Origin of the sequence: Clostridium acidisoli DSM 12555 (assembly GCF_900176305.1) — a bacterium.
Classification (GTDB): domain Bacteria; phylum Bacillota; class Clostridia; order Clostridiales; family Clostridiaceae; genus Clostridium_I; species Clostridium_I acidisoli.
In genome coordinates this window covers 403,053-460,723 of record NZ_FWXH01000002.1, presented here as the reverse complement: position 1 = coordinate 460,723, position 57,671 = coordinate 403,053, and the positions used below count along the sequence as shown (strand labels likewise).

56 protein-coding genes (2 of these 56 cut by a window edge) are annotated in these 57,671 nt (G+C 30.8%); 53 read left to right on the top strand and 3 right to left on the bottom strand.

The window, feature by feature from the left end:
• The 3 genes from hydE to B8978_RS02355 form a co-directional block, all read left to right on the top strand.
• Nucleotides 1-200 carry the final stretch of a [FeFe] hydrogenase H-cluster radical SAM maturase HydE gene (gene hydE, locus B8978_RS02365; RefSeq protein WP_084113678.1) on the top strand. 847 nt of this gene lie to the left of the window's left edge, so only the last 200 of its 1,047 coding nucleotides appear in the window; its start codon lies beyond the left edge, outside the window; its stop codon occupies nucleotides 198-200.
• A gap of 27 nt (nucleotides 201-227) precedes the next feature.
• Nucleotides 228-1,991 carry a single-stranded-DNA-specific exonuclease RecJ gene (gene recJ, locus B8978_RS02360; RefSeq protein ID WP_084113677.1) on the top strand — a complete coding sequence of 588 codons (1,764 nt, stop codon included), beginning with the start codon at nucleotides 228-230 and terminating at the stop codon, nucleotides 1,989-1,991.
• A 207-nt stretch (nucleotides 1,992-2,198) separates the two neighbouring features.
• Nucleotides 2,199-3,854 (top strand): oleate hydratase, encoded by a 1,656-nt coding sequence (locus tag B8978_RS02355; RefSeq protein ID WP_084113676.1) that lies wholly within the window; start codon nucleotides 2,199-2,201, stop codon nucleotides 3,852-3,854.
• A gap of 60 nt (nucleotides 3,855-3,914) precedes the next feature.
• Here the strand turns inward: B8978_RS02355 and dhaS are convergent, their stop codons facing one another.
• Nucleotides 3,915-4,481 carry a dihydroxyacetone kinase transcriptional activator DhaS gene (dhaS, locus tag B8978_RS02350; protein ID WP_084113675.1) on the bottom strand — a complete coding sequence of 189 codons (567 nt, stop codon included), beginning with the start codon at nucleotides 4,479-4,481 and terminating at the stop codon, nucleotides 3,915-3,917.
• 248 nt (nucleotides 4,482-4,729) lie between these two features.
• On the opposite strand from dhaS, the gene B8978_RS02345 reads away from it, so the two are divergent.
• Nucleotides 4,730-5,809 carry an undecaprenyldiphospho-muramoylpentapeptide beta-N-acetylglucosaminyltransferase gene (locus B8978_RS02345; RefSeq protein WP_084113674.1) on the top strand — a complete coding sequence of 360 codons (1,080 nt, stop codon included), beginning with the start codon at nucleotides 4,730-4,732 and terminating at the stop codon, nucleotides 5,807-5,809.
• Between the two features lie 156 nt (nucleotides 5,810-5,965).
• Here the strand turns inward: B8978_RS02345 and B8978_RS20330 are convergent, their stop codons facing one another.
• Nucleotides 5,966-6,100 (bottom strand): hypothetical protein, encoded by a 135-nt coding sequence (locus B8978_RS20330; protein ID WP_278326652.1) that lies wholly within the window; start codon nucleotides 6,098-6,100, stop codon nucleotides 5,966-5,968.
• A gap of 204 nt (nucleotides 6,101-6,304) precedes the next feature.
• Between B8978_RS20330 and B8978_RS02340 the strand changes: the two genes are divergently transcribed.
• The 7 genes from B8978_RS02340 (at nucleotide 6,305) to B8978_RS02310 (ending at nucleotide 18,197) form a co-directional block, all read left to right on the top strand.
• A complete protein-coding gene (locus B8978_RS02340; RefSeq protein WP_084113673.1) occupies nucleotides 6,305-7,837 on the top strand; it encodes an MBL fold metallo-hydrolase RNA specificity domain-containing protein in 1,533 nt (510 codons plus the stop codon).
• A gap of 156 nt (nucleotides 7,838-7,993) precedes the next feature.
• A complete protein-coding gene (locus B8978_RS02335; RefSeq protein WP_084113672.1) occupies nucleotides 7,994-8,419 on the top strand; it encodes a flavodoxin domain-containing protein in 426 nt (141 codons plus the stop codon).
• 255 nt (nucleotides 8,420-8,674) lie between these two features.
• A complete protein-coding gene (nifJ, locus tag B8978_RS02330) occupies nucleotides 8,675-12,220 on the top strand; it encodes a pyruvate:ferredoxin (flavodoxin) oxidoreductase (protein WP_084113671.1) in 3,546 nt (1,181 codons plus the stop codon).
• Between the two features lie 161 nt (nucleotides 12,221-12,381).
• Complete coding sequence (gene nifJ / locus B8978_RS02325) at nucleotides 12,382-15,891, top strand: pyruvate:ferredoxin (flavodoxin) oxidoreductase (protein WP_084113670.1); 3,510 nt, start codon at nucleotides 12,382-12,384, stop codon at nucleotides 15,889-15,891.
• A 309-nt stretch (nucleotides 15,892-16,200) separates the two neighbouring features.
• Entirely contained in the window at nucleotides 16,201-16,578 is a 378-nt protein-coding gene (locus tag B8978_RS02320) for a DUF1292 domain-containing protein (RefSeq protein ID WP_084113669.1), read from the top strand.
• 112 nt (nucleotides 16,579-16,690) lie between these two features.
• Nucleotides 16,691-17,332, top strand: coding sequence for an HAD-IB family hydrolase (locus B8978_RS02315; RefSeq protein WP_084113668.1), 642 nt, complete (start codon nucleotides 16,691-16,693; stop codon nucleotides 17,330-17,332).
• A 22-nt stretch (nucleotides 17,333-17,354) separates the two neighbouring features.
• Complete coding sequence (locus B8978_RS02310) at nucleotides 17,355-18,197, top strand: aminotransferase class IV (protein WP_084113667.1); 843 nt, start codon at nucleotides 17,355-17,357, stop codon at nucleotides 18,195-18,197.
• A gap of 49 nt (nucleotides 18,198-18,246) precedes the next feature.
• Here B8978_RS02310 and B8978_RS02305 read toward each other — a convergent pair whose 3' ends face one another.
• A complete protein-coding gene (locus tag B8978_RS02305) occupies nucleotides 18,247-19,191 on the bottom strand; it encodes an L-lactate dehydrogenase (protein WP_084113666.1) in 945 nt (314 codons plus the stop codon).
• Between the two features lie 530 nt (nucleotides 19,192-19,721).
• On the opposite strand from B8978_RS02305, the gene B8978_RS02300 reads away from it, so the two are divergent.
• The 42 genes from B8978_RS02300 to B8978_RS02095 form a co-directional block, all read left to right on the top strand.
• Nucleotides 19,722-21,695 carry a flagellar assembly protein A gene (locus B8978_RS02300; protein ID WP_084113665.1) on the top strand — a complete coding sequence of 658 codons (1,974 nt, stop codon included), beginning with the start codon at nucleotides 19,722-19,724 and terminating at the stop codon, nucleotides 21,693-21,695.
• Between the two features lie 61 nt (nucleotides 21,696-21,756).
• Nucleotides 21,757-22,203 (top strand): chemotaxis protein CheW, encoded by a 447-nt coding sequence (locus tag B8978_RS02295; RefSeq protein ID WP_084113664.1) that lies wholly within the window; start codon nucleotides 21,757-21,759, stop codon nucleotides 22,201-22,203.
• A gap of 20 nt (nucleotides 22,204-22,223) precedes the next feature.
• Nucleotides 22,224-22,715, top strand: coding sequence for a chemotaxis protein CheD (locus B8978_RS02290; protein WP_084113663.1), 492 nt, complete (start codon nucleotides 22,224-22,226; stop codon nucleotides 22,713-22,715).
• A gap of 14 nt (nucleotides 22,716-22,729) precedes the next feature.
• The gene (locus tag B8978_RS02285; RefSeq protein WP_084113662.1) at nucleotides 22,730-23,794 is read left to right on the top strand and encodes a protein-glutamate methylesterase/protein-glutamine glutaminase; all 1,065 of its coding nucleotides are present in this window, start codon (nucleotides 22,730-22,732) and stop codon (nucleotides 23,792-23,794) included.
• A gap of 2 nt (nucleotides 23,795-23,796) precedes the next feature.
• Nucleotides 23,797-24,564 carry a CheR family methyltransferase gene (locus tag B8978_RS02280; RefSeq protein WP_084113661.1) on the top strand — a complete coding sequence of 256 codons (768 nt, stop codon included), beginning with the start codon at nucleotides 23,797-23,799 and terminating at the stop codon, nucleotides 24,562-24,564.
• 12 nt (nucleotides 24,565-24,576) lie between these two features.
• Complete coding sequence (locus tag B8978_RS02275) at nucleotides 24,577-26,622, top strand: chemotaxis protein CheA (protein WP_084113660.1); 2,046 nt, start codon at nucleotides 24,577-24,579, stop codon at nucleotides 26,620-26,622.
• A gap of 10 nt (nucleotides 26,623-26,632) precedes the next feature.
• Nucleotides 26,633-27,235 carry a chemotaxis protein CheC gene (locus B8978_RS02270; RefSeq protein WP_084113659.1) on the top strand — a complete coding sequence of 201 codons (603 nt, stop codon included), beginning with the start codon at nucleotides 26,633-26,635 and terminating at the stop codon, nucleotides 27,233-27,235.
• Nucleotides 27,236-27,251: 16 nt separating this feature from the next.
• Nucleotides 27,252-27,611 (top strand): response regulator, encoded by a 360-nt coding sequence (locus B8978_RS02265; protein ID WP_084113658.1) that lies wholly within the window; start codon nucleotides 27,252-27,254, stop codon nucleotides 27,609-27,611.
• A 33-nt stretch (nucleotides 27,612-27,644) separates the two neighbouring features.
• Complete coding sequence (locus tag B8978_RS02260; protein ID WP_084113657.1) at nucleotides 27,645-28,049, top strand: chemotaxis protein CheW; 405 nt, start codon at nucleotides 27,645-27,647, stop codon at nucleotides 28,047-28,049.
• A 17-nt stretch (nucleotides 28,050-28,066) separates the two neighbouring features.
• Nucleotides 28,067-29,062: a flagellar motor switch protein FliM gene (gene fliM, locus B8978_RS02255; RefSeq protein WP_084113656.1), complete on the top strand. Its 996-nt coding sequence runs from the start codon at nucleotides 28,067-28,069 to the stop codon at nucleotides 29,060-29,062.
• Nucleotides 29,055-30,206, top strand: coding sequence for a flagellar motor switch phosphatase FliY (fliY, locus tag B8978_RS02250; protein ID WP_084113655.1), 1,152 nt, complete (start codon nucleotides 29,055-29,057; stop codon nucleotides 30,204-30,206). Before fliM ends, fliY begins: the two co-directional genes overlap by 8 nt.
• Before the next feature lie 114 nt (nucleotides 30,207-30,320).
• The gene (flgM, locus tag B8978_RS02245; protein WP_084113654.1) at nucleotides 30,321-30,602 is read left to right on the top strand and encodes a flagellar biosynthesis anti-sigma factor FlgM; all 282 of its coding nucleotides are present in this window, start codon (nucleotides 30,321-30,323) and stop codon (nucleotides 30,600-30,602) included.
• Nucleotide 30,603: 1 nt separating this feature from the next.
• Nucleotides 30,604-31,014: a flagellar protein FlgN gene (locus B8978_RS02240; protein WP_084113653.1), complete on the top strand. Its 411-nt coding sequence runs from the start codon at nucleotides 30,604-30,606 to the stop codon at nucleotides 31,012-31,014.
• Nucleotides 31,015-31,029: 15 nt separating this feature from the next.
• The gene (flgK, locus tag B8978_RS02235; protein ID WP_084113652.1) at nucleotides 31,030-32,799 is read left to right on the top strand and encodes a flagellar hook-associated protein FlgK; all 1,770 of its coding nucleotides are present in this window, start codon (nucleotides 31,030-31,032) and stop codon (nucleotides 32,797-32,799) included.
• A 28-nt stretch (nucleotides 32,800-32,827) separates the two neighbouring features.
• Nucleotides 32,828-33,823 carry a flagellar hook-associated protein FlgL gene (gene flgL, locus B8978_RS02230; protein WP_084113651.1) on the top strand — a complete coding sequence of 332 codons (996 nt, stop codon included), beginning with the start codon at nucleotides 32,828-32,830 and terminating at the stop codon, nucleotides 33,821-33,823.
• 14 nt (nucleotides 33,824-33,837) lie between these two features.
• Complete coding sequence (fliW, locus tag B8978_RS02225) at nucleotides 33,838-34,266, top strand: flagellar assembly protein FliW (protein ID WP_084113650.1); 429 nt, start codon at nucleotides 33,838-33,840, stop codon at nucleotides 34,264-34,266.
• 2 nt (nucleotides 34,267-34,268) lie between these two features.
• On the top strand, nucleotides 34,269-34,481 hold the full coding sequence (gene csrA / locus B8978_RS02220) for a carbon storage regulator CsrA (RefSeq protein ID WP_084113649.1): 213 nt from the start codon (nucleotides 34,269-34,271) through the stop codon (nucleotides 34,479-34,481).
• Between the two features lie 27 nt (nucleotides 34,482-34,508).
• On the top strand, nucleotides 34,509-34,877 hold the full coding sequence (locus B8978_RS02215) for a flagellar protein FlaG (protein WP_084113648.1): 369 nt from the start codon (nucleotides 34,509-34,511) through the stop codon (nucleotides 34,875-34,877).
• Between the two features lie 26 nt (nucleotides 34,878-34,903).
• Nucleotides 34,904-35,200: a hypothetical protein gene (locus tag B8978_RS02210; RefSeq protein WP_084113647.1), complete on the top strand. Its 297-nt coding sequence runs from the start codon at nucleotides 34,904-34,906 to the stop codon at nucleotides 35,198-35,200.
• Nucleotides 35,201-35,210: 10 nt separating this feature from the next.
• Nucleotides 35,211-35,597, top strand: coding sequence for a flagellar export chaperone FliS (gene fliS, locus B8978_RS02205; protein ID WP_084113646.1), 387 nt, complete (start codon nucleotides 35,211-35,213; stop codon nucleotides 35,595-35,597).
• A 12-nt stretch (nucleotides 35,598-35,609) separates the two neighbouring features.
• Entirely contained in the window at nucleotides 35,610-37,367 is a 1,758-nt protein-coding gene (fliD, locus tag B8978_RS02200) for a flagellar filament capping protein FliD (RefSeq protein WP_084113645.1), read from the top strand.
• Between the two features lie 25 nt (nucleotides 37,368-37,392).
• A complete protein-coding gene (locus tag B8978_RS02195; RefSeq protein ID WP_084113644.1) occupies nucleotides 37,393-37,743 on the top strand; it encodes a flagellar protein FliT in 351 nt (116 codons plus the stop codon).
• A gap of 143 nt (nucleotides 37,744-37,886) precedes the next feature.
• Complete coding sequence (locus B8978_RS02190) at nucleotides 37,887-38,711, top strand: flagellin N-terminal helical domain-containing protein (protein WP_084113643.1); 825 nt, start codon at nucleotides 37,887-37,889, stop codon at nucleotides 38,709-38,711.
• A 112-nt stretch (nucleotides 38,712-38,823) separates the two neighbouring features.
• On the top strand, nucleotides 38,824-39,978 hold the full coding sequence (locus tag B8978_RS02185) for a glycosyltransferase (RefSeq protein WP_084113642.1): 1,155 nt from the start codon (nucleotides 38,824-38,826) through the stop codon (nucleotides 39,976-39,978).
• A 39-nt stretch (nucleotides 39,979-40,017) separates the two neighbouring features.
• Entirely contained in the window at nucleotides 40,018-41,169 is a 1,152-nt protein-coding gene (locus B8978_RS02180; protein WP_084114406.1) for a tetratricopeptide repeat-containing glycosyltransferase family 2 protein, read from the top strand.
• Nucleotides 41,170-41,222: 53 nt separating this feature from the next.
• On the top strand, nucleotides 41,223-43,616 hold the full coding sequence (locus B8978_RS02175) for a methyltransferase domain-containing protein (protein ID WP_207651865.1): 2,394 nt from the start codon (nucleotides 41,223-41,225) through the stop codon (nucleotides 43,614-43,616).
• A gap of 554 nt (nucleotides 43,617-44,170) precedes the next feature.
• Entirely contained in the window at nucleotides 44,171-45,217 is a 1,047-nt protein-coding gene (locus tag B8978_RS02170) for a glycosyltransferase (protein WP_084113640.1), read from the top strand.
• Nucleotides 45,218-45,288: 71 nt separating this feature from the next.
• Nucleotides 45,289-46,278 carry a glycosyltransferase family 2 protein gene (locus tag B8978_RS02165; protein ID WP_084113639.1) on the top strand — a complete coding sequence of 330 codons (990 nt, stop codon included), beginning with the start codon at nucleotides 45,289-45,291 and terminating at the stop codon, nucleotides 46,276-46,278.
• A gap of 79 nt (nucleotides 46,279-46,357) precedes the next feature.
• On the top strand, nucleotides 46,358-47,203 hold the full coding sequence (locus B8978_RS02160) for a flagellin N-terminal helical domain-containing protein (protein ID WP_084113638.1): 846 nt from the start codon (nucleotides 46,358-46,360) through the stop codon (nucleotides 47,201-47,203).
• Nucleotides 47,204-47,713: 510 nt separating this feature from the next.
• On the top strand, nucleotides 47,714-48,124 hold the full coding sequence (gene flgB / locus B8978_RS02155) for a flagellar basal body rod protein FlgB (protein WP_084113637.1): 411 nt from the start codon (nucleotides 47,714-47,716) through the stop codon (nucleotides 48,122-48,124).
• A gap of 3 nt (nucleotides 48,125-48,127) precedes the next feature.
• Nucleotides 48,128-48,541: a flagellar basal body rod protein FlgC gene (flgC, locus tag B8978_RS02150; protein WP_084113636.1), complete on the top strand. Its 414-nt coding sequence runs from the start codon at nucleotides 48,128-48,130 to the stop codon at nucleotides 48,539-48,541.
• Between the two features lie 11 nt (nucleotides 48,542-48,552).
• The gene (fliE, locus tag B8978_RS02145; protein WP_084113635.1) at nucleotides 48,553-48,870 is read left to right on the top strand and encodes a flagellar hook-basal body complex protein FliE; all 318 of its coding nucleotides are present in this window, start codon (nucleotides 48,553-48,555) and stop codon (nucleotides 48,868-48,870) included.
• 17 nt (nucleotides 48,871-48,887) lie between these two features.
• Nucleotides 48,888-50,471, top strand: a complete 1,584-nt coding sequence (gene fliF / locus B8978_RS02140) for a flagellar basal-body MS-ring/collar protein FliF (RefSeq protein ID WP_084113634.1) — start codon at nucleotides 48,888-48,890, stop codon at nucleotides 50,469-50,471.
• Between the two features lie 6 nt (nucleotides 50,472-50,477).
• Nucleotides 50,478-51,491 carry a flagellar motor switch protein FliG gene (gene fliG / locus B8978_RS02135; RefSeq protein WP_084113633.1) on the top strand — a complete coding sequence of 338 codons (1,014 nt, stop codon included), beginning with the start codon at nucleotides 50,478-50,480 and terminating at the stop codon, nucleotides 51,489-51,491.
• Nucleotides 51,475-52,242 (top strand): FliH/SctL family protein, encoded by a 768-nt coding sequence (locus B8978_RS02130; RefSeq protein ID WP_084113632.1) that lies wholly within the window; start codon nucleotides 51,475-51,477, stop codon nucleotides 52,240-52,242. Before fliG ends, B8978_RS02130 begins: the two co-directional genes overlap by 17 nt.
• A gap of 11 nt (nucleotides 52,243-52,253) precedes the next feature.
• Nucleotides 52,254-53,561, top strand: coding sequence for a flagellar protein export ATPase FliI (fliI, locus tag B8978_RS02125; protein WP_084113631.1), 1,308 nt, complete (start codon nucleotides 52,254-52,256; stop codon nucleotides 53,559-53,561).
• Between the two features lie 21 nt (nucleotides 53,562-53,582).
• Nucleotides 53,583-54,023 carry a flagellar export protein FliJ gene (gene fliJ / locus B8978_RS02120; RefSeq protein ID WP_084113630.1) on the top strand — a complete coding sequence of 147 codons (441 nt, stop codon included), beginning with the start codon at nucleotides 53,583-53,585 and terminating at the stop codon, nucleotides 54,021-54,023.
• A 4-nt stretch (nucleotides 54,024-54,027) separates the two neighbouring features.
• Nucleotides 54,028-55,569 carry a flagellar hook-length control protein FliK gene (locus B8978_RS02115; protein ID WP_084113629.1) on the top strand — a complete coding sequence of 514 codons (1,542 nt, stop codon included), beginning with the start codon at nucleotides 54,028-54,030 and terminating at the stop codon, nucleotides 55,567-55,569.
• Between the two features lie 39 nt (nucleotides 55,570-55,608).
• Complete coding sequence (locus B8978_RS02110; RefSeq protein WP_084113628.1) at nucleotides 55,609-56,052, top strand: flagellar hook capping FlgD N-terminal domain-containing protein; 444 nt, start codon at nucleotides 55,609-55,611, stop codon at nucleotides 56,050-56,052.
• A gap of 9 nt (nucleotides 56,053-56,061) precedes the next feature.
• Nucleotides 56,062-56,451: a TIGR02530 family flagellar biosynthesis protein gene (locus B8978_RS02105; protein WP_084113627.1), complete on the top strand. Its 390-nt coding sequence runs from the start codon at nucleotides 56,062-56,064 to the stop codon at nucleotides 56,449-56,451.
• Between the two features lie 98 nt (nucleotides 56,452-56,549).
• On the top strand, nucleotides 56,550-57,548 hold the full coding sequence (locus B8978_RS02100) for a flagellar hook-basal body complex protein (protein ID WP_084113626.1): 999 nt from the start codon (nucleotides 56,550-56,552) through the stop codon (nucleotides 57,546-57,548).
• Between the two features lie 101 nt (nucleotides 57,549-57,649).
• Nucleotides 57,650-57,671, top strand: the 5' end (the start) of a protein-coding gene (locus B8978_RS02095; RefSeq protein WP_084113625.1) for a flagellar FlbD family protein. Its footprint extends 173 nt past the window's final position; only the first 22 of its 195 coding nucleotides appear in the window; its start codon is at nucleotides 57,650-57,652; its stop codon lies beyond the right edge, outside the window.

Below are 57,671 nucleotides of genomic sequence, written 5' to 3'. Positions count from 1 at the left end.
TTCAAGCTGGTGCAAATGTAGTTATGCCAAATGTTACTGAGGGTGAGTATAGAAAATTATACGCTCTTTATCCAGGAAAAATTTGTGTTAGTGATACTCCTGCTCACTGCAGGGGTTGCATTACTGGTAAAATAACAGGTATAGGAAGATTTGTATCAAAAAATAAAGGGTATAGAGACAAAGATAAAAATGTATTATAATGGAAATATCCATTCTGAGGAGAATATATTTTGAAAAAATGGTTTATAAGAAATAGAAAAACAGATTACAGAGAAATAGCTAAAGAATTTGGTATTAGCGAAATTGTAAGTAAACTACTTGTAAATAGAGATATAATAGATAAAGATTCCATAAAGAGTTTTATAAATCCTTCTTATGAAAATTTTCATAATCCTCGTGAGATGAAGGACCTAGTAAAAGGTGTAAGGATTATGAAACAAAAAATAGAAGAAGGGAAAAAAATCATGGTGGTTGGAGACTATGATGTTGATGGAGTAATTAGTTTATTTGAGTTGTACACAGCACTGAAAAGATGTTCAGCAGATGTAGTTTATGAAATACCAGATAGAATAAAAGATGGTTACGGAATAAATGAAAGCATTATTGATAAAGCTTATGATATTGGCGTGGATACAATAATAACATGTGATAATGGAATAGCCGCTATTGATACTATTAAACATGGTAAGCAGCTTGGTATGACAATTATAGTTACAGATCATCATGATATACCATTTGTAGAAACAGAAGGTGGAACAAGAAAGAATATAAGTTCTGAAGCTGATGCAATAATTAATCCAAAGCAAGAGGACTGCAAATATAAATTTAAATTACTATGTGGTGCTGGTGTAGCATTTAAATTTATAGAAGTTTTATATGAAGAAATGGGTATAGATAAAAGTGAAGCTTATAAATTCATTGAATATACTGCTATTGCAACAGTATGTGATGTTGTGGATTTAACCTCTGAAAATAGGATATTTGTAAAAAACGGCTTGGAGCTTCTAAATGAAACTTCTAATCTTGGGTTAACTGAATTAATTAAGGTAACTGGTATTGAAAATAAAGAGATATCAGTTTATCACTTGGGGTTTGTTATTGGACCAAGCCTAAATGCTGCAGGGAGGTTAGATAGTGCTAAAAAAGGAGTGGCACTACTACTTTCAGATAACCAAGAAGAGGCAGCTACACTGGCTAAAGAATTACATGAATTAAATGTACAGAGAAAAGATATAACACAGCAAGGCGTTGAACGTGCAATAGAATATATTGAAAACAATAAAATGATGAGAGATAAAGTATTAGTAGTATATACTCCTGAAACTCATGAAAGCATAGCAGGAATAGTAGCGGGTCGTATAAGAGAAAAATATAATTTGCCTACAATAGTTCTGACCAAAGCTAAAGATGGAGTTAAAGGTTCTGCAAGATCCATTGAAGGCTATAACATGTTTGAGGAACTTAACAAATGCAAAGAACTTTTAGGACGCTTTGGAGGACATCCAATGGCAGCTGGTTTATCTTTAGAGGAAGAAAATATATTAGAACTAAGAAAAAAACTAAATAATCAAACAACATTAACAGATGAAGATATAATTCCAAAGTTATATCTAGATATGCAGCTTCCTTTAGAAAAAATAAATTATGATTTGATTAATGATTTAAACACATTAGAACCTTTTGGAAAAGGAAACTCAAAGCCATTATTTGGTGAAAAGGGTGTTACAGTAGTAAGGGGAACAATCCTAGGCAAAAATAAAAATGTGCTTAAACTTAAAATGATAATGAGAAATGGAATATATATTGACGGCATTTATTTTGGAGATATTGAGGAGTTTGAGAATGTTATCACAGATAAGTATGGCATTGATGAACTTAATAGATTATACAATGGCAATTGTAGGTTGAAGCTTGATATGGTATTTTATCCTAGTATTAATGAGTTTAACGGAAGAGTTAGTATACAGATAGTTGTGGAGAATTTTAGGTAGTACAAGCTAATTATACAAAAATTAATTAATGTCAAAAAAACATACAGTTCTTAAAAGGTGTATGTTTTTTTGACATTTCAATAAATATGCTTATGTTAAAACTGCCATGTTTGATTTATATTAACATTAAAGGCGGTAAACATTTACGTGAAAAAATAGTAGGTGTTTTGCTATGCTTTTAATAAATTGGATATTGGAGGAATTAACATGAGATTTAATTTTGATCAAACTATTGATGTTGAAAACACACATGCTTATTTGGTTGGTGCTGGACTTGCGTCACTATCTGCAGCAGTATTTTTAATTAGAGATGGACATGTACCAGGAAAAAATATTCATATATATGAAGAATTAAATGTTACAGGTGGCAGCATGGATGGCTGCGGCGATGCTGAGCATGGTTATATGATACGTGGTGGAAGAATGTTTGATGAAGAGGCTTACAAATGCACGTTTGGAGTGATGGAAAGTATTCCTTCATTAACTGATCCTAAAATTTCAATACTTGATGAATTTCATGCTTTTAATAAAAAGATACACACACATGCTAAGGCTAGATTAATAGGTAATAATGCAAAAATACTTCCAGCATCACCTTTGGGACTTAATAGTGAAGATAGATTGGCACTTGCAAACATATTTATTTGCACTGAAGATTCGCTAGGTACAAAAACTATTAAAGATTGTTTCAAAGAGCACTTTTTTACAACTAATTTTTGGTATGAATGGCAAACACTTTTTGCTTTTGAGCCTTGGCACAGTGCTGTAGAATTAAAGAGATATGTTCATAGATTTATTCAAGAATTACCTAAATTATATGATTTATCAGGAATACGTCGTACACCATACAATCAATATGATTCAATGTTATTACCCATGACAAAATGGCTTAAGTCACAAGGAGTGCAGATTGAATTAGGCTGTAGAGTAACCGATGTAGAATTCAAACCATCAAAAACTGAAATTACAGTTACAGCATTTAAATGTGTTAAGGACGGAAAAGAAACTACAGTAGAAATTGGTGAGGGAGATTTTGCCTTTGTTACTATAGGTTCTTTAACAGCTGGTACAAGTGTTGGTGATATGCATACACCAGCCAAGGTTAATGATAAAACTGTAGGTGGAGATTGGGATCTTTGGGAGAAGATGGCCAAAGACCGTCCTGAATTAGGCAATCCACATGTTTTTGATGATCGTGTAGAAGAGTCTATGTGGCAATCTATTACAGTTACACTTAAGGATCCAACTATGTTTAAAAAGATAATAGAATTTACAGGAAATGAGCCGGGAACAGGTGCACATATGACATTTAAAGATTCTTCTTGGTTATTTTCACTAGTTCTTCATAATCAACCACATTTTTTAAATCAACCTGATAACATACAAGTTTTCTGGGGATATGCTTTATATCCATACAAAAAAGGTGATTTTGTAAAAAAACCAATGGTAGATTGTACTGGTGAGGAAATATTAACTGAGATATTATATCACTTAAACTTCAAAGATGATATGAAGAAAATTCTTGAGACATCTATTTGTAAACCATGTATACTACCTTTTACAACAGCTCAATTTTTAACTAGAGCAAAGGGTGATAGACCACAAGTTATTCCAGAAGGCTCAACTAATTTAGCATTAATGGGACAGTTCGTTGAAATACCAGACGATACAGTATTTACTATGGATTATTCCGTAAGAGCTGCACAAATGGCTGTTTATAAATTCTTAAATTTAAATAAAGAACTTACACCAATTTATAAAGGACAGTATGATATTCGTGTACTAATTAATGCGGCAATTGAAATGATGAAAGATGATAATCTACGTGAATCACTAGTTTCAATAAAAAATCTGCTTAAATAATAAAAAAAGGATTCGATTTTTTCGAATCCTTTCTACTTGTAAACTGTAGTACTTGAATATCTAGTTATTTTTTTTCATGTGCCTTAAAGCACCAAGCATGCTTCCATCAATGATTTCTTTAAGCTTATATACTATCACCTCAGGAGCAAGTTTCATTCCATTTTTTATCCACTGGACGGTAATGCCAACAAAGGCGTGAGTATAAAAATCTGTTATAAATTTCTTGTCAACTTCTGCAACATTCATATCTTTTGATAAATCGTTTACTACCCCTATAATAAGTTCAAAAGTAATGTTAAAAAAACATACATCAAATGCGTTTTGTCCAGGCGTATTTAAGGCATTAATATAGAAGGCTCTATTGCTTGACAGATATAATAAAGTTTTATGCATTCCAGTACTCCAATTGTCATAATTTTTATAACTACCTATATTTTCCATAACCTCGGTGCAATAAATCCAATTCACTAAATCAAATTTATCTTTAAAATGATAATAAAAAGTTTGTCTGTTAAGCCCGCAGTTGTCCACAATTTCTTGTATGGATATCTTACTTAAAGGTATTGTTTTCATCAATTCTTTTATTGACATGGCAAGTGCTTTATTTGTTATTTGAGATTCTGACATGATAATCACCTACAATTATATACTTTTTTCATGGTGCTAAGCTTGCTAGCAAAATATATATTAAATATTCTATTTACTAATTATAACAAAAAATAAAGTTTGTCACAATAATTCTATAAAAAATGTTGTTAATAATAAAAATTAAATTAACAATTGTTTAATTTGTTTTTTATTATAAATGTTCTATTGTATAAATATATTTATGTAATTATAATTATGTATGGATAGTAATTCAGGAGGTGCTTTTTTTGAAAAGACGTAAAATTATCATGACTGGTGGAGGATCAGCTGGGCATGTAACCCCAAACCTTGCATTAGTACCAAAACTTTTGGAACTAGGATATGAAGTTCAATATATTGGGACTAAGGATGGTATAGAGAGTAGCATAATTAAAGAAGCAAGAATAAAGTATCATATAATATCAAGTGGAAAACTAAGAAGATATTTTGATATAAAAAATTTCACCGATCCATTTAGAGTTATAAAGGGAGTATTTGATGCCATTAGCATTATGAGGAGAGAAAAACCAAATGTTGTTTTTTCAAAAGGTGGCTTTGTAAGTGTTCCAGTAGTAATAGCCGCACACTTTTGTAGAATTCCAGCTATTGCACATGAATCAGATATGACACCTGGACTTGCAAATAGACTTGCTGTACCATACTGCACAAAAGTTTGCGTGACATTTCCAGAATCTATAAATAATATAAAAGGAAATAAAGCTGTACTTACAGGAACTCCAATTAGAAAGGAACTGTTAAAAGGAAACAAAGATATTGGACTAGAAATATGTGGCTTTAGAAATCTATCAAAACCTGTATTGTTTGTAATTGGAGGAAGTCTTGGGGCAAGAGTAATAAATGAAACACTTAGAAGTTGCTTAGATGAAATTTTATCTAATTATAATATAATTCATATTTGTGGAAAAGGAAATATAGACAAAAACTTAGATAAAAAAAATGGATATGTACAATTTGAATATGTTTCAGAAGAACTTCCACACCTTATGAATGCTGCAGATCTAGTCATTTCAAGGGCTGGAGCTAATTCTATATTTGAACTTTTAGCACTTAGAAAACCAAATATTTTGATTCCTCTTTCAAAAAAATCTAGTAGAGGGGATCAAATATTAAATGCTCAGTCCTTTAAGAAAAATGGATACAGTTTAGTTATTGAAGAAGAACAATTAAATCCTAAATCATTAATTAAAAGTATTGATGAATTAAGTGAAAATAGAAAAAAATATATTAAGGCAATGAGCGAAAGTCCAGTAAAAAATGGAGTTGATAATATAATTGAAGTAATAGAAAAATACGGTAAAAGTTTGTAATTATGTTTTTACTTAATACAAAGAAATTGCAAAGCAAGGGCTAAAGTTTTTTACGCTACTACGTGAGTAAAAAGGTGAAAGATTGCCAGAGCGACAAGATTAAAGCATTAACGGCAATGCCGTTAATGGTGAGAGAATTTGCTTTCAGCAAAAGGGTTAGGATGATTTTTCTCCGCTGTGCTTTGAAAAATCTTTGAACTTAAATATATAATCTAAAGTATTTTGGCATTCATTTTTTTCACCGATGGTCTTTAGTGTTCGTTCATAAGTATTTGTTACAATATTAACCATAAAATGAACACCGAAGGCTTTCTTTAATCTTTTTATCTAGCTTTAGCTATGATAAAATTCTTTAGTCTTTGCTTTGCAATTTATAACTTTTATGTATTTTTCCATTGTATAGGCATTTAAGAAAATTGATATTATATTTGATATAAATAGGGATATACTATAATTAGATATATATAAACAACATTGCACTGGAGGGGATTGTAGATGGAAATCGAATTTTATGGCGCGGCTGGATGCGTTACTGGTTCTTGTCATATTTTGCATGTTAACGGGAAAAAGGTTTTATTAGATTGTGGTTTATATCAAGGAAAAGATGAAAAAGAAATTGGAAATGATGGATTTAACTTTAATCCAAAAGAAATCGATTACGTAATACTTTCTCATGCACATATAGATCATAGTGGAAGAATACCATTGTTATACAAAAAAGGTTTTAAGGGGAAAATTATTTGCACAGAAGCAACTAGAGACTTGTGTAGTGTTATGCTTTTAGATAGTGGACATATACAGGAAATGGAAGTTGAATGGAAAAATAGAAAGAGGAAAAGGCAGGGAGCGAGGCCGCTAGAACCTTTATATACATCAGCTATAGCATCATTATCTATGTATCTTTTTGAGGCTATATCATATGATAAAATTACAGAGATATTTGATGGATTTAAAGTTAGGTTTAAAGATGCAGGGCATCTTTTAGGATCGGCTTTTGTGGAGTTATTCATAAAAGAAGATGATAGAGATGAAATAAAAGTAGTTTATACAGGTGATGTTGGAAATAAAAATATTCCAATTATAAGAGATCCAAGCAAAATAGATTATGCAGATTATTTAATTATGGAAACAACATATGGAGATAGAATTCATGATACTATGAACGATCAAATTAATCAATTAGCTAATATAATAAAAGAAACTTTTGCAAGGGGAGGTAATGTTATCATTCCATCTTTTGCAGTTGGGAGAGCTCAAGAAATATTATATGAACTTGATAAGTATATTGAAAATAATGAATTTTATGATTTAAAAGTTTTTTTAGATAGTCCACTAGGAGCAGAGTCAACAAAAATATTTGAAAGACACATAAATTGTTTTGACGATGAAACAAGAAATAAATTTGAAAATGGGAACAATCCTTTAGATTTTAAAGGACTTGTTTTTACAAACTCATTGGAGGATTCATTACAGATAAACAAAATAGCTACAGGTGCTGTAGTTATCTCGGCAAGTGGAATGTGTGATGCCGGAAGAATAAAACATCATTTAAAACATAATCTTTGGAGAAATGAATGTTCAATTGTTTTCGTAGGGTATCAGGCGGAAGGTACACTGGGAAGTGCCATATTAAATGGGGCTAGGAAAGTTAAATTATTTGGTGAAGAAATAGCTGTAAATGCTCATATATATAGTCTTCAAGGCTTGTCCGGACATGCAGATAGAAATGGATTATTTCAATGGGTAAAAGCTTTTTCAAGAAAACCTAACAAAATATTTTTAGTACATGGTGAGAGTAAAGCCGAGGAAAGCTTTAAAAAACTTTTAGATGACAATGGATATGACAGCAAAATAGTTAAAATAGGGGAAATAGCAAACATAAATGATGGAACATATATGAAAAGAGAGAGTAGAAATGTTAACCTAAAGAATCAATTACTAAAATATTTAGATTCACTTGATGATATTGATGAAGTTAGCAGAGAATCAATTATTTTAAAAATTAAAGATATAATTAAAAATAGTTGAATAAAAAAATGTGTTATCAAAAATTTAGAATTACAAGAAATAGCTATTATATTTAAATTTAAATCTTGAAAAAGGCAAATTGTAGTATTATAATTAAATTGTTAAAATATTATCAATTAATATTTTAAATAATGATATAAAAGGAAGTGGGTAAGTATGAAGAAAATAGGTGTAATATATTGGAGTAACATGGGAAATGTTGAAGTATTAGCTGATCACATCTCAACCGGAGCAAAAAGTCTTGGCGCAGATGTAGAAGTAAAATTAGTTAGTGAAATCAAACCTAATGAGATTACAAAATATGACGCAGTTGCTCTTGGAAGTCCATCAATGGATAATAATAAAATAGAGCAACAAGAGATGGAACCTTTTATAAATGAAATAAGATTACTTGCGCCAAATAATATGCCAATAGTTTTATTTGGATCATACGGATGGGACGATGGTAAGTTCATGGTAGATTGGGTTCAAAGAATGAAAGATGAAAAATTTGATGTTAAGGGAAGTATCGCAGTAAAAGAAGCTCCAACAGCTAAACAACTTGAAAAGGCTGAAGAATTAGGCAAATTATTAGCTGAGTAATGTTTTAAATATAAAATTGAAGGAAAAGCTCATAAAAACAAGCATTAAATAGATATTGCTTAATAAAATGCTTTAAGCTTTATTATCAGATTTTGCAAAATTAACTCAAAAAAGAGTATATTAAGTGTTGGAAGTTTCTAAAATTTATTTTGAAAAAACTTTCACATTATAATATATATAAAAGTAGCTAAAAGTTAAAATTCTGGAGATGTTTATAACATCATTAAAGAATTGCTTCGAGGGAGGAAATTTAATATGTCAAGAGTTAAACAATCAATGGATGGTAACACAGCTGCTGCACATGTAGCATATGCTTACACTGATGTAGCTGGTATTTATCCAATTACACCATCAAGCCCAATGGCTGACAGTGTTGATATGTGGTCTGCTGCAGGTCAGGAAAATATTTTCGGTAATCAGGTTAAAGTTGTAGAGATGCAGTCTGAAGCAGGTGCTGCAGGAACTGTTCACGGTTCTCTTGCTGCAGGTGCACTTACTACTACATTTACAGCTTCACAAGGTCTTCTTTTAATGATACCAAATATGTACAAGATTGCTGGTGAAATGCTTCCTTGCGTATTTGATGTATCTGCACGTACAGTTGCATCACATTCACTTAACATTTTTGGTGACCATAGTGACGTATATGCTTGTCGTCAAACAGGTTTCGCAATGCTTGCTGAGACAAATCCTCAAGAAATCATGGACTTAAGTCCTGTTGCACATCTTGCTGCACTTGAAGGAAGAGTTCCTTTCATCAATTTCTTTGATGGATTCCGTACATCACATGAAATTCAAAAAATTGAAAAATGGGATTATTCAGATCTTAAAGAAATGTGCAATATGGATGCTGTTAAAGCTTTCCGTGAGCATGCATTAAATCCAGAACACCCAGCTATGCGTGGTTCTCATGAAAATGGAGATGTTTTCTTCCAACATCGTGAAGCATCTAACACAGCTTACAATGCATTACCAGCTGTAGTTGAAAAATACATGGCTAAAGTAAATGAAAAACTTGGTACAAACTATGACTTATTCAATTATTATGGAGCTCCAGATGCTGACCGTGTCATCATCGCAATGGGATCTATTTGTGATGTAGCTGAGGAAGTTATTGATTACTTAACAGCTGCAGGAGAAAAAGTTGGACTAGTTAAAGTTCGTTTATATCGTCCATGGGTATCTAATGGTCTTCTTAAAGTTATTCCTAAAACTGCTAAGAAAATCGCTGTTCTTGACCGTACAAAAGAGCCAGGAGCATTAGCTGATCCATTATACCTTGATGTTGCTACAACTCTTCGTGAAGCAGGACTTCATGATATTACATTAACAGCAGGACGTTATGGACTTGGTTCTAAAGATACTCCACCTTCATCAGTATTTGCTATATATACTGAACTTTTAAAAGATGCTCCTAAGTCTCGTTTTACAATTGGTATTGTAGATGATGTTACTAACTTAAGTTTACCAGAAGTTAAACCAGCTCCTATTACATCTGCACCTGGTACAGTAGAATGTAAATTTTGGGGTCTTGGTGGTGATGGTACTGTAGGTGCTAACAAGAATTCTACAAAGATTCTTGGTGATCACACAGATAAATTTATTCAAGCATATTTCCAATATGATTCTAAGAAGACTGGTGGTATAACAATATCTCATCTTCGTTTTGGAGACAAGCAAATTAAGAGCCCATATTATATAAATCAGGCTGATTTTGTTGCATGTCATAATCCTTCTTATGTAGTTAAAGGATTCAAGATGGTTCAGGATGTTAAGCCAGGCGGAATATTCATGATTAACTGTCAATGGTCAGATGAAGAACTTGATTCTAAATTAAATGCTGCTGCAAAGAAATATATTGCAGATAACAACATTCAATTATATACAATCAATGCTATTGATAAAGCAATTGAAATTGGTATGGGTAAACGTACTAACACAATTCTTCAATCTGCATTCTTCAAATTAGCAAATGTTATGCCAATTGATGATGCTGTTGGATTCATGAAAGCTGCTGCTAAGAAATCTTACGGCAAAAAAGGCGATGCAGTTGTAGAAATGAACTACAAAGCTATTGATGCTGGTGTAGATGCAGTTCATAAAGTTGAAGTTCCAGCTTCTTGGAAGAATCCAAAAGCAGATGCTCCAGCTCCAAAACTTACAGGTCGTCCAGAAACAGTTAAGATGGTTAACGATCTTATGAATCCTATCGGACTTATGGATGGTGACAATCTTCCTGTATCTGCATTCTCAGAGAATCCAGATGGACAATATGAATTAGGTGCTGCAGCATATGAAAAACGTGGTACTGCTGTATTAGTTCCAGAATGGGATCCACAAAAATGTATTCAATGTAATAATTGTGCGTTTGTATGTTCGCATGCTACAATACGTCCATTTATGCTTAGCGAAGACGAAGTAAAAGCAGCTCCTTCAAATATCAAGCTTGCTGATACTAAGCCAAAAGCTGGAGATTACAAATTTACAATGAGCGTAACTCCACTTGATTGTATGGGTTGTGGAGAATGTATTACAGTATGCCCTACAAAAGCTATTTCAATGGTACCTCAAGAAACTCAATTACATGAACAACCAGTATTTGATTACTTAGTTGCAAATGTTGGTAAGAAACCTGGAGTGCCTGCTGATACTACTGTTAAGGGTTCTCAGTTCAATCAACCACTTCTTGAGTTCTCAGGAAGCTGTGCAGGTTGTGCAGAAACATCTTATGCTCGTATACTTACACAATTATTTGGTGAACACATGTATATTTCAAATGCTACAGGTTGTTCTTCAATCTGGGGTGGTCCAGCTGCAACTTCTCCATATACAGTAAACAAAGATTCAAATAAAGGTCCAGCATGGGCTAACTCATTATTTGAAGATAATGCAGAACATGGATTTGGTATGTATCTTGGACAGAAGACTCTTCGTGACCAAGTTATAGCTAAGGTTGAGAAGGTTGCTTCTTCTGACAAAGCATCTAATGAACTTAAAGCTGCTGTTAGCAAATTTATAGAAACAAAAGAAATCACAAAAGAAAACAGTTCTACTGTTGATGTATTAGTAGCTGAACTTGAAAAATCTGCTGCTGCAGGTTGTGATCTTTCTAAAGAAATTCTTGAGAAGAAACAGTACCTTGCTAAGAAGTCAGTATGGATTCTTGGTGGAGATGGATGGGCATATGACATCGGATTCGGTGGACTTGACCATGTACTAGCTTCTGGAGAAAACGTAAATGTTATGGTATTTGATACAGAAATGTACTCTAATACAGGTGGTCAAGCTTCTAAAGCTTCTAACATCGGTGAAGTTTGTCAATTCGCTGCTGCTGGTAAAGAAGTTGGAAAGAAGAGTCTTGCTGAAATAGCTATGAGCTATGGTTACGTATATGTAGCACAAATCGCTCTTGGTGCTAATCAAGCTCAAACTCTTAAAGCTATTGCTGAAGCAGAAGCTTATAATGGACCATCATTAATCATAGGATATGCACCTTGTGAACTTCACGGAGTTAAAGGTGGAATGAACCACTGTCAAGATGAAATGAAAGCAGCTGTAAAAGCTGGATATTGGAATCTATTCTCATTCAACCCAGAACTTAAGGCTGAAGGAAAGAATCCATTTACACTTACATCTAAACCAGGTGATGGATCATATCAAGCATTCTTGAATAATGAAACACGTTATAGTCGTTTAAAACGTTCATTCCCAGATCGTGCTGAAAAATTATTCAGTGAAAACGAGAAAGCTGCAATAGAACGTTATGAACACTTATTAAAGTTAGTAGAACTTTATAAATAATAGTTGCAAAAAAGAGGAGTCACTTTATGTGGCTCTTCTTTTTTTATTTTTTCAAAACTAAAGAAAATAATTATTTACAAAATGGTTAAACTATTTAAAGTGATAATTTTTTTATAGCTAGCGCTTATAGTTAATTAAAATATGAGAAAGAAGGGGTTTACGTGAAGAAAACTAAAACAATGGATGGAAACACTGCAGCAGCTCATATATCTTATGCTTTTACTGATGTTACAGCAATCTATCCCATAACACCATCTTCACCAATGGCAGAACATGTTGATGAATGGGCAGTACAAGGAAGAAAAAATTTATTCGGTCAAACAGTTAAGGTAATGGAAATGCAATCAGAAGCAGGTGCCGCTGGTGCGGTTCATGGTTCACTTCAAGCAGGAGCTCTTACAACTACATATACAGCTTCTCAAGGATTACTTCTTATGATACCAAATATGTATAAAATGGCTGGAGAACTTTTACCCGCAGTTTTACATGTAAGTGCTAGGGCGCTAGCTACAAATGCATTAAACATATTTGGAGATCACCAAGATGTAATGGCTGCAAGACAAACAGGATTTGCCCTTCTCGCAGAAGGCAGTGTTCAAGAAGTTATGGATTTATCTGCTATTGCACATTTAGCTGCAATAAAAGGCAAAGTACCATTTGTAAACTTCTTTGATGGTTTTAGAACTTCCCATGAAATTCAAAAAGTTGAAGTTATGGATTATGAAGATTTAAGACCTTTATTAGATATGAACGCTGTTAAAGCATTTAGAAAAAATGCTTTAAATCCAGAACACCCAGTAACTAGGGGTACTGCAGAAAATCCTGATGTATACTTCCAAGGAAGAGAAGCGTCAAACAAATATTACAATGCACTTCCAGAAATAGTTGAAAACTACATGGGCGAAATAAGTAAAATAACTGGGAGAGAATATCATTTATTTAACTACTATGGAGCTGAGGATGCTGAAAGAATCATAATAGCTATGGGTTCAATCTGTGATGCAACTGAAGAAACAATAGATTATTTAAATGCTAAGGGGGAAAAAGTAGGTTTACTTAAAGTACATCTGTATAGACCTTTCTCAGTAAATCATTTCTTAAAATATATACCTAAAACTGTAAAGAAAATTGCTGTTCTTGATAGAACAAAAGAACCAGGAAGTAACGGAGAACCACTTTATCAAGATGTTGTAACTTCATTCTACAGCAGTGATATGAAGCCACTTATAGTAGGTGGAAGATATGGTTTAGGATCAAAAGATACATTGCCAAGTGATATCGTAGCTGTTTATGATAACTTAAATGAAAAATCTCCTAAAAGTGGATTTACATTATCAATCGATGATGATGTTACCTTCACTTCATTAAAAAGAGGAGAAGAAATTGATACCACTCCAGTTGGGACTACAGCTTGTAAGTTCTGGGGATTAGGATCAGATGGTACTGTTGGTGCTAATAAGAGTGCTATTAAAATAATCGGAGACCATACAGATATGTACGCTCAAGGTTATTTTGCATATGATTCTAAAAAATCTGGTGGTATAACAATGTCTCATTTAAGATTCGGTAAATCACCAATCAAGTCACCTTATTTAATAAACAAAGCGGACTTTATAGCATGTCATAACCAATCTTATGTTTATAAATATGATCTTCTTGCAGGATTAAAGGATAATGGAAGTTTCCTTCTTAACTGCATATGGGATAGAGCTGCAGTTGAAGAACATTTACCAGCTTCAATGAAGAGATTTATTGCTAGCCATAATATTAACTTCTATACATTAGATGCTGTTAAGATAGCACAAGGTATAGGTCTTGGTGGAAGAATCAATATGATTATGCAATCAGCTTTCTTCAAAATTGCAAACATTATACCAGTAGAAGATGCGGTTAAATACCTAAAAGAAGCTGTTGTAACTTCATATGGCAAAAAAGGTGAAAGAGTTGTTAAAATGAACCATGATGCTATAGATTTAGGGGTTAATGCTATAGTTAAAATAGATGTTCCAGCGAGCTGGAAAGATGCCAAAGATGAAGCAGCAGCATCAAAGAATAATCCTAAATTCATTACTGAAATGCTTGAACCAATGAATAGGCAAGAAGGAGATAAACTTCCTGTAAGTATATTTGATGGTATGGAAGATGGTACTTATCCAAATGGTACTGCTGCTTATGAAAAGAGAGGAATTGCTATCAATATTCCTGAATGGATTGTAGATAAGTGCATCCAATGTAATCAATGTTCATTTGTATGCCCACATGCTGTTATAAGACCGTTTCTATTAACAGAGGAAGAGGTTAATAATGCTCCAGAAGGTTTCACAAGCAAACCGGCTATGGGACTTAAAACTTCTGGAAAAATGAACTTTGCAATAAAGATTTCTCCACTAGATTGTACTGGATGCGGGAACTGTGCTCAGATTTGTCCAGCACCAGAAAAGGCTCTTGTTATGAAACCTGCTGAAACTCAATACAAAGAACAAACTAACTTTGAATATGCATTAAAGCTTTCACACAAAGAAAACCCAATGAACAAGACAACAGTAAAGGGTAGCCAATTTGAGAAACCTCTACTAGAATTCAGTGGTGCTTGTGCAGGTTGTGGAGAATCTCCATATGCTAAAGTTATAACTCAATTATTCGGGGACAGAATGATGATTGCTAATGCTACAGGTTGCACTTCAATCTGGGGTGGTAGCGCACCAGCAACTCCTTATACTACTAATCACAAAGGTCATGGACCAGCTTGGGCTAACTCATTATTTGAAGACAACGCTGAATTTGGAATGGGTATGTATTTAGGTGTTAAACAAATTAGAGAAAGACTTGCAGGTGCCGCTGCTAAATTAGTAGAGTCAAATGTAAGTTCACAGTTAAAAGCTGCTGCTAAAGAATGGTTAGACAATATAGATATAGCTGATGGTTCAAGGACTGCTGCTAATAAACTTATACCATTACTTGAAGCAGAAAAGAACAATGAATTTGTAGCTGAATTATTAGAAGGAAAAGAATATTTAGTTAAGAGATCTCAATGGATTTTCGGTGGAGATGGTTGGGCTTACGATATAGGTTACGGTGGTGTAGACCATGTGCTAGCATCAGGTGAAGATATAAATATATTTGTATTTGATACAGAAGTTTATTCGAATACTGGAGGCCAATCCTCAAAATCAACTCCAACAGCTGCAATAGCACAATTTGCTGCTAGTGGTAAAAGGACTAAGAAAAAAGATCTTGGCATGATGGCTATGTCTTATGGATATGTGTATGTTGCACAAATATCTATGGGTGCTGATAAAAATCAGACCATTAAAGCTATAGCTGAAGCAGAAAGTTATCCAGGTCCATCATTAATAATAGCCTATTCTCCATGCATAAACCACGGATTAAAAGCCGGCATGGGTTGTAGTCAACTTGAATCTAAGAAAGCCGTTGACTGTGGATATTGGGGGCTTTATAGATTTAACCCAGCGCTTAAACAAGAAGGAAAGAATCCATTTAGTTTAGATTCAAAAGACCCAACTGGTAACTTTAAAGAATTCTTATTAGGAGAAGTAAGATATGCTTCACTTAAGAAAGCATTCCCAGATCAAGCAGATGAATTATATGCTAAAACTGAAAGAGATGCTAAGGAGAGATTAGCAGGATACAAAGCTTTAGCTGGTAAATAGAAAATAAAAATAGAGGAGTTTTACTTCTCTATTTTTTTGTAATATAGAGAAAGTGCGAAGTACCTGGTTAAAGATTTTTACTCTGCTACGTGAGTAGAAAGATGAAAGATTGCCGAAGGCTTTCTTTAATCTTTTTATCTAGCTTTAGCTATGCTAGAATTCTTTAGTCTTTGTTTCGCAATCTCTAACTGTTACGAAAAAAAACCTTACTTTACAAAATAAAAATAAAAAAAACAAAAAAAAGCTTTTATTATTTGGAGTTTAAGGGTAGAATTATAACATAACACAAATATGGAGGTGTAAATTTATATGAGCGAAAAAGAAAATACAGTAAGCTGTGGTTGTGGTTGTGGAGAAGAACATACTCACGAACATAATCATGAAGAATGTGGCTGCGGAGAAGAACATGGACATAGCCATGGCGAATGCGATTGTGGTTGTGGAGAACATGATCATGAAGCACTTGTAGTTGAATTAGAAGATGAACATGGCAACGTAGTTCCATGTGAAGTTATAGACGGCTTTTCTTATAATGATGCAGAATTTGCATTGGTACAAAACCCACAAGATGGTTCAGTGTTTTTATTTAAAGTAGTTGGTGAAGGCGATGAGGGAGAACTCGTTGTTCCTGAAGATGAGGAATTTAAAGCGGCAACTGCTTACTATGAATCAACATTAGAAAAATAATAATATTATTAAGGAGTCGCCAAAGTTTACTAGGCGGCTCTTTAATTTTATAGTAATTGTAGTAATCTTGGAAATAATAATAATACATAATATAAAGAGGAGAAAAGATACTATGGAGAAATTAGCAATATTTGATGTTGATTATACAATAACAAAGAGAGAAACATTATTTGAATTTTTTATGTTTCTCATAAGTAAAAAGCCAAAATTAATACTGCATATTCCTAAAAGCTTTGGAGCTTCATTATTATATGCTATAAGGCTTATGACCGCAGCAGATGCTAAAAGGTACTTTATGTCATTTGTTAGAAATATACATGAGAATGAGTTAAAAGAGCTTGTGAAGGAATTTTATGATAAGAGGTTAAGTAAAATATTTTATGTGGATGCCATAGATACTATGAAAAAACTTAAAGGTGAAGGATGCAAGATATATTTAATTTCAGCTTCTGCCGAATTTTATTTGAATGAATTATATAACATTAAAGAAGTAGATAAAATTATTGGAACTAAATTTAAATTTACTGATGGGTATTATAGTGGAGAGATAATTGGAGAAAACAATAAAGGTGAAGAAAAAGTGAGAAGATTGATGGAGGTTTTAAAAGAAGAAAATATAGAGGTTGATTTTAAAAATTCATATATGTACTCAGATTCACTTTCAGATTTACCATTACTTAAACTTGTAGGACATCCGTACCTTATAAACTCTAAAAAGAAAAAAGAGAATATAGAGATATTAAATTGGAAGTAAATAAAATAATATTATATAGGGGATGCTTATTGTGGACGTTAGTTATAGAAAATACTATTTATATAATGAGGATATTAAGGAAAGCGAAAATTTTAATGATGAATTTATGTTAAAAGGTAAATCTCTTTATGAAGTTATTAGGATAATTGATGGGGTTCCAGTGTTCTTAGAAGAGCATATGAATAGATTAAATAATTCTGAAAAGCTTATGGATTTGAAACTACCTTATGGAATAGAAGAAATCAAAGAAAGAATATATAAATTGATAAAAGAAAATCATTGTGATTTGGGTAACATAAAACTAGTTTTTAATTTCTTTCATGAAAAATGTGATTTTTATGCTTATTTTTTAAAACATAATTATCCTGAAAAATCAGATTATTTAAATGGAGTAGAGACTATCTTTTTCCATGGAGAAAGAGACAATCCAAATGCTAAAGTTATAAATCTTAGTTTTAGAGACAGGGTTGATGCTAAAATAAAAGAAAAACAGGTATATGAAGCTATATTAGTCGACAGAAATGGTAATATAACAGAGGGTAGTAAGTCAAATATATTTATGATAGAAAAAAATAATGTTTTTACATCACCGATTGAAAAAGTGTTGCCAGGTATAACTAGAGATATTATTATAAAGGTTATTAAAAAATGTGGATACAGTGTAATTGAAAAAGAGTTTAATTACAAAAATATAGATAGATTAGATGGAATGTTTATTTCTGGAACATCTCCACAAGTATTGCCTATTAAATCGGTTGAAAATGTAAAATTTAATTCAGCTGACAATGAGGTTATAAAAAATATTATGGCAGGTTACGATAAGGAAATAGAAGAATACATTAGAAAGAATAAGAATAAAGAATAAAGAATAAAAATAAAGATTCTTCTGGCACCTCCAGAAGAATCTTTATTTTTTATTTTATAGTAGTGGATAGAGATTCTTTTAATTTATCTGCAGAAGATTTTAATGCATCTAATTCAGAACTAATAAGAGGAACCTCAATGATATTTTTTACTCCGGAACTTCCAACAATGCTTGGAACTCCAAGATAGATATCATTAATACCATATTGGCCATTTAATAGAGAAGAAACTGTTAATATAGAATGCTCATCTCTAAGTATTGCCTCTACAATTCTTTTTACAGCGAGTGCAACAGCATAATAAGTGGCGCCTTTTCTTTTTATTATTTCATATGCAGCATTTTTAACATCTTCATCTATGTGTAAATGTTCAATGCCGTCACATTTATTACAGTAGGATTTACAATAGTCATGTGCATTCATACCAGCAATATTTGTAAGACTCCAAGTGGCAATTTCAGAATCACCGTGTTCACCTATAATATAAGTATGAATGTTCCGTGTATCTACATTAAAATGCTCACTTAGCATATATTTAAACCTTGACGTATCAAGTACAGTTCCAGAACCTATAACTCTTTCTTTCGGAAAACCTGAAAGTTTGTATACAATATAAGTAAGTATATCAACTGGATTTGAAACAACTAATAAAATTGCATTGGGGTTATATTTTACAATTTCAGGTACTATAGAACCCATAATCTTATAATTTTTACTTATCAAATCCAATCTAGTTTCCCCAGGTTTTTGTGCGGCTCCAGCTGTTATTATTACTATATCAGAATTAGCAGTATCTTTATAGTCGCCTGATTTTATTTCCACTGGCTTAACGAAAGAAGCGCCGTGAGCAAGGTCCATTGCTTCTCCCTCAGCTTTTTCTTTATTAATGTCAACAATAACTATTTCTGTAGCGAGTCCAGAACTCATAAGTGCGAATGCTGTAGATGAACCTACAAAGCCAGCTCCGATTATTGAAATTTTAGTATTAGTTTTCATGGTAAACTACCTCCAATTTAAAATATATATTTTTGATACAATATATATTGCTTTATGTAAAAATAAGAATGTTAAAATTTTATCTATCTATATTATATATTATTTAATAACAATTATCAATGAATTTTTTCCATGGAACTAGTTTATATATGCTGCAAACATAAACATCAATTGTCATTAACATAATTTTTTGTAATAATACAGGATATTTATAAGTATAACAATATCATTTATATTATTATGTAATTTTTCATTTATATATTCATTACTCTGTTTATAAAATGGCACGTATATGATAATATTATTTAAGTCAAGGTTTTCCGTTATTTTTGGAGGGCAATTATGTTAGAGGAGATTCTGTGCCAAGTGATCGTATTTAAATTCAATTTTAATTACTCATTAAATTTCATAAAAATATTTAGAAAATATATGCAATAAGCAATAAAGTTTGTGCGACTTTTAACGATAAATTATATGGGATAGTAAGGCAATGTAACATGTATTTTATTACTATGTTAATGGGGGTATGAATGATGGGTGAAAAAATGTATAGGAGCTCATCTCTTAAGGAATGTATTGATGAGGCTTGTAAAGAACTTGGAATTAGAGAAGATGAACTGCAATATGAAATTATAGAAGAAAAGAAGTGGCTATTTAAAAAAAGTGTTTCTATTTTAGTTAAAACTATAGAAACTGAATCAAAAGAAAAGTTGAAAAATGAAGATATATTAGAGAATGAAGATATAAATTGTAAAAAACATGGGACTTTGAGAATAGAAAATGGTAAAATAATAGTAAAAGATCCAGAGGAAGATGGAGAACCAGCACTTTTAATACCATCACTTAAGGTTAAGTTAATAGTTGATGGTGAAGAAAAGAAAAGAAAAACATATGTAAAAAGTATAAATAAAATTGAAGTAATAATTGAAGAACACCCAGAACCTAAAAGAAGTATAGAAATATCAACAAGTGCAAATAATCTGGAAGCTTATGCAAAAGTTATATATAGAGAAAAAATAAAATACAAGCTTAGAGATGTCAATGAAAGTGAAAGTGTTACTTTAGATGTGGAGGAAGCTGATAGAGAGTATCCACCAACATATAAAAAAGATGAAATTATAAACATTTTGAAAGAAAATAGAATTGTATATGGAATTTTAGAGGACAATATTAAAAAATGTTGTGACATTCAAGGTGCTGAGCATCTTCTTATTGCTAAAGGACAAGAGGTTATTAATGATACAGATGATGTTTTAGAATTTAAATTTGAAATAAACGATGTGAAACCATTTAGTGAAGATAGAAATGGAACTGTGGACTTTAAAAGTATTGGTTTTGTAGATTCAGTTGAAAAGGGAAGTATACTTGCTATTAAAATTGATGGCAAAAATGGCGAAGATGGAATTGATATATATGGACATAAAATTAAGAAAAATAATGGAAAAAAAATTAATATAATAATTGGTGAAGGTTGTCTATTTCAAGATGAAAACACGGTTATTGCAGACAGAAATGGCAAACCTAAATTTTTAAACAATAAAATTTCAGTGGTTAATGTACATGAAATATCCACAGATGTAGACATAAACACGGGAAACATAAAGTTTAATGGAGATATATTAATACGTGGAGATATAAAAGAAGGAATGCTAGTTGAATCAGGAAATAGTATTGAAGTACTGAAAAACATGGAAAATTCACAAATACATGCCAAAGGAAATGTAACGGTTGCACAAAATGTTATATTTTCTACAATTTTAGCAGGTGGAGAAGACATAACAAAACTTCAAGAACTTGATATGTATACGAGCCTTAATGAAAATATTATTAAACTAATAGAGGCAACAAAACAAGTTAAAGATTACAAATTGTTAGGTGAAAAAATTTCTTATGGCGAAATAACGAAAGCTTTAATTGAAAATAAATTTAAAAAACTGCAAAACATATGCATTGAAATTTTAAAATATAAAAGCTTTGAAGAAAGTGAATTAATAGATTTAAGGAAGTTATTAAAAGATAAGCTTTTGGGATTAGGACCATTACAAATAAAAAGTTCAGATGAATTAACAGATATAAGTTTATTGCTAATTAATAATATAGATGAAATTAAAGATAGATTGGCTATGCCAGTTAGTGTTACTATTGGCTATTTACAAGATTCAACAGTTCAAAGTTCAGGAAACGTAATTATAAGTGGAAAAGGTCAATATGTTTCGAAAATTATTGCCAAGGATTATGTTAGGTTTTTACAGCCCAATAGTATAGCAAGAGGTGGAATAGTAAAGGCTAATGATGAGATTAAATGTGGAACAATAGGGAGTTTAGGTGGAGTTTCAACAAAGATAATGGTAGGAGCAAGTGGCAAAATATATGCTGAAATAGCATATCAAAATACAACTTTTGTTATAGGAAATAGGGAATATGTATTTGAAGAACCATGTAAAGAAATTCGCGCTTATTTAGATAGCAAAGGAGATATGGTAGTAGATAAGCTATTGCTTTAGTAGGTGAGAAGGTATATTAGATATAGATTTTACATTAGGATGAATTCGAGGAGGAAAGAAAATGAATGAACCTGAACTTAAAATATTAATTTTTGTTGTAGGTGGTGAATATTATGCAACAGATATTGGAGAGGTTGAGAGAATACTTGGATATGAAGATACAACAAGACTTCCAGATTCGCCTGAATTTGTAGATGGTCTTATAAATTATGAGGGGGGTATACTTCCTATTTTATCTATAGCAAAAAGATTTAAATTGAATGACCAAGAATTAACGCATGAATCAAAAATTATAGTTTCAAAACAAAACGATGGAAAATTTGGGGTAATAGTGAATTCAGTTTCTGAAGTTAAAAATGTAACAAAAGATAATATAGAAAACACACCAGCAGTAGTAAGTGGACTCTCAAAAAGATACATAAAAGGACTAATAAAACTAGATGGTAAAATAATAATATTCCTTAATCTTGCTAATATTCTAACGGAGGAAGAGAAAGCATTATTATAGAAATTTGATAGGGTGAAGATATGGAAAATGTTAAAGAGATAAGAATAGGAATAGCAGATTTAAATGTTGCGTTTCCGCCAGACAGATTAATAACTGTGGGACTTGGCTCCTGTATAGGAATAGGGCTATATGATAAAATTAATAAAATTGGTGGACTTGCACATATAATGTTGCCTGAAAGCAAACAATTTACTAATATTACAAATTCAAACAAATTTGCAGATCTTGCTATTCCTACTTTAGTAGAAATAATGATTAAAAAAGGGGCAAACTTAAAAAACATTAAGGCTAAAATTGCAGGTGGTGCATCTATGTTCAACTTTTCTGATAAAAGTATGAATATGGATATTGGAAATAGAAATGGTATAGCAGTTAGAGAAACATTAAAAAAATTGAATATACCTATAATAAGTGAAGATGTTGGTGGAAATAAAGGTAGGACTATGATTCTTGATACTACGTGCTTTGTTGTAAAAATTAGAACCGTGGGTCTAGGAGAAAAAGAATTATAATGGAGTGATGGATTTTGAAAAATATAAAGGTCTTAGTTGTTGATGATTCAGCGCTAATGAGAAAAATAATATCAGATATTTTGAATGAAGATCCAGCTATTGAAGTTATAGATACAGCTAGAAATGGTGTAGATTTATTTGAAAAATTAGCAAGAAAAAAACCTGATGTCATTACACTTGATTTAGAAATGCCATTAATGAATGGCATAGAAGTATTAAAAAAATTTAAAACGACTAACATTAACATACCTATAATAATGCTTAGTAGCCTTACTAAGGAGGGAACAAAACAAACAATGGAATCATTACATTATGGTGCCTTTGATTTTATATCAAAACCATCTGGTGTAATATCAATAGATATTAATAAAGTAGCTGATGAATTGATTTTAAAAGTTAAGAGCGCATACTCAGCCTTTTCTCTAAAAGATGGGCAAGCTAAAACACCAACAAGAAATAAAATTGATAAAACAGATTATGTAAGCAAAATCCAAAATACTTCTTTTGGGAAAATAAAAGCTGTAGTTATTGGTGCATCTACAGGAGGACCAAAGGCGTTATATAATGTGATAACTAAATTACCTAAGTTATTAGGTGTGCCGGTATTTGTAGTACAACATATGCCAGTTGGATTCACAAAAGCATTTGCAGAAAGATTAGATGCAAATAGTGAAATAAAAGTGGTAGAAGCTAGTGATGGTATTACTTATGATAACAATGTAGTTTATATAGCCCCTGGTGGTTATCATATGGAGGTTTGGAATGATGGGAAAATTCATCTTAATACAGAACCTTCAATTTGGGGAGTAAGACCTGCAGTGGATAAACTTTTTATATCAGCATCTAAAGTTTATGGACCAAGTATTGTAAGTGCAGTGCTAACGGGAATGGGTAGAGATGGAGCAGAAGGTACTTCAATTATTAAACAAAACGGAGGGTATACTATATCAGAGGCTGAATCAACATGCGTAATATATGGAATGCCTAAGATGGCGTTTGAAACTGGTGCTGTTGATTTCGTTTTACCAATTGACAAAGTAGCAGATGAAATTGTAGATATAGTAAAGGGAAGGAGATAATTATGGATTTAGAACAGTTCAAAACTTGGGTTCACAAAGAATTTGGGATTAACTTATTTGCGTATAAAGAAAATCAACTTCATAGAAGAATTCTGAGTTTAATGTCAAGAGTTGGAGTCCATGATATAGATGAGTATGTAAAATTACTTAAAACCGATTATGGACAAAGACAAAAGTTTTTGGACTTTATTACAATTAATGTAACAGAATTTTTTAGAAATCCAGAATTATTTAAAGAACTTCAAAAAGAAGTCGAAATATATTCTAGAGAGAAAAATAAAAATCTAAAAATATGGAGTGCAGCATGCTCTATTGGTGCAGAACCCTATTCGCTAGCAATAATATTAGATAGTTTAAACAATGGTAACAAAAGTTCAATAATAGCTACAGATATAGATACAACAATTTTAGAAAAAGCTAAAAAAGGCGAATACGTTTTAAGTGAAATAAAAAATGTCGAAAAAAATAATTTGGATAAGTATTTTAAAAAGAGTGATGACAAATATTTTATAGACACAAGAATTAAAAATATGGTAACATTTAAAAAGCATGATTTAATTTTAGATAATTATGAAAAAGGTTTTGATTTAATTGTATGCAGAAATGTAGTAATATATTTTAATCAAGATATTAAAGAAAAGATTTATGAAAAATTTAGTGATTCATTGAAAAAAGGTGGTTTACTATTTGTAGGGGCAACAGAAAGCATATATAATTATAAAGATTACGGTTTTGAAAAGGCTTCTACTTTTATATATAGAAAACTATAAGGAGGATAATATATGGATACTTCTCAATATTTATCTATGTTTTTGGAAGAATCAATGGACAATTTACAAACATTAAATGAGGCTTTACTTCAACTTGAGCAATCTCCAGATAATGTAGATAAATTAAATGAAATATTTAGGGTTGCACATACAATTAAAGGAATGGCTGCCACTATGGGTTTTAACAGAATGGCAGAATTAACTCATAAAATGGAAGATGTACTTTCAGAATTCAGAACTGGAGAGTTAAAGGTAACACAAGAAGTAGTAACAGTATTATTTAAATGTCTTGATACATTAGAACAAATGGTTGATGGAATATCTAATGGTAATGAAGAAGAATTACCTGTGGATGAGTTAATCAAAAAGTTAGAAGCTATATCAGAAAATGTACAAGATGGTAAAAAAGAACCGACATCAGAAGAAAAACTTCAGCCAAAAGAACCAGATATTAAAGAAGAAAAAAAAGATTCTGAAGCAATAGATCTTAATGAATATGATATAAATGTAATAAAGCAAGCCATAGAGAAAGGTTATAATGCTTTTGACATTGATATATTAATAAGTGAGAGCACACTTCTTAAGTCAGCTAGAGCTTTTTTGATATTTAAAAGCCTCGAGGAACTTGGAGAAATTATAAAATCAATACCAAGTACAGAAGACTTAGAAAATGAAAATTTTGACTTTGAAATAAAACTTGTATATGTTACGCATAAGGAAAAAGATGATGTTAAGAAATTACTTCTTGACATATCTGAAATTGACAAAGTTGAAGTTAATGAAATTGATGTGAATAAATTCAAAGCAAATTATGAAAAACCAAAAGTTAAAGTAGAGGAAGCACCAAAGACAGTGGAAGCAAAAGTTAAACCTGCAAAAGAAAAGACAAAACCAGCAGTGCAGAAAAAAGCACCAGAGCAACATAAAAAAATGCATCAATCTGTAAGAGTTGATCTTGAAAGATTAGATAAGTTTTTAAACATGGTTTCAGAACTTGTTATTAATAGGACAAGACTTGAACAAATAAGTAGTAGCTTTAAATTAACTGAATTAAATGAGACTATTGAACAGGTTGCAAGAACTACTAATGATCTACAAGATTTAGTTATGAAAATAAGAATGTTGCCACTTGATACGGTGTTCAACAGATTTCCAAGACTTATAAGAGATTTATCAGTTGAACTAGATAAAGATATGGAATTAATAATAGAGGGACAAGACACTGAATTAGATAGAACAGTAATAGATGAAATAGGAGAACCCCTAATACATCTATTAAGAAATGCTGCAGATCATGGAATAGAAGGTAAAGAAGAAAGAGCAGCAAGTGGTAAAACACTTACAGGAAAAATAAAACTAATAGCTTATCAAGAAGGAACAAAAGCTGTTATTAAAGTTCAAGATGATGGTGCTGGTATTAATGTTGAGAAAGTTAGAGCAAAAGCTGAAAAAAGTGGCATAAACACTGATGGGATGAATGAAAATGACATTAAAAATTTGATTTTTGCCCAGGGCTTTAGCACAAACGAAGTCGTTACAGATATATCTGGAAGAGGAGTAGGAATGGATGTTGTAAAAACAAAAATTTCTGCACTTGGAGGAACTGTAGATGTAATAAGTGAAGAGGGCAAAGGATCAACTTTTACAATAAAATTACCACTTACATTACAGATTATAACTGCTCTTTTAGTAAAAATAGGTGGTGAGAGTTTAGCAATCTCATTAAACTATATTGATAGTGTTATAGATTATAAGGAAGAGGATATTAAAAAGACCAATAACAAAGAAGTAATAATATATAGAGGTAATGTCCTTCCTATTGTAAGAGTAAATGAAAAACTAGGGCTTGAAAAGGCAAGTGATGGAAAAGTTTATATTGTTGTTGTTAAAGTTGGTGAAAAAATGGCAGGACTATTAGTTGATTCACTTCAAGGCCAACAGGATATTGTAATAAAACCGCTTGGCAAAACTCTTAAGAATTTAAAAGAGTATATTGGAGCAACAATACTTGGAGATGGTTTTGTAACATTGATTTTAGATGTCGCTGCCTTCGTATAGGAGGAGTTTTATGAATTATTCAAGTCTTACACCTTTACAACTTGATGCGTTAAGTGAAGTTAGTAATATAGGTGCAGGAAATGCAGCAACTGCGCTATCTCAACTTTTGAATATGAAAGTTGACATGACAGTACCAGAAGTTAATGTAATATCATTTAATGAGATTTTTACAACAATTGGCAGTGAAGAGGTTGCAGTAGGTGTAATGGTAAGGGTTCTTGGAGATACTCCAGGTAATATCTTGTTTGTATTTGAACAGGATACTGCCTTTGATGTAATAGAAACTCTTACAGGTGAAAAAGCAAAGGAAGTAAATGAGTTTGGTGCATCAGCCTTATGTGAAATTGGTAATATAATATCAAGTTCATATATGAATGCTATAAGTAAATTCACAGGATTACTTATGACACCATCTGTACCAGCATTTTCGTTTGATATGATGGGTGCAATATTATCAACGACGTTTATTGAATCAGGTCAATTTGATGATAATGTTTTGGATTTTGAAACAGAATTTTTAAGAGATGATTCAAAAAAACTTAGTGGGCATTTTTATTACATACCAATGCCTGGGTCACTTGAAAAAATATTAAATACACTAGGAATAAATTAGTTTGGAGGTTGAAAAAATGGCAAGAGTATTAATTGTTGACGATGCTGCTTTTATGAGAATGATGATTAAGGATATATTAGAGAAAAATGGGTTTGAAATAGTAGGGGAAGCAAGCAATGGTATTAAAGCAGTAGAATTGTATAAAAAAGAAAAACCTGATGTGGTTACAATGGACATAACAATGCCTGATATGGATGGAATTGAAGCTGTAAAGGCTATAAAAGAGTTTGATCCAGCTGCTAAGGTAATCATGTGTAGTGCCATGGGACAACAAACAATGGTAATGGATGCAATTAAAGCTGGGGCTAGAGATTTTATCGTTAAGCCTTTTCAAGCAGATAGAGTTCTTGAAGCTATAACAAAAGTTGTTGGCTAAATCACTATATTAAGTTTATTGGGGGTGAAAAGTATGCAAGTAGTTATTTTCAAATTAAAAGACGAACAATTTGCGGTGGAAACTTCAGGAGTACAGACAATAAGCGAAGCTATGACTATCACAAAAGTTCCTAACTCACCAAAATATGTGAAGGGACTTATAAATTTAAGAGGTAGTGTATTATCAATGCTTGATTTAAATTTACTTTTAGAAATTGGTGAAAATAGCTCACAGCAGCAGAGTACTATAATATTAAAACTAGAAGAAGAACTTGTAGGAGTTTCAGTAGATGAAGTAGATGAAGTTTTGGATGTTGATGAAGACATTATTGAAAACATTGAAAATGAAAATAGAAAATCATATGAAAAAGGTGTTATAAATTTCAAAGATAGAATAGTTACATTTATTGATATCGATAAACTTATAACAGCAGTTTAAGGAAATGAGGGAGAATAATGCCAGACGTTTTATCACAAAGTGAAATAGACGCACTATTATCAGCCCTTTCATCTGGTGAACTACAGCCAGATGAACTTCCCAAAGAAGATGAGAAACAAAAAGTTAAACTTTATGATTTTAGGAGTCCACAAAAGTTTTCTAAGGATCATATTAGAACACTTGAACTTATTCATGATAATTATGGTAGGATAATTTCAAATTATCTTACGGCTCAGGTTAGAGATAATGTAAAAGTTAAAATAGAATCAATTGAACAAGTTACATATGAGGAGTTTATACATTCAATTTCTAATCCAACTATTCTAACAATATTTAAATTGCCACCTTTAAGTGGTTCTATATTGTTTGAAACAAATCCAGAATTTGTTTATAAAGTTATTGACATTTTGCTTGGAGGAAGTGGAAGCGGTAAATATAAGACTCGTGAATTTACAGATATAGATAAGAATATAATTATGAAAATAAATCAAGGCCTTATAGATAATTTAAAGCTCGCCTGGAGTGATATTATAGATGTTGAACCTGAAATTGAAGCTCTTGAAACAAATCCAGCATTAAATCAAACTTTAGCTCCACATGAACCAGTGGCACTCATAACTTTCTCAGTGGAAATTGGTGATGATAGTACTTTTATTAATATATGTATACCATATTTGAGTATAGAAAAGGTTCTAGACAAGTTGGTAGTACAATATTGGTACCAAGAAAATGATGAAAGTGTAGTTAATGAATCGAGAGAAAAACTTAAAGAGAGATTGAATATTATAGATGTACCATTAACAGTAACATTAGGTGATACAAATGTTACCGTAGATGAGTTTCTAAAACTCTCCGTTGGTGATGTAATCACTTTAAATGATAAATGTAGTGATCCTGTTTTTGTACGTGTTGATGAAAATGTACATTATACTGGAAAACCAGGTATCATAGGAAAAAATATGGCAGTACAAATACTAGATATTATTGATAAGGATGTGGAAAATTATGAGTGATGGATTTCTTTCACAGGAGGAGATAGATTCTCTACTAAATGGTGGCTCTGACAGTAATGATAAAAAAGAAGAAAATAGAGACGATGTTCTTTCAGATATTGAAAAGGACTTACTAGGTGAAATAGGTAATATCTCTATGGGATCAGCATCAACAGCTTTATCCACAATAATAAACCAGCAAGTAAATATAACTACACCTGTTGTTAGTATAACAACCTTAAAGGAACTTAGAAGTAAATTCGAAGTGCCTAATATAGCATTAGATGTAAAATATACAAGTGGTATAGTTGGTGAAAATTTACTTGTTATGAGAGTTATAGATGCAGCTGTAATTGCTAATTTAATGATGGGTGGCGACGGTCATACTGAAGTAGAGACATTATCTGAAATTGAACTTAGTGCAGTATCGGAAGCCATGAATCAGATGATTGGTTCTGCTGCTACTTCAATGGCAACAATGTTATTGAGAGAAGTTAATATATCACCTCCAACATCAGAAATACTTGACAGCAATACTCAAGAACTATCATCAGGAATTACTGATGATGAAATAATTGTAGAAGTTGCATTTAAACTAAAAATTGGAGACCTAGTTGATAGTAGTATAATGCAGGTTTTGCCAGTAGAGACAGCAAAAAAAATCAGTTCTATTATGATGGGTGTTCAAACAGGAGATAGTTCTGAGGCTTCACCAATAGAGGAACCAGCATCTGTAAAGGAGACACCAAAACCTCAGCAACAACAAATTTCTTATGAGGAACCAGCACCAAAAGAAACAATTCAATATGTAGAACAAAGACAAGAACAAGTTAATCACCCACCAGTAGAAGTTCAAAAAGCAGCTTTTCAGCCATTACAACAAACGCAATCATATCAAACGCCTAAAAATATTGATCTTATTATGGACGTTCCACTTGATATTTCGGTAGTATTAGGTAGAACGAAGAAAAACATAAAAGAAATCTTAAATTTAGGTACAGGATCTTTAATTGAACTTGATAGACTAGCAGAAGAACCTGTAGAAATATTAGTAAATGGTAAAAAAGTTGCTTATGGTGAAGTTGTAGTTGTTGATGAAAACTTCGGAGTAAGGATAACTAGTATTATTAGTAATGAAGAAAGAGTTAAAAGTTTGGGAAGATAGCAGCCAGGTTTTACCTGGCTGTTTTATTTTTTTATAAAAACCAGTATAAACTTTATTTATAAAACAACGATAATAAAACCAGTGATAAACATTTAACGTAGGGAGTGTAGAAAAATGGATATAAATGGAGTGAGCTCTAGCAAAGTATTAAAATTTTATAATAATAACAGTAGCAAAAATATAAAAGAAAATAATGCAAAACCTTCGGCTAATGACTCACTGGAAATATCAAATTTAGGGAAAAAATTAAGTGAATATTCTATTGACGATAACTTTAGTTCTTCAACTGATAGGATTAATGTCATTAAGGAACATATTAAAAATGGAACATATGATATGAATTCTAATCTTGTTGCACAAGGGATAATAAATTATATAAAAGGAAAAGGAGTTTAGTATGATGATAGCACTAAATGATGTTATGAAAAGTGAATTTGATTCTCTTGGTGAACTTCTTGTCGTTTTAAAAGAGCAACATAATGCTTATATAAAAAAGGATCTATTTGCTCTTGAGGGAATCGTTAAGAAAATTGAAAACATTAATGGTAAAGTCGCTAAATTTGAAGTTGAGCGCAGAAAGCTAGTTAAAGATAAATCTATGAAAGTTCTTATAAAAGAATTTAACAATGAAGAATTAGAACAAAACTTTAATAATGTAAGTAATATATTAAAGGAAGTAAAAAGCCAAAAAGAAACCAATGAATTCTTGATTAAACAAGGACTTATGTTTACTAACAGAATGTTAAATATATTTAGGCCAAGTAAGGTTGCAAAGACGTACAATAATTTCGGAAAAATGAGAAAATAAGAGAGGTGGATTACAATGGGTGGATTATTTTCAACATTAAATACAGGAAATTTAGGACTTCAAGCACAACAAGCTGCATTAAACGTAACATCTCATAATGTAGCAAATGCCAATACGGACGGATATACAAGAGAAAGAGCTGACTTAGCAGCAGTTGGTAGTACCAATGTTTCAATTGATGACTCTTCAAGGATTAAAATTGGAACAGGTGTAACAATCACAGACATTACTAGAATAAGAGATACGCTGTTGGATTACCAGGTAAGAAATGCAACAACGGCTAATTCAACTGTTACAACTACAAGTAATTATTTATCACAGATACAAGACATAATGAATGAACCATCAAATACGGGACTCTCATCACTTATAGGTAGCTTTTTTTCTGATTGGTCGAGTGTATCTAATGATGCGACTACTGGTTCTAGTGCAAGAACTACAGTTGTAGAACAGACAAAAACTCTTACAGATGCATTAAATAATATATATACTCAATTACAAAACTTAAAAACTAGCACACAAACTGCTATACAAAATCAAGTACTTGATGTTAATACCAAATTGAACTCACTTGATAGCACAAATCAGAAAATTATGGATATTAAAAGTTCAGGCGCTGAACCAAATGATCTTCTTGATACAAGAGATTTATTACTTGATCAATTAAGTCAAAGCTTTAATGTAGGAACAGCAAGTGGAAGTTTAGAGGGAATTACGGTGACAACAGCAGTAGCATCAGCATCAGGTGCGGCAGCAGTACAAGCAAATTTAGTTGTACCAACTGATACAGCATCAGAAAACAGACTTGCATATATAAGTGATATACAAGCGACAGGTACTGCGGGTTCATATCAAATAACTTATTATAAAAATGGAGATGTGAGTAGTGCTTCGAATAAAGTTACTCTTAATGTTACTGGAGTTAGTACGGATGAACTAAAAAACCTTCAAGAAAACAGAGTATTACTGACAAATAAAGATGGAGTTGCAGTTGGAAGTGATGGAACTACTGCTTTTGCAGATGGTAGCGATATTAGCAATTTGGCATCCTTAAGTCCAACTGATGGTGTTTTTTCTGGTTTAACACAAACACAACAAAGTATAGACACAGAAATTGATAAGCTAAACAGTGTGGCTAAAGCAATTGCACTTACTGTAAACACTGTAGAAAGCGGTACTGATAATGCAAGTCCATTTTTCGTAAATGCAAGTGCGGCTACATACACAACTGATACTAGTGGTAACTCAATACTAGATTTAGCGTATACCGCTAATTTAACATCAAACGAAGAAGGGATTACTGCAGGAAATATATCTATAAACAAAGAATTGCTTGATAATCCTAATAAGATAGAAGCAGGAAAGAATAATACTTCGGGATCTGGTGACGGTACTAGAGCACTTGCAATATCACAACTTGCCAATTTAAAATTAGATATTCAGGATATACCTGCAAATGCAAATAGAAATTATTTTAGCACTACAACAGATTCAAATGGTATAACCACAGTGGCTAGCAGCAGTAATGGACAGACAGTAAGCAATTATTACACTAATGAAATTACGTCACTAGCACAAAAAACCAGTGCTGCAAAACAAAATGCTACAACTCAGGCAGGACTGCTTAACTCAATTACTCAGACAAGAACATCTGTATCAGGAGTTTCTACTGATGAAGAAATGACTAATTTAATACAATATAATCATGCTTATCAGGCAAATGCAAAGATAATCTCAACAGTTGACAGTTTACTTGATGTAGTAATAAATGGATTAAAAAAATAACAGTGTATGTGTAAAATGAGGTGATAAAATGAGAATAACAAGTGAAATGCTTTCAAGTAATTTTCTTTATGATTTAGGTAATAATCTTAATAATATGCAAACTTATCAGCAACAGATGGCATCAGGAAATCTTATAAATAAGGCATCAGATAATCCACTAGGAACATCTAAGGTAATGAATATAGATGCTGAAATGTCTCAAAATCAGCAGTATAATACAAATATTACTGATACTACAAAGTGGTTAAGTGTTACTGACTCATCACTAGGACAAATTAATGGTGTCCTACAAAGAATAAATGAACTTTTAGTATCTTCTGGAAATGCAGCCTATGGTTCTGATGAATTAGGAAGTATTAAGGATGAAATAAATCAAAATGTAAGTCAATTGTCCCAATTAATTAATACAAATTACGGTGGTAAATATATATTTGGTGGAACTCGTTATGATGTTAAACCAACAGGTACAACAGCAGATGCGTCTGGAAATACAGGATTAAATTATTTAGATAGCGATGGCATAACAGCAATTTCAGCATCCGCGTCAGCATCATTAACGCCAGCGCAAACAGCTGAAGTATCAAATATAAACTCAAGTCTAGTTACAGAAATCTCTCAAGGTGTAACCATAGGGTATAATGTAACTGCAGGTGAAATTATGAAGTTTACTAATAGCTCTGGTGCAAGTAAAAATCTTAGTGATATATTAAATAATATAACTACTGATTTAGGTTCAGCAACAACTAAAAGCAACTTAACAGGTAGTGATTTAACGGATATTCAAGATGCTATAAAAAATATATCAACTATTACAACTAAAGTAGGAGCTCAAGAAAACAGAATGACTAGCGCAGCAACTGAAAATGAATCTGAAAATACAAGTTTAACAGATGTATTATCAGCAACAGATGATGTGGACTATGCACAAGCTTCAATGAATTATGCACAAGCTCAAACCTTGTATCAAGCATCACTACAAACTAGTGCTAAGATATTGCAAAAATCTTTACTAGACTATCTATAATAGAGGTGTAGAAAATGAAATTATGTTCTAAGTACCAAGGAGTCATAGAATACAAAGAAGAAGATGTAATAACATTTCCTAAAGGATTACCAGGTTTTAGAGATTTAAAAAAATATATATTGTTTAGCGTAGAAGAAAATAATACATTTAATATGCTTCACTCAATAGAAAATTTAGAAATTGGGCTATTAGTAATATCTCCATTTCTTGTAGCAAAGGATTATGAATTTAATATTGAAGATAATCCATTAGAAGATTTAAAAATAGAAAATGAAGCTGATGTACTTGTGTTAAATACAGTATGCTTAAATAATGATATTAAAAAGGCTACTGTTAATTTAAAAGCTCCTATAATAATAAATAATAAAGAAAAAATAGGGGAACAATTAATATTAGATGATGAAAAATATCTTATAAAACAGCCTCTCTTGAAGGAGGAATAGAAATGTTAGTTATTACACGTAAAAAAGATGATTCTATATTTATTGGTGATGATATTGAGGTTATTGTTGTAAAGATTGATGATGGTTCTGTAAAATTAGCTATAAAAGCACCAAAGGATGTAACAATATTAAGAAAAGAACTTTATAAGGATGTTGTAGAAGAAAATAAAAATTCAATTGTAACAAATAAGTCAATATTAAAAAAATTAAAATAATAAGAAAATTAAATAAGAGGTGTCAATATGGATGTTAGAAGTTTAAGTCACGGAGGACAAAGTTTAAATGAACTTAACGACAACTCAGTTTACAACGCAGAAGGTATTCAAAGCACAAAACCAGATGATAATGTATCTAGTATAAAAACTGAAAAAAATGATTCAATAAGTGTACAGGATGCTAAAAAAGCAACAGAAAAAATAAATAAGCTTCTAGAAGATAAGAGTACTCACATAGAATATGAAGCAGATAAAGACTTTAAACAGGTTATTATAATGAAAGTAGTGGATAATGATACTAATAAAGTTTTAAATGAGATACCATCAAAACAAATACTTGATATGGTTGCACAGTTTTGTGAACTGGCAGGAATTCTTATAGACAAAAGGGCATAATAATGGCTTAATAAGGGGGGAGGAACATGGAATATAGATTAAATAAAATTGATATGGAATTAAGAGAAAGAATAAATGAAGCTACTTCAGAAAAAAAAATACATCGAAAAAATGAAATACAAGGTATAGGTAGCAACAATGAAAAAAATCATAATGGTGAAAAAAAGAAAAAGTTTGTTTTACCAGATAAAAATTTTAAAGACGATAAGATTCTAATAACAGCAGAAAAAAATGAAAAAATATCTATCGATGTGGATGCCTTTAGAGATAATTGCAATGTTTTAGATCCTGATAGGGGAAGCTTTTTAGATGTGAGAAAGTAGGTGTTAAATAATGTATGCAAATAATGCTTATAGTCAATATAAAACAAACAGTGTAAATTTTGCTTCAAAAGAGCAACTATTATTAATGTTATTAGATGGTTCTGTTAAATTTTCTAAAATTGCTAGGAAAGCCATAATGGATAAAAATATCATAGTAGCTAATGAAAACATTAAAAAGACTCAAAATATATTTTATGAATTAATTGCTAGTCTTGATTTAAATACAGCTGGAGACTGGGGAAAAAACATGGTTTCAGTTTATAAATTTATAATTGGTAGATTAGTACAAGCCAATATGAAAAAAGATGTAGCAATAATGGATGAGGTAATTCCGCTTATTGAAGATGTTAAAAATTTGTGGAACGAAACTTATTCAGCATCTATAAAATTAAGATAAAGGAGTGATATTATGAGTAATATAAATTCAACAGCAGCTTCAACAAATCCATATCTTATTTCGTACAGTGGTAGTGACATAATAGGTAGCGATACTACATTATCATCCTCTGTAACTAGTAGCAGTACTAATTCGTCAAGTAGTTCATCAACTAGTTCATCAGGAAGTTATTCACAAAGTCTTGTTTCATCCATGTCTGGATTTGATGTAAGTAGTATGGTTTCAGAGATGATGACATCTGATTACACAAAACTTAATCAACTTTTAGCAACTCAGCAAAAAACTCAATGGACACAAGACAGATATAGATCAGAAATAACAAATTTGAATAGCTTTAGCAGCAGCTATTTTGATCCAACAAGTAGTGATTATGCACTTTCTGCTAATTCGTTTTTAGCATATATTGCAACTCCAACTGATGCAACTTCTGTTACTTCAACAGCTTTAAATACGGCAACACCAGGTAACTATAGCATATATGGAACTAAAGCTACAGCTGCAAGTATTACTAATACTCCAGCTGCCTCTGGGCTTACAAATTCAGCTCTATTTTCAACTTTAAATGGAGGCCAAACTTCTGGAACAATTGCACTAACTGTTAACGGTAAAAATGTAAATTATAATTATACTAGTGCGTCAACAATTGGAGATGTAATGAATGGTTTAAGTAATGCATCTGGTGTTAAATTTAGTTATAGTGAACTTACTAATACATTTAGTGTAAATTCAAGTAGCACAGGAAGCAGTTCTTCATTAACAGTTGCAGCTGCTTCTGGTAGCGACAGTGCTACAAGTAGTTTTTTAACTAATGCTTATGGTAGTGCCACACCTACAGCCACAGCAGGGACAGATGGAACATTTTACATTAAAGAACCTGGACAATCGAGTTATACAAAAGTAAATGAAAGTTCAAACAACTTTACAATTGATGGTGTAAATTATAATGTAGCTAGTGATATATCAGCAAGTTCACCTGTAACAATAAATGTGGCTTCAAATATATCTGGAGTTGTAAGTAAAATTCAAGGCATTGTAGATGCTTATAATAACTTAACGACAGGTATAAACAGCACTTTGAGTGAAAAAACTGATTACAACTACAAGCCGTTAACTTATGCTCAAGAGTCAAAAATGACTTCAGCACAAATTACTGCTTGGAATACTAAAGTTCAACAAGGAGATCTTTCAGGTGATGATGAATTAACAAATCTACAAAGTGACATGAGAGCTGCTTTTTACAATATTGTTTCAGGAACAGGACTTACCATGGCTGATTTAGGACTATCAACTTCAAATGATGAAACACAAGGTGCTAAGCTTACCCTTGATGTATCAAAGCTAACAGCTACCCTACAAAAAAATCCAAGCGCTGTAATTAATACTTTAACACAAACGTCAACTACTTACCCAACACAAACTCAAGCTAATTTAACTAGTGCTCAATATCAGACAAAATATAACGAAGAAGGTATATTCCAAAGATTAAATGATATAGTTGATAAATACGCTAGCACCTTACATGATCAGCCTAATGGTGCGAGAGGATTACTTGTAGAAAAAGCTGGACTTGCTTCTGATGCAACGGATCAAAGTACTCTTGGTAAAACTTTAAAGCAACAGACAGATGCTGTAACTAATTTTAAGACACAAATTACTAATGATAAAACAATGTATACTACAAAATATACAGCGCTTCAAACAGCACTTTCACAATTAAGCAGTCAACAAAGTTATCTCTCTTCAATGTTAAGCAGCTCTTCATCAAACTAATATGAAGTGAAGGTGAACGGAAGATATGAAGGATACTAAAGTTTTGGTTTCTGAATACAGAGAAAAAACAGCAGATATGCTAAAAGCTATAGAGGAAGAAAAATACGACAGATTAAATAATTTGATTCAAGAGAGACAGGAAATTTTAGATATATTTAAGAAAACCCCTAAAGGTTATTCTGCTAATGATATAACTAAGGAATTTCAAGATAATGATCTTTTTAGCTTAGATAAAGAAGTTATTGAACTAACAAAGAAACATTTTATAAATGTAAAAGAAAAATTAGAGTCTATAAATTCGAATATGGGAATTAACAAAGCATATAAAAAAGGTTTTTCAGGAAATTCGATTTTTTTTAATAAAAAAATTTATTAAAAGTATAAAGTATAAAATATCAGCATCGATATATATAATATAAGCTGTGAAATTAAGTGGCCATGAGGTTTTGCAGTTTATAACATAAAATATAATTCTTTGGGAAAGGATTCCCGGAGGCAAAATTCAAGGAGGAATTTATTATGATAATCAATCACAATTTAAGTGGAAATACTGCTCTTAGTTATTTAAACAAAAATCAGAAGAGTGCTTCTGATTCTATGGAAAAGTTAAGCTCAGGTTTAAGAATCAACAAGGCAGCAGATGATGCAGCTGGACTTTCAATATCACAAAAAATGCAATCACAAATCAACGGTCTTGATAAGGCTCAAAGTAATGCACAAGATGGTGTTTCATTATTACAAACTGCTGAAGGTGGTTTAAATGAAACTCAATCAATACTTCAAAGAATGAATGAACTTGCAACTCAAGCTGCAAATGATACTAACGTAACAATTGATAGAAGTGCAATAACTGCAGAAATTAATACACTTTCATCTGAAATTGATCATATTTCAAGTTCAACAAACTTCAATAACCAGAACTTATTAGGATCAGCTACTGGTATATTAACATTCCAAGTTGGCTCAACAGCAAATACTTATGATTCAATGTCAGTTAATTTAGGTAGTATTGAAGCAAACACAACTACATTATCATTAACTACTTTAGATCTTTCATCAAATTTAGGCGCTGTTAGTGCAATGAGCATAATCCAAAATGCAATAGATACTGTTTCTACTTCAAGATCATACATTGGAGCTGTTCAAAACAGACTTACACATACTATAAACAATCTTTCAACTGAAGATCAAAATTTAACAACTGCAAGTGCTAGTATAACTGACGTTGATATGGCTAAAGAAATGATGAACTATTCTAAAGAAAATGTTCTTCAACAAGCAGCACAATCAATGTTAGCACAAGCTAATCAAAATCCACAACAAGTTCTTAAATTATTACAGTAAGATTAATAAAAAAAGTCTTTCGCTTTATGCGAAAGACTTTTTTTATTTTATAAACTAAAGAATAGCAACAAATTGTCGATAAATAATACAATGAGTAATCTGGAGGAATATTATGAAAATTAGTTTATGTATGATTGTAAAAAATGAAGAAAAATATATAAAGATGTGTCTTGAAAATGCAATGAAGCTTGCAGATGAAGCGATAATTGTAGATACAGGTTCAACCGATAGAACAAAGGAAATAATTAAAGAATTTGATGGTAATATAAAAATAATAGATTACAAATGGGAAGATGATTTTTCAAAGGCTAGAAATATATCACTGGAAGCTGCAACTGGAGATTGGATACTTATGCTAGATGCAGATGAAAAATTATTGTGCGATGCAGAAAAAGTAAGAGATGTATTACAAAACGCTGAATTTGAAGGGTATACAATAGCTCTTTATAATATTATAAATACTAAAGATATACTATATTCATCAGTATTTCTTAAATTTTTTAGGAATAATAAAGGATATAAATATAGTGGTAATATACATGAACAACTAAATATAGATAACAAAAAGTATACTTTGAATTCTATAGATAGACAACTATGTAAAATAATACATTATGGATATTTATATGATGTTATACGTGATAGAAATAAAGCTGAAAGAAATTTGAATTTATTAAAAAAACAGTTAAAAACAAATAAAAGTCCATTTGTTTATTACAATATTGGGGTGGCCTATCAGGTTGATAAAAATTATGAGAAGGCTATAGAATATTTATTTAAATGCAATAAAATATTGGAAAAATCAAATTCTATAGGATTAACTTTATATGAAATTGATATGGCAAAGAGAATTTGTGAATGTTTAATAAGCCTTAAAAGGTATGATGAATGTATTGAATTAACAAGTAATTTGCTAAAAGATCCTTCCTATAAGCAGTATGTTGATTTGGAATATATTAAAGGTTGGTGCTACACGCTGAAAGGAGAATATAAAGAAGCCATACTATGTTTTGAAGAATGTGTAAAACTAGGAGATACAAAGAAATTTATATCAATGTTAGGTATGGGAAGTTTTAAAGCTAAATTTATGATAGCTAGATGCTATGTAGAATTAAAAGATGAACTTAAAGCAATAAACTGGTTTATGGAAAGCATCTTTGATCCAAATAATTTTATGCATGAAGGTATAGAAGACTTTAGAAAGTTTTTAATAATTACTAATAGAATTGAGATATTGGATGGTCTTAATAAACTGATTAGTAAGTAGAATAAAGCATATATTAGGAGGTTGGGAGGAGATTTAAATTTGAGAATAAGTCTATGCATGATTGTAAAGGATGAAGAAAAATTTATAAAGATGTGCCTTGATAAGGCGCTTCCATTAGTAGATGAGGCAATAATTGTGGATACGGGTTCAACAGACAATACTATCAATATAATTAGAGAATATGGCGACAAGGTAAAGTTAGTTCAAGCAAACTGGGAAAATGATTTTTCAAGGGCACGAAATATTTATTTGGAAAATGCAACTGGTGACTGGATACTGGTTTTAGATGCAGATGAAGAAATTATTTATAACAGATATAAATTGATTACGTATATATCTCAAGCACAAGCTGAAGCTTTTAACATAAAAATGATAAATGTCATTGATAATCAAAAAAAGCAAAATTCATGGGTATACTGCAGATTGTTTAAAAATAAAGGCTATAGATATTACAGACCTGTACATGAACAGCTTGATGTTGATAGAGAGAAAATTAAAACGCTAGCTGAAGATAATTGCAAAATATTTCATTATGGATATTTAAATGAAAATCTTAAAGCAAAAAACAAAATTGGAAGAAATTTAAGCATTTTAATTAAAGATTACAAAAAAAATCCCGAAGATTCATTTATATGCTATCACATAGGAGCAACTTATGCTGCAAATGGAGAATATGGAAAAGCATTGGAGTTTCTTACTAAGAGTTATGAGTTAGGAGTCAGGTTTGGCTTTGGCAGCTATTATTTTGAACTTGTTAAGAGATTAAGTGAAGTTATTTCTATACTGGGTGATAATAAATTATGTGTTGATTTTATACTTGATTTATTATCGGACGATAAATTGAAAAAATTCACTGATTTATATTTCATTATGGGTGATGCTTACTACAAGCTTAAGGAGTATAAGCTTTCTATAGAAGCTTTTAATAAATGTTTAGTTGTTGGGGATGCAAAAGAATTTCCAGGTGTTTCAGGGAGGGGAAGTTATAGCACTTTAATGAAGTTAGGGAAAATATATAGAGAGTTGAATGAAGAAAAGTTAGCCTTTGATTTTTATGGTAGAGCTTATGAATATAAGGATAATTTAGAGGACAAAGAAATTAGAGAGATAGAAGATTATTTTAGGTTAAAGAAAGGATTTAATAATAGAATTGGAGTATTATGTCGATTTGATAAATTAGTTGGCAAATAATTTATACATATAAAAGAGTTGCTTACAAATACTAAAAAAGAATGGGTGAAATTATGAAGACGAGTATAATAATTTTAACTTATAATAAACTTGAATATACTAAGCAGTGTATTGAGAGTATTAGAAAGTATACAGAAATAGGAACATATGAAATAATTATGGTTGATAATAATTCTTTAGACGGTACGGTAGAATGGATTAAAGAACAGGATGATGTAATTCCAATTTTAAATAATGAAAATTTAGGATTCCCCAAAGGATGCAATCAGGGAATTAAAGTAGCTTCAGGAGATAATATTTTGCTTTTGAACAATGATGTAATTGTTACTCCAAGATGGCTTGAGAACTTAATATTGTGTCTATATAGTAATAATCAAGTTGGTGCTGTAGGACCTTTAACTAATTTTGCTTCATATTTTCAAGCGATTAATGTTAAATATAGAAACTTAGAGGAATTATACCGATTTTCAGATGAATTCAATATATCAGATGCTTCAAAATGGCAGGAAAGATTAAAACTTATAGGATTTTGTATGTTAATAAAAAAAGATATAATAAATGAAATTGGATTATTAGATGAACAGTTTACTCCAGGAAATTTTGAAGATGATGATTATTCAATAAGAATAAATAAAGCTGGATATAAACTTATGCTTTGTAAAGATGTTTTTATACATCATTATGGAAGTGTGTCATTTAAAGAAAATGATATAAAACATGATGATTATAACAAATTGTTGTTATTAAATATGAAAAAGATAAATCAAAAGTATAAGTTTGATTTATTGCGGTATTTAAATATTAATCATGATATTCTTACTATGATAAATGAGCCTAAAGAAAAGGAAATTAAAGTATTACAATTAGGATGTGGAGGAGGAGGAACATTACTTGAAATTAGAAATATGTTTCCAAATTCAAAGCTTTTTGGAATGGAAAAAGATGACAATGTATTAATAAATACGTATCGTTTTGCAGATGTAAAAATAGGAGATTTTCAAAGTGTCAATTTTTATTATTGGGAAGAAGATTATTTTGACTATATAATTATGAGTGAAAGCAGTGATTCTAGCATAAACATAGATACATTAAAAAAATATGAAAAATATCTGTATAGTGATGGAAAATTCATAGTATATATAGCTGATAAAAATTATATTAGTTTTTATGAAAAAATAAAAAAACAGTATAAAATATTAAATGAATTAACGTCAGTTAATCAACAAGTAATCAAGTTTGGTACATATAAAGATGATAGAAAAGAGGAAACGAGCATGCATGAAAGTGAAGGCATTAGGGGATTTTTTGAAACAATTGAAAAGTTAGATAAAGGTGAAGTCGATATAGAAGAAATCAAATTATTTATCGAAAAATTAAATGAAAATAATCTAAATGAACTAATTTTATTTGTTGAAGAAAAGATGAATAATAAAATTCAAATTTTAAATTACATTGCTGTTAGACTTTTTGAAATAAAAAAATATGATTTAGTATTACCTTTACTTCAAAGATGCTTTGAATATGACAATAGTGATTATGACACATTGATTAACTTAAGCATAGTACTTGAAACTTTCGGAGAATATAAGCTATCATTAAAATACATTGAGATGATTAAGCAAAATAATGAGGAAATAGATCAAATCATAATGAATCTAAAAAATAAAATTAATAAAGAATATAAAACTACTGATATAGAACAAAATGATGTTATATTTACAGGTGAGAGACTTGTTATAAACAGTGAGGTCAAAAACAAATACAGTGATGTGTTAGAAGAACATATAGAAAGATATAAATTAGCAAGCCAATTTGTAAAAGATAAAGTAGTTTTAGATGCTGCTTGTGGTGCAGGGTATGGATCTAAGATGTTGTCAAATTCTGGAGCAACACAAATTTTTTCAGTAGATATTTCGGAAGAATGCCTTGAAAATGCACAAAGGTCATATTCTGATGATAAGATTAAATTTATGCAAGGAGATGTTAATCAATTACCATTTGAAAACAATACATTTGATGTTGTAGTTTCTTTTGAAACTATTGAACATATTAAGGACGGATCTAAATGGATAAAAGAATCCTCAAGACTATTAAAAGATGACGGGATTTTTATTGTATCAACGCCAAATAGAACGGTAACTAACCCAGGAACGTTTTTTGATGAACAACCATTGAATACATATCATCAATATGAATACAATATACAAGAATTTATTGGCGAATTAATTAAAGAGTATGATTTAGTAGATATATACGGGCAAACATTTTTAAATGAGAACGAAGATTACTTTACAAGAGTGATGAGAGGTGCTAGAAAACTAGATGTTAATAAAAAAATATCAAAAATAAGCAATGAAGGTCATAAATTAATTTCTTTAAGTGAAGTTAAAGATTCGAACCCAATGTATGTAGTTGCTATTTGTAAAAAAAGAAAATTTATGATTTGAGTGAAGATAAATAACAAAAAATGGAGCTGTTAACAAAGATGAACTTAATTTCTATCATTACGGTAATAACTCTTATCTTGGAGATGAGGATATAGTTGGAGTAGAAGCTATATCTATAGGCCATGATGTAATGATAAAAAGAGGTTTTTAATTAAATATTGCTTTAAATAATTTTAATGGCAAATCTAGAATAGTTATTGAAGATGGATGTCAGATAGGTAAGAATTTAACTGTCTCAGTAGCCAATAGAGCAATAATTGGTAAAAATGTTTGATACTAAAAGTATGGAATGGTTAAAAGTAAAAAGTGATGATGATATTAATAAGATTCTAAATGATTCCTACATGCGATCGTGAAAATGATTTAAAAAATGTCTAAAAGCATCTAATTTAACAACGGTTTCTGTATTATGCTCTACATAAATAAAGAATCCTATGAAATTAGGTGACGAAGTTTATTACTACAGCAATGACTTTTCCTGTAACATTGAATCCAAATACGAAGGAAGTTGTAGATGAAATTTTGTATAATGTCAAGATTAGGGGTTAGCAATTATGATTTCTTTATGTATGATTGTAAAAAATGAAGAAGATATTCTATCAAAATGTTTAAGTAATATTAAGAACAAAGTAGATGAGATAATAGTAGTTGATACAGGTTCTACTGATAGGACTAAAGAAATTGCAAAGAAGTATACTGATGAAATATTTGATTTTAAATGGTGCGATGACTTTGCAGCAGCAAGAAATTTTTCTATAAGCAAAGCAAAAAATGATTGGATTTTGGTATTGGATGCAGATGAAGAAGTAACAGAATTTAATAACGAAACTATTAATGAATTTATAAATACAGATAAAAAAATAGTAGGTAGAATAAAAATAATCAATTCTTTTGATGATTCAAGTGGTAAAAAAAGACTTTTTGGAAGAGTAAAGAGGTTTTTTAATAGAAAGTATTTTAAATATGAAGGCATAATACATGAACAGGTTGTAAAAATAGACGGAGAAGACTATAAAAATGTTAATGTTGATATAACTGCAAATCATGTTGGATATGAAAAAGAAGTAATTAGTAGAACTAATAAAACGAAAAGAAATAAGAAATTGCTTCAAAAAGCTATTGAACAAAAAAATGATGATTCATACTTATATTATCAGCTTGGTAAAACTTTCTTTATTGAGGATGATTATTTAGATGCTGAATTGAATTTCAAAAAAGCAATAGAGCTTGAAAGAAATATGAAATATGAATATGTACAAGATTTAATTGAAAGTTATGGTTACACTCTAATTAACCTTAAGAAGTATAAAAAAGCTCTAGAATTAATAAATTATGAAGATGCATATAAAAATATAGCAGATTTTAATTTTGTTATGGGGTTAATTTATATGAATAATGCAATGTTTAAAGAAGCTGTTTTAAAGTTTATTGAATGTCAAAACAGTGATGAGTGTAATATTGAAGGCGTAAATTCTTATTTAGCTAATTACAACATAGGTGTAATTTATGAATGTTTGGGTTTTACTGAAGAAGCCATGAAATTTTATAAAAAGTGTGGAAATTATAAGTTAGCTTTAAATAGATTAAATATAATAAGATAGTTGTTACGTAGACCGCCACTTAAGTTGGCGGCTTTGTGTATGCAACGAAAGTTATAGGGAGAGTAATAAATATGGGGTGTAAAGTATCTGTAATTGTCCCAGTTTATAATGTAGCAAAATATTTAGAAGAAATGCTAGCTTCATTATATGCACAAACTTTAAAAGAAATTGAGTTCATTTTTGTAGATGATTGCTCAACTGACAATAGCTTAGAAATATTATATAAGTTTGAGAAAAAGGATACAGATAGAGTAATTATTATAAAATCAGATGAAAATCAAGGCCCTGGGGGAGCAAGAAATATTGGATTGCAATATGCATCAGGGGAATATATAGCATTTGCTGATAGTGATGATTATGTTAAACCAGAAATGTATGAGTGTATGTATAAAAAGGCAGTGGAAGGCAATTATGATCTAGTGGAATGTGGATATTTTAGTGAACGGAGAAATAAGAACATGATGCTTTGGGATAAAAGCATGGAGGGGGAAGTATCCTTTGACAATAGAGTTAAAATGTTTTTATCATGTGGTTTTATAGTAACAAAATTATATAAGCATAGCATTATTATTAATTCTCAAATTGAGTTTATTCATAAGATTAAGCTTGAGGATGTTGATTTTTTAAACAGATTATATTGTAGAATAGGGAAAGTTGGGATAGTAGATAAAGTGCTGTATTATTATCGCAATAATACAGAGTCATTTTCTAATAAAGGAAATGAGTTAAAGGTTTTTGATATAAACAACATATTTTGTCAAAAATATATATCTAACATGAAAAAAGAAAAGCTTTATAAGACATTAAGACCTGTTATTGAATACATAATTATGGGGATCTGGTTTGATGTGTTTAAGATTTATGTTACTAAAAACCCTAAAATTAATATAAATTCTTTTATTATAATAGATAAAGAAATTAAGCAGTATGTTCCGGATTATGATAAAAACATTTTTTTTGTTGAACAAGCAAAACATGATGTGTTAAAAGAGGCATTTTTAGTAAATTCAAATGATTCTAAAAGAGCAATTGCAATACTAGATAAAAGGCATATGGAATAACTTAAATATATAAAGAATTTGAAAATTATTTCGATATAATAGGTATTGGTTATTTTAAATAAATTTTGGAGGTGATGTAATGAGGCTTACCCATAATATTCCGTCATTAAATATATATACAAAATATAAATCAGCTTTGGCATCACAAAGCACATCTATGGCTAGGATATCTTCTGGAAAAAGAATAAATCAGACTTCAGATGATCCTTATGGTAAAGCTCAAGATACCAATTTTACTATGCAGCTTAGAGGACTTCAAATGGCAAATCAAAATGCACAAGATGGTGTGAGTTTAGCGCAAGTTGCTGAAGGTGGCTTAGACGGTATAAATTCAATGCTTCAAAGAATTAGAGATTTAGCTGTTCAAGCTTCAAATGGAACAGAAAATACTTCAGATAAAAATGCTATACAACTTGAAGTGAGTAATCTAGTTCAAAACATTAATACTACAGCTAAAAGTACAAATATGAATGGAATAAATATTTTAAATGATAGCTCAGGTCAAGGATTGACTGCTATGATTGGAGCTAATGTAGGTGAACAAATTACTATACCTACTTTTAACTTTACAACAGATAATAGTTCTGGAGCATTATATTCTTTAAGTACTGCAGACGTTACAACTTCAGATAATTGTAAAACTTTGATGGATAATGTGGACTCTGCTATGAGTCAAATCAATTCAGCTCTTAGTAAGTATGGAGCGGTGGAAAATAGATTTAACTCCACTTCTGATAATATAGGTGCTGTAAGTAACGAAGTAGAAGCTGGAGACAGTGATGCAATTGATACTGATATTGCAGCAGAAATGTTAAACTATTCTAGATCCAGTATAGTGGTACAAGCTGGAATCGCTATGATGGCACAAACTAATAAGTTCCCTCAGGATGTATTAAGTATATTACAAAATATTAGAGCTAACTAAAAACTAATTAATAAAAAAATAGACTGTTGATGAATGAAATTCGTCAATAGTCTATTTTTTTATTATTATACACAATTTATTAATTTTGTATAAATTAAATTTATGAACAATTTATAAAAAAGTTTCAATTTGAATGAAAATATCTTATAATTATTTCAATGAGAAAAAAGAATTATGTTTTAAAATGTAAATTATATGGCTATAATAGGTGTAAAAAAGGTGGAATTGTTAATTAATTATGAATAAATATAAAAAAATAGAAAATTACACCATGAAATATGCAAAAAAAAGTACAAAATGTTGAAAAATAAGGTTAAAATCTTAGTTTAAATGCTTTTTTGAATTTAACATTAAAAGTGTAATAAAAAATTGTATAATTGTTAAATTTATTGTATAATAATAGCTGTAATTAAAAAAAATGAATAATATTAAAATATTTAATTAAATATTTGCATTTAAAAGAAAGAATTAAGAATTAATTGTCTAATTATTAGTTTAGGAGGTGATTTGATGTCAATAAATAATTCAATATCTCAAAGTAGTTCTACATATGATTTAATAAAACAAGCTCTAAATGCAAGTAGCATTAGAGGAAACACTATATCCAATAATATAGCAAATATAAATACAGCCGACTACAAGAGAAAGTATGTCACATTTGAAGACACGTTGAATGATAGTATGGATAATATAACTATGAAAAAAGATAATCCAAAACATTTAGATGATGGAAATGGCTATGGTACGATTAGTGTTAAAGAAGATGATTCTAGTAGTATGAAAAGCGATGGTAATAATGTAGATATAGATGCAGAAATGTCAAATCAAGCACAAAATACTCTTATGTATGAAGCTTTGTCAAGTCAAGCAAGCAGTAGAATAGCAATGAGAAAATTAGTTATTACTGGGGGAGGTAATTAATCGATGAATGCATTTGATTCATTAAATATTAGTGCAAGTGGTCTTTCAGCTGAAAGGTTAAGAATGGATACTATTTCTTCAAATATAGCAAATACAGATACTGCAGGTTATAGAAGAAAAATTGCGGTGTTTAAGGAAAATTTAGATACAACGCTGAATTCTTCAACAGGTGAAGAAGAAAATCAATTAAAAGGTATAAAAGCTGTAGGAATAGTGGACGATCAATCTCCTTTAAAAGAAGAATATGATCCAACTAATCCTGAAGCAGATGCAAATGGATATGTAGCTTCATCAAATGTAAATACTCTTAATGAAATGGCGGATTTGATATCCTCAACAAGGGCTTACCAAGCAAATGTAAGTGTAATGAGTGCAGAAAAAACAATGTTTAGTAAAGCATTAGAAATCGGAAAATAGGAGTGAATTTAATGAATATAAGTCAATTTATACCAACTAGTGGTATCTATTCAAACTCTACTACTGCATCAGTATCAAGTAGTGATGGAAGCAATGCACAAAACGGAAGTGTAGATTTTTCGTCTATTTTAAAAGAAAAATTAAATGATGTAAATAGTCAGCAGGTGGCTGCTGATAATACAACAAATCAATTCATAGAAGGTAAAGATGTAGACATTCATCAAGTTATGCTCTCTACTTCAGAGGCTCAAATGTCACTCAACATGGCAGTTCAAGTTAGAAATAAAATTGTTGAGGCATACCAAGAATTAAACAAAATGCAAGTATAAAATAGGGAGTGCATAAGATGAATAAGCTTTTAGACGGTTTTAGAAAGCTAAAAGACAAATGGCTTGGAATAAGTAAAATAAAAAAAATAGCTATAGGGGTATTATTTGTAGGGATAATTGTAGCAGCAGTTTTAGGTACAATGAATGCAACTAGCACAAAATATGGAGTATTGTTTTCAAAAATGGATTCAACAGATGCAAATGCAGTTATAACTAAATTAAAATCAGATAAAGTTACATATAAAGTTGACTCAAGTACAAATACAATTTATGTTCCAACAGATAAGGTTGATGATCTTAGACTCCAATATGCAACGACTATAAAAAATGGATCTACGGGATTCGAACTGTTTGATAGCAGTAGTAGTCAGTATGGCATGACAGATCAACAATTTAATGTGCAATATCAAAGGGCCTTACAAGGTGAAATTGAAAGAACAATTAAAAGTTTTCCTCAAGTAAGTGATGCAAGAGTTGAACTTGTAATGCCGGAAGATTCAGTATTTGTTAAAGATTCATCTGCAGCAAAAGCGTCAGTCTTTCTAAAGTTAAATGATGGACAAACGTTAAGTAAATCTCAAGTAAAAGCAATTGTTTCATTAATATCAGGAGCAGTTAAAAATTTGCCTACTGAAAATATACAAGTAGTAGATCAAAATATGACATTATTGAGTGCAAATTTGAATAATGGCACTAACAATGATGGTACTGATGTATCAGAAACTACAGCAGCTAGAAGTGAAGCAGAAGAGAAGGAAGAAAATGAGTTACAAGAAAAAGTATTGTCTCAGTTAGAACCTGTTTATGGAAAAGGTAATGTTAAAGTTCAAGTACATGCAGATATGAATTTTGATGCTACTCAGCAAGATGCAACTACTGAAACTAATCCTGTGATTGTAAGCGAGCATGATATAAACGAAGTTAATTCAAATGGTTCTAATGCTGCAAGTGGAAGCCCAAATGATAATAATAACTCATCAAATCAAATAGTTAATTCTAATTCTACTGGTGGGACTTCTACACATACGGAAACTACTAAAAATTATGATACATCAAAAACAGAAACAAAAACTACAACAGCTCCTGGAAATATAAATAGATTAACAGTATCTGTTGTAGTTGATGGAACAGTTAGTAATGCAACTCAAACCTCAATTAATAATATTGTGAGCCAAGCAGTTGGCATAAATCCACAAAGAGGTGATACTGTAAGCATTGAAGGACTTAGATTTGACACAACACTTCAAGATGCTGCTAAAAAAGCACAGGCTGATATGAATGCAACTCAGCAACAAGCACAAAAGAATGCATTTATAAGAAATATTATAATTGCAGGTGTAGTTGGTGTTATAGCTATTGCAGGATTAATAATTTTCCTTATAAAAAGAAGGAAGAAAAATAGGGAAGATGATGAAAGCGAATTTGACGAGCTTATCGGTGATGATATGGATGAAACATCACAGGTTAAGTTTGCACCTATTCAATTTGAAGAAGCTAATGAAAAATCACATATGGAACAAGAAATTAGAAACTATGCTAGCAATAAACCAGATCAAGTAGCTGATGTCGTTAAAGCGTGGCTTTCAGAAGAGGAGAGATGATAGTATATGGCTAGAGATGGAAAATTAAATGGAATACAAAAGGCTGCTATACTTTTTATTACTTTAGGACCTGAAGCATCGGCTGGAATTATTAAAAAGCTTCCAGAAAGAGAAATACAAAAAATCACGTATGAAATTGCTAATATAACTTCTGTTAAGTCAGAAGTAAAAGAAGATATATTAAAAGAATTTATTGAAATGAATAAAGCAAAGGATTATTTGGTTGAAGGTGGAATAGATTACGCTAGAGATTTACTTTCTAAGGCACTTGGAAGTCAAAGAGCAAAGGAAATATTAGATAAGGTTGCAGAAGAAACAGAACAGTATAGACCATTTGCTATTGCAAGAAAAGCGGATGCTCATCAACTTTTAAATGTTATAAATAGTGAACATCCACAAACAATAGCTTTAATATTATGTTATTTACAGGCAGATAAAGCAGGTCAGATTTTATCTTCTTTGCCAGAAGAATTACAAAGTGAAGTTGCGTATAGAATTGCAACTATGAGCAATACCTCTCCGATGGTTATAAAAGAGATAGAGAAGGTTTTAAATAGTAAATTATCTTCTGTTATAAGATCTGATGTTACTGTTATTGGTGGAGTTGAGACCATAGTTGATATATTAAATCAAGTTGATAGAACTACAGAGAAAAACATTACTGAAGGTCTTGAAAAGGAAAGTGCAGAGCTTGCTGAAAAAGTTAAAGAATCTATGTTTGTATTTGAAGATATTATCACATTGGATGATGTTGCAATTCAGAGAGTTCTTAGAGAAGTTGAAAGCAAAGAATTGGCATTGTCACTTAAAGGATGTTCAGAAGAAGTTGCAGATACAATATTCAGAAATCAGTCAAAGAGAGCTGCTGCTTCATTAAAAGAAGATATAGAATTCCTAGGACCAGTAAGGCTTATGGATGTTGAAAAATCCCAACAAAAAATTGTTGCTGTTATTAGAAGATTAGATGAAGCTGGTGAAATAGTATTATCAAGAGGTGGAGAAGATGCTATTATCGTCTAGTGTTATAAAAAATACAAGAACAAGTGAAAAAAATAAGGAAATAATAACAGATAGTAGTGTTGAACTTAAGCAGCAAAGTTTGGGTGATATGGCAGATATATTAAAACAAAGTGACAATGAAATTTTTGAAGGTGTAGAGAAAATTGCTAACACTATAATTGAAAATGCAAAAAAATCAGCAGAGGATCTAAGAGAAAGATCAATAGAAGAAGCCAAAAAGATTCAACAGGATGCCTATGAAGAAGGTTTTTCAAAAGGAAAACAGGAAGGATACAATAAGGCATATGAAGAGACTGTGGAAAAAGGCAAAATTGAAATAGAAAACTATAAATCTTTAGCAGAAGCAAACGCCTCAAATATGATGATAAGCGCAAAATTCAATTATGAGAAATATGTTATTGAGAAGCAAGAAGAAATTAAAAAACTTGCTATTTCAATAGCAAGTCATATTTTAAAAAGAGAAGTTTTAAGTGATGAAGGAATAAATGATATGATTTATAGTGCTGTTGAAGATTCGAAGAACAGTGAGCTAACAGTTATAAAATGTAACCAAGTTCATTATAAAGCTATTTTAGATGCAACAATATTATGGAAACAAAAATTACCGGTATCTGGAGAAATATTTGTTATTGAGGATAACTATATAGATGAAGGACAGGCACTTATCGAAAAAAATAACGGTAAAGTTAAAGTTGGAATAGATATAGGTTTGGAAAAAATTAAAGAAGAACTTTTAAAAAGTGATTTATAGAGGTAATAATTATGATTCCATTAGATTTTGAAGCTTTAACACAAAAAGTAGAAGAATGTAATACTAATTATATTGAAGGTATCGTTAGTAAAATAATTGGACTTACTATAGAAGTTGAAGGTATAAAGGCTTTTGTAGGAGAAGTTTGCAAAATTTATAATGAAAAGAATAGAGAAATAGATTGTGAAGTTGTTGGATTTAAAGAGAAAAATATAATTTTAATGCCATTAGGAGAACTTGCAGGAATATCACCTGGATGCAAAGTGATTCCAATGGGAAAACCACTTAATGTTTTATGTTCCGAAAAATTATTTGGAAAAGTTTTAGATGGACTTGGAAAACCACTTGATGATAGTCTACTTTTAAGTGGAAAAAGTTACAAGCTAGATAGCGAACCACCAGACCCTTTGAAGAGAAGGCGAATTGATTCTGTTATGCCAACAGGAGTAAGAGCTATTGATGGATTTTTAACTTGTGGTGAGGGTCAAAGAGTTGGTATATTTGCTGGAAGTGGTGTTGGAAAAAGCACAACGCTTGGTATGATTGCTAGAGAAGCTAAAGCTGATGTTAATGTCATAGCGTTAATTGGTGAAAGAGGAAGAGAAGTAAGAGATTTTATTGAAAAGGATCTTGGAGAAGAGGGTATGAAAAAGACGATAGTTATTTGTGCAACTTCGGATAAACCTGCTTTAGTTAGAATTAAGGGTGCTTTTACTGCAACAGCTATAGCTGAATATTTTAGAGATCAAGGCAAAAAAGTTGTTCTTATGATGGATTCGGTTACAAGATTTGCTATGGCTCAAAGAGAAGTTGGACTTGCAATTGGAGAGCCTCCTGCAACTAAAGGATATACACCTTCTGTTTTTGCAATGCTTCCAAGACTTATGGAGAGATCAGGAATGTCTGATAAAGGTTCAATAACAGCTTTCTATACCGTTTTAGTTGATGGAGATGATTTTAATGAACCAATAGCCGATGCAGTTAGAGGTATATTAGATGGACACATTGTTTTGTCTAGAGATTTGGCAGCTAAAAATCATTATCCAGCAATAGATATTATGGCTAGCATAAGTAGACTTATGTCTGAAATTGCTGATGATGAACACAAAAAAGCAGCGGCTATAGCAAGAGAGTTATTAGCAACCTATAAAAACTCTGAAGATCTTATAAATTTAGGGGCATATGTTAGAGGTAGCAATAAAAAAATTGATGTAGCAATAAATTATCATGAAAATATAATTGGATATTTAAAACAGGGGATGAATGAAAAATCAGATTTTGAACATAGCATTAATTATTTAAAGGGAATGTTTAATTAGATCGTCTAAGAGAGGTAAATTATGAAAAAATTTGATTTTAAATTACAAAAACTTTTAGATATAAGGGTTAACATAGAAGAAGAGTGTAAAATAAAATTTAAAAGAGCTCAGGATGAAAAATTAATTGCAGAAAAAAATTTAGAAACTTTGAATTCAAATTATTCTAAATACAGTGAAACCAGAAAATTTGGTTCTGTGGTTCAGCAGAAAATAACTCAAGCTTATTTAAATTCAATTGCTATTTGTATAAATGAGGCTGTTGTTGAAATTGATAAGAAAAGTTTGTTTTTAGAAGAAAAGCGAGAAGAATTTAGACAAAAGCAGATTGATAGAAAAACCGTTGAAATTCTAAAGGATAAACAAAAAGAAAAATTTTATAAAGAACAAAACGCTATTGAGCAACGAGCAAATGATGAATTTGCTATATATGGATTTATAAGAAATAAATTTGAAAGGAGGTGAAAAAGTGAGTGATTCAAGTTTAAGTGTTTCAGTAAGTACTCTTGCGTTAGTTTCAAATGGCAATTCTGCTGGTAATATTTCTAATACCAAAAGCACGAACTCCAGTAATGGAAGCACCTTTAGCATTGTCTTACAGGATAAAACTAATACTGATTCTAATGCTAATAGTCAAAGTAACACAGTGACAGGTGCCAATAATAATTTAACTTCTACAAATGTACAAGATGCTGATGTTACAAAGAGTAATAGCGATGTGGGTTATGAAAAGGATCTTCAAGAGATAGAGAATAAGATAAATAAGATGGAAGATGGAAGCCAAAAACTAGATGATAATACCACAGCAGCATTACTTTTGAGTTTACAACAGATATTGAATTCTATTTTAAAAAATTCAAATTCACCTACAGCACAGGATAGTAAAAATTCATCTGAAAGTGTTAGCTCAATTACAATTAGTACAGATATACAGGCTAAGTTAACAGAGCTAGAAAACACATTACAACAAATAATTAATGATTTGACTGCAGCTAACAAACAAGCTACTGCGCAAGTATCTGATAATTCGGCTCTTGATAGTACGTTACAGAATGAAAATCTAAAACAAAACATAAATGATATAAGTTCGTTGATAGAAACAACAAATAATAATTCTGTTGATGAAAATTTTAATCTAGAATCTAAAACAAATGATGTGGTAGATTGTTTGAATTTAATAAATAAAGTTTTAAGCAATGCAAGTTCATCAACAAATAAAAATATAAATAGTGATTTATTGAACAAGTTTAAAACTGAATTTAGCGATATAATTCAAGGATTAAAGGGAAATGTAACTTCTACTGATGGAAATTCTAGCAATTTATTATCAAGTAATAGTTATGCAATTAATTCGCTACTAGATAGTAGTTCTAACCTTAATTCATCAACGTCTGATAATAGTTCTATGAATAGTAATTCATCAGATAAAGATACTGAATTTTTAAATAAACTAATTGACAACAGTGGAAATGATGATAGTAATTATTCAAAAGTCACTAATGTAATTAACCAATTTATTAGAAATAATGATTCAACCAGCAAATTAACCGCAACACAGCTTTCGGATCCACAAATTAGAAGTACTAATTTTGCCCAAGATGTTATTAATAATGTAAAGTACATGGAAAACAACAATATTAAAGACATGACAGTTACTATAACACCAAAAGAACTGGGACAAGTACTTATAAATGTAAGTTCTGAGAATGGAGTTATAAAGGCATCTATAACAGCTACAAATAAAGAAGCCTATAATTTATTAAATTCAAATATTGGAGAAATTAATAAAAATTTAAATTCACAAGACGTTAGAATAAGCAATGTAGATATCAATATTTACAATGGTGATACTACCTTTTTTAAAGGCAATTCAAATTCTGATAAGGATACGAATCAAAATGGCAAAAAACAGAGAACATCAAATGTTGCAGGCGTAGGAAGTATTGCTGATACGGAAGCAGAAAGTATGACAGATTTATACGACAATAATAATGTTAATGCACTAGCATAATTTGTAAGGCATGTAATAAAAGATTTAGGAGGAGATAATATGAGTACTTCAGGTGTAGATCCAACTTCATATACTAGCATGGATCCAACAAATACTTCAAAAGCTTCAACAACAAAAAGTAATAGTCTTGACAAAAATGCATTTATGAAAATATTAATGGCAGAAGTTTCAAATCAGGATCCAACTTCACAAAATAATGATCCTACGCAATACATTAGTCAATTAGCACAGTTTTCATCACTAGAACAAATGACTAATTTAAATAACACCATGACTTTAACGTCAGCTTTAAATTTAATTGGAGCAACTGTTCAACTTAATCAAACTGATAGCAGTGGAAATTATATTTCTGGAGTTGTAAAATCAGTCTCAAAAAATGGTGATGATATAACCTTAAATATGCAAGTAGATGGAAGCTCAACACTTCAAAATTATGATTATAGTAATGTAATAGGTGTTAGTCCAACAAGCAGCACAAAGTAGGTTGTTATAATGGGATATAGAGTAGTAAATGGAACAATTGTTACTGTAAACTCAGTTAATGACCTAAATAACAGTAATACTTCTAAAGGTAAAAAGCAAAATCCTGATTTCTCAAGTGTTTTGAAAAATGAGATAAAAAAAGATGACAGTTTTGTAATTTCAGCTCATGCAGCCGATAGGATTAAGGATAGGGGAATCCAATTAAACAGCGAAGATATGAAGGCCATAAATGAAGGTATTAATAAGGCGGACATAAAGGGCTGTAAGGATTCTGTAATACTTTATAAAAATACTGCATTTTTAACAAGCATTAAAAATAGAACCATTGTTACGGCAGTAGATAGGGATGATTCTAAACAAAATGTTTTTACAAATATCGATAGCGTAGTAATACTTTAGACTGGACCTAATTATAGGAAGTCAAAATTAACTGATTGATAGAGGTTAATTGCAAATATAAAACTAATTAAATTATTTAAATAAATGGAGGTATTTTAATGTTACAATCAATGTATTCTGGAATATCTGGAATGAAAGCAAGTAATCAAGAATTGGACGTAATAAGTAATAATATCGCAAACTCACAAACTACTGCATTTAAAGGATCAAGTGTAACTTTTGAAGATATGTACAATGAAACAATAAAGGAATCTTCTTCGCCTACTGGAAATTTTGGTGGTACAAACATAAGCCAAGTTGGAACAGGTACAAAAATTGAAGCGGTTAATAAAGACATGGGCTCTGGAAGTACACTTACTACAAATAGAGGACTTGATACTGCAATAAGTGGAACTGGATTTTTCATTTTAGGTTCAGGACCAAGCACTACTTCAGTACCAGTAGATAATACTACAACTCATGAAGCAACAGTAACACCAGGCGTATCTCTTAATTATTCAAGAGACGGATCATTCTCTTTAGATTCTAATAACGATCTTGTAAATTCAGGTGGATACAAAGTTATGGGATATGCAGTAAAAAATGCCACAGGTACAAGTATACAGGCAGATGGAAAGACAGTTAACTTTGTTGACGGAAATAAGGCTGTAACGGCTGTTGATACTGCTCTTGTACCATTAATAATACCATCTACAGTTATGGAAGGTGGAGCACCAGAAAAAGTATCAAGTTATGCTATAGATAAAAATGGAGTAATAACAGTAACACTTGCAGACAAAAATGTAGCGGCAATAGGTCAAATAGCTTTGGCATCATTTAATAATGATGCAGGATTAGATGCTGCAGGCAGCAATATGTTCAGTGAATCTACAAATTCAGGAATTGCTACTTTAAAGACAGGAATTAATACAGCATCAACTAATGATAATTCAGGTGCTTATGGAGATATTTTATCAGGTACTCTTGAACAATCAAATGTAGATTTAGCAACAGAATTCACACATATGATTGAAGCTAGTAGATCATTTCAAGCTAATGGTAAGATAATTTCCACAGGAGATGAAATACTCCAAACTATAATAGGATTAAAGCAATAGTTTAAAATCACAATAATTAAAAGTGTAGGTTAATTTTTAAAATTAACTCTACACTTTAATTAAAGAAATATTGACTTATGGTTTGAGGGAGGGAAAAATAATTGATTAAACTTACAGGATTAA

What these genes read in the sequence shown, in the direction of transcription:
- B8978_RS02355 (WP_084113676.1), top strand. Translation starts at nt 2,199, where the DNA reads ATGAGATTTAATTTTGATCAAACTATTGATGTTGAAAACACACATGCT.
- dhaS (WP_084113675.1), bottom strand. Translation starts at nt 4,481, where the DNA reads ATGTCAGAATCTCAAATAACAAATAAAGCACTTGCCATGTCAATAAAA.
- B8978_RS20330 (WP_278326652.1), bottom strand. Translation starts at nt 6,100, where the DNA reads ATGGTTAATATTGTAACAAATACTTATGAACGAACACTAAAGACCATC.
- B8978_RS02340 (WP_084113673.1), top strand. Translation starts at nt 6,305, where the DNA reads ATGGAAATCGAATTTTATGGCGCGGCTGGATGCGTTACTGGTTCTTGT.
- B8978_RS02335 (WP_084113672.1), top strand. Translation starts at nt 7,994, where the DNA reads ATGAAGAAAATAGGTGTAATATATTGGAGTAACATGGGAAATGTTGAA.
- nifJ (WP_084113671.1), top strand. Translation starts at nt 8,675, where the DNA reads ATGTCAAGAGTTAAACAATCAATGGATGGTAACACAGCTGCTGCACAT.
- B8978_RS02320 (WP_084113669.1), top strand. Translation starts at nt 16,201, where the DNA reads ATGAGCGAAAAAGAAAATACAGTAAGCTGTGGTTGTGGTTGTGGAGAA.
- B8978_RS02315 (WP_084113668.1), top strand. Translation starts at nt 16,691, where the DNA reads ATGGAGAAATTAGCAATATTTGATGTTGATTATACAATAACAAAGAGA.
- B8978_RS02310 (WP_084113667.1), top strand. Translation starts at nt 17,355, where the DNA reads ATGCTTATTGTGGACGTTAGTTATAGAAAATACTATTTATATAATGAG.
- B8978_RS02305 (WP_084113666.1), bottom strand. Translation starts at nt 19,191, where the DNA reads ATGAAAACTAATACTAAAATTTCAATAATCGGAGCTGGCTTTGTAGGT.
- B8978_RS02300 (WP_084113665.1), top strand. Translation starts at nt 19,722, where the DNA reads ATGATGGGTGAAAAAATGTATAGGAGCTCATCTCTTAAGGAATGTATT.
- B8978_RS02295 (WP_084113664.1), top strand. Translation starts at nt 21,757, where the DNA reads ATGAATGAACCTGAACTTAAAATATTAATTTTTGTTGTAGGTGGTGAA.
- B8978_RS02290 (WP_084113663.1), top strand. Translation starts at nt 22,224, where the DNA reads ATGGAAAATGTTAAAGAGATAAGAATAGGAATAGCAGATTTAAATGTT.
- B8978_RS02280 (WP_084113661.1), top strand. Translation starts at nt 23,797, where the DNA reads ATGGATTTAGAACAGTTCAAAACTTGGGTTCACAAAGAATTTGGGATT.
- B8978_RS02275 (WP_084113660.1), top strand. Translation starts at nt 24,577, where the DNA reads ATGGATACTTCTCAATATTTATCTATGTTTTTGGAAGAATCAATGGAC.
- B8978_RS02270 (WP_084113659.1), top strand. Translation starts at nt 26,633, where the DNA reads ATGAATTATTCAAGTCTTACACCTTTACAACTTGATGCGTTAAGTGAA.
- B8978_RS02265 (WP_084113658.1), top strand. Translation starts at nt 27,252, where the DNA reads ATGGCAAGAGTATTAATTGTTGACGATGCTGCTTTTATGAGAATGATG.
- B8978_RS02260 (WP_084113657.1), top strand. Translation starts at nt 27,645, where the DNA reads ATGCAAGTAGTTATTTTCAAATTAAAAGACGAACAATTTGCGGTGGAA.
- fliM (WP_084113656.1), top strand. Translation starts at nt 28,067, where the DNA reads ATGCCAGACGTTTTATCACAAAGTGAAATAGACGCACTATTATCAGCC.
- fliY (WP_084113655.1), top strand. Translation starts at nt 29,055, where the DNA reads ATGAGTGATGGATTTCTTTCACAGGAGGAGATAGATTCTCTACTAAAT.
- flgM (WP_084113654.1), top strand. Translation starts at nt 30,321, where the DNA reads ATGGATATAAATGGAGTGAGCTCTAGCAAAGTATTAAAATTTTATAAT.
- B8978_RS02240 (WP_084113653.1), top strand. Translation starts at nt 30,604, where the DNA reads ATGATGATAGCACTAAATGATGTTATGAAAAGTGAATTTGATTCTCTT.
- flgK (WP_084113652.1), top strand. Translation starts at nt 31,030, where the DNA reads ATGGGTGGATTATTTTCAACATTAAATACAGGAAATTTAGGACTTCAA.
- flgL (WP_084113651.1), top strand. Translation starts at nt 32,828, where the DNA reads ATGAGAATAACAAGTGAAATGCTTTCAAGTAATTTTCTTTATGATTTA.
- fliW (WP_084113650.1), top strand. Translation starts at nt 33,838, where the DNA reads ATGAAATTATGTTCTAAGTACCAAGGAGTCATAGAATACAAAGAAGAA.
- csrA (WP_084113649.1), top strand. Translation starts at nt 34,269, where the DNA reads ATGTTAGTTATTACACGTAAAAAAGATGATTCTATATTTATTGGTGAT.
- B8978_RS02215 (WP_084113648.1), top strand. Translation starts at nt 34,509, where the DNA reads ATGGATGTTAGAAGTTTAAGTCACGGAGGACAAAGTTTAAATGAACTT.
- B8978_RS02210 (WP_084113647.1), top strand. Translation starts at nt 34,904, where the DNA reads ATGGAATATAGATTAAATAAAATTGATATGGAATTAAGAGAAAGAATA.
- fliS (WP_084113646.1), top strand. Translation starts at nt 35,211, where the DNA reads ATGTATGCAAATAATGCTTATAGTCAATATAAAACAAACAGTGTAAAT.
- fliD (WP_084113645.1), top strand. Translation starts at nt 35,610, where the DNA reads ATGAGTAATATAAATTCAACAGCAGCTTCAACAAATCCATATCTTATT.
- B8978_RS02195 (WP_084113644.1), top strand. Translation starts at nt 37,393, where the DNA reads ATGAAGGATACTAAAGTTTTGGTTTCTGAATACAGAGAAAAAACAGCA.
- B8978_RS02190 (WP_084113643.1), top strand. Translation starts at nt 37,887, where the DNA reads ATGATAATCAATCACAATTTAAGTGGAAATACTGCTCTTAGTTATTTA.
- B8978_RS02185 (WP_084113642.1), top strand. Translation starts at nt 38,824, where the DNA reads ATGAAAATTAGTTTATGTATGATTGTAAAAAATGAAGAAAAATATATA.
- B8978_RS02175 (WP_207651865.1), top strand. Translation starts at nt 41,223, where the DNA reads ATGAAGACGAGTATAATAATTTTAACTTATAATAAACTTGAATATACT.
- B8978_RS02170 (WP_084113640.1), top strand. Translation starts at nt 44,171, where the DNA reads ATGATTTCTTTATGTATGATTGTAAAAAATGAAGAAGATATTCTATCA.
- B8978_RS02165 (WP_084113639.1), top strand. Translation starts at nt 45,289, where the DNA reads ATGGGGTGTAAAGTATCTGTAATTGTCCCAGTTTATAATGTAGCAAAA.
- B8978_RS02160 (WP_084113638.1), top strand. Translation starts at nt 46,358, where the DNA reads ATGAGGCTTACCCATAATATTCCGTCATTAAATATATATACAAAATAT.
- flgB (WP_084113637.1), top strand. Translation starts at nt 47,714, where the DNA reads ATGTCAATAAATAATTCAATATCTCAAAGTAGTTCTACATATGATTTA.
- flgC (WP_084113636.1), top strand. Translation starts at nt 48,128, where the DNA reads ATGAATGCATTTGATTCATTAAATATTAGTGCAAGTGGTCTTTCAGCT.
- fliE (WP_084113635.1), top strand. Translation starts at nt 48,553, where the DNA reads ATGAATATAAGTCAATTTATACCAACTAGTGGTATCTATTCAAACTCT.
- fliF (WP_084113634.1), top strand. Translation starts at nt 48,888, where the DNA reads ATGAATAAGCTTTTAGACGGTTTTAGAAAGCTAAAAGACAAATGGCTT.
- fliG (WP_084113633.1), top strand. Translation starts at nt 50,478, where the DNA reads ATGGCTAGAGATGGAAAATTAAATGGAATACAAAAGGCTGCTATACTT.
- B8978_RS02130 (WP_084113632.1), top strand. Translation starts at nt 51,475, where the DNA reads ATGCTATTATCGTCTAGTGTTATAAAAAATACAAGAACAAGTGAAAAA.
- fliI (WP_084113631.1), top strand. Translation starts at nt 52,254, where the DNA reads ATGATTCCATTAGATTTTGAAGCTTTAACACAAAAAGTAGAAGAATGT.
- fliJ (WP_084113630.1), top strand. Translation starts at nt 53,583, where the DNA reads ATGAAAAAATTTGATTTTAAATTACAAAAACTTTTAGATATAAGGGTT.
- B8978_RS02110 (WP_084113628.1), top strand. Translation starts at nt 55,609, where the DNA reads ATGAGTACTTCAGGTGTAGATCCAACTTCATATACTAGCATGGATCCA.
- B8978_RS02105 (WP_084113627.1), top strand. Translation starts at nt 56,062, where the DNA reads ATGGGATATAGAGTAGTAAATGGAACAATTGTTACTGTAAACTCAGTT.
- B8978_RS02100 (WP_084113626.1), top strand. Translation starts at nt 56,550, where the DNA reads ATGTTACAATCAATGTATTCTGGAATATCTGGAATGAAAGCAAGTAAT.